General features: G+C 72.4%; 50 protein-coding genes, 2 pseudogenes and 1 riboswitch (1 of these 53 running past the window's edge). Of the genes and pseudogenes, 21 read left to right on the plus strand and 31 right to left on the minus strand.

What is annotated here, in order from left to right; all coding sequences use genetic code 11:
• Positions 1-109 precede the first annotated feature (109 nt).
• The 3 genes from ACZ47G_RS36385 to ACZ47G_RS36395 are packed head-to-tail and all read right to left on the minus strand — an operon-like array spanning position 110 to position 3338.
• Positions 110-1186, minus strand: coding sequence for a threonine aldolase family protein (locus ACZ47G_RS36385; protein ID WP_465750364.1), 1077 nt, complete (start codon positions 1184-1186; stop codon positions 110-112).
• Complete coding sequence (locus ACZ47G_RS36390) at positions 1183-1941, minus strand: SDR family NAD(P)-dependent oxidoreductase (RefSeq protein WP_465750253.1); 759 nt, start codon at positions 1939-1941, stop codon at positions 1183-1185. Before ACZ47G_RS36390 ends, ACZ47G_RS36385 begins: the two co-directional genes overlap by 4 nt.
• Positions 1938-3338: a DUF6421 family protein gene (locus tag ACZ47G_RS36395; RefSeq protein WP_465750255.1), complete on the minus strand. Its 1401-nt coding sequence runs from the start codon at positions 3336-3338 to the stop codon at positions 1938-1940. Before ACZ47G_RS36395 ends, ACZ47G_RS36390 begins: the two co-directional genes overlap by 4 nt.
• A gap of 589 nt (positions 3339-3927) precedes the next feature.
• On the opposite strand from ACZ47G_RS36395, the gene ACZ47G_RS36400 reads away from it, so the two are divergent.
• The 5 genes from ACZ47G_RS36400 to ACZ47G_RS36420 all read left to right on the plus strand — a co-directional run bounded on the left by ACZ47G_RS36400 (position 3928) and on the right by ACZ47G_RS36420 (position 8333).
• Positions 3928-4815 (plus strand): ABC transporter substrate-binding protein, encoded by an 888-nt coding sequence (locus ACZ47G_RS36400; RefSeq protein ID WP_465750257.1) that lies wholly within the window; start codon positions 3928-3930, stop codon positions 4813-4815.
• Positions 4816-4928: 113 nt separating this feature from the next.
• Entirely contained in the window at positions 4929-5750 is an 822-nt protein-coding gene (locus tag ACZ47G_RS36405) for an amino acid ABC transporter permease (RefSeq protein WP_465750366.1), read from the plus strand.
• A complete protein-coding gene (locus tag ACZ47G_RS36410; protein WP_465750259.1) occupies positions 5747-6505 on the plus strand; it encodes an amino acid ABC transporter ATP-binding protein in 759 nt (252 codons plus the stop codon). The genes ACZ47G_RS36405 and ACZ47G_RS36410 overlap by 4 nt, the downstream gene beginning before the upstream one ends.
• A gap of 154 nt (positions 6506-6659) precedes the next feature.
• Positions 6660-7226, plus strand: coding sequence for a DUF5134 domain-containing protein (locus ACZ47G_RS36415; protein WP_465750261.1), 567 nt, complete (start codon positions 6660-6662; stop codon positions 7224-7226).
• Between the two features lie 159 nt (positions 7227-7385).
• The gene (locus ACZ47G_RS36420) at positions 7386-8333 is read left to right on the plus strand and encodes a M56 family metallopeptidase (protein WP_465750263.1); all 948 of its coding nucleotides are present in this window, start codon (positions 7386-7388) and stop codon (positions 8331-8333) included.
• Positions 8334-8374: 41 nt separating this feature from the next.
• On the opposite strand, the gene ACZ47G_RS36425 is transcribed toward ACZ47G_RS36420, so the two are convergent.
• Complete coding sequence (locus ACZ47G_RS36425) at positions 8375-8821, minus strand: MarR family winged helix-turn-helix transcriptional regulator (RefSeq protein ID WP_465750265.1); 447 nt, start codon at positions 8819-8821, stop codon at positions 8375-8377.
• Between the two features lie 87 nt (positions 8822-8908).
• On the opposite strand from ACZ47G_RS36425, the gene ACZ47G_RS36430 reads away from it, so the two are divergent.
• Both ACZ47G_RS36430 and ACZ47G_RS36435 read left to right on the plus strand, forming a co-directional pair.
• Entirely contained in the window at positions 8909-10423 is a 1515-nt protein-coding gene (locus ACZ47G_RS36430; protein WP_465750267.1) for an MFS transporter, read from the plus strand.
• Between the two features lie 225 nt (positions 10424-10648).
• Complete coding sequence (locus tag ACZ47G_RS36435; protein WP_465750269.1) at positions 10649-11254, plus strand: TetR/AcrR family transcriptional regulator; 606 nt, start codon at positions 10649-10651, stop codon at positions 11252-11254.
• A gap of 173 nt (positions 11255-11427) precedes the next feature.
• Here ACZ47G_RS36435 and ACZ47G_RS36440 read toward each other — a convergent pair whose 3' ends face one another.
• Complete coding sequence (locus ACZ47G_RS36440; RefSeq protein WP_380453173.1) at positions 11428-12294, minus strand: helix-turn-helix domain-containing protein; 867 nt, start codon at positions 12292-12294, stop codon at positions 11428-11430.
• Positions 12295-12711: 417 nt separating this feature from the next.
• On the opposite strand from ACZ47G_RS36440, the pseudogene ACZ47G_RS36445 reads away from it, so the two are divergent.
• A pseudogene (locus tag ACZ47G_RS36445) lies at positions 12712-13182 on the plus strand (ATP-binding protein); the annotation flags it as partial.
• 380 nt (positions 13183-13562) lie between these two features.
• Here the strand turns inward: ACZ47G_RS36445 and ACZ47G_RS36450 are convergent.
• Positions 13563-13826 (minus strand): DUF397 domain-containing protein, encoded by a 264-nt coding sequence (locus ACZ47G_RS36450; protein ID WP_380453175.1) that lies wholly within the window; start codon positions 13824-13826, stop codon positions 13563-13565.
• Positions 13827-14381: 555 nt separating this feature from the next.
• On the opposite strand from ACZ47G_RS36450, the gene ACZ47G_RS36455 reads away from it, so the two are divergent.
• Both ACZ47G_RS36455 and ACZ47G_RS36460 read left to right on the plus strand, forming a co-directional pair.
• Positions 14382-15326: a sirohydrochlorin chelatase family protein gene (locus tag ACZ47G_RS36455; RefSeq protein ID WP_465750272.1), complete on the plus strand. Its 945-nt coding sequence runs from the start codon at positions 14382-14384 to the stop codon at positions 15324-15326.
• A gap of 498 nt (positions 15327-15824) precedes the next feature.
• Positions 15825-15987: riboswitch (cyclic di-AMP (ydaO/yuaA leader) on the plus strand.
• Positions 15988-15994: 7 nt separating this feature from the next.
• Entirely contained in the window at positions 15995-17326 is a 1332-nt protein-coding gene (locus ACZ47G_RS36460) for a transglycosylase family protein (protein WP_465750274.1), read from the plus strand.
• Between the two features lie 287 nt (positions 17327-17613).
• On the opposite strand, the gene ACZ47G_RS36465 is transcribed toward ACZ47G_RS36460, so the two are convergent.
• The 5 genes from ACZ47G_RS36465 to ACZ47G_RS36485 all read right to left on the minus strand — a co-directional run bounded on the left by ACZ47G_RS36465 (position 17614) and on the right by ACZ47G_RS36485 (position 23783).
• Entirely contained in the window at positions 17614-18633 is a 1020-nt protein-coding gene (locus ACZ47G_RS36465; protein WP_465750276.1) for a LacI family DNA-binding transcriptional regulator, read from the minus strand.
• A gap of 25 nt (positions 18634-18658) precedes the next feature.
• Complete coding sequence (locus tag ACZ47G_RS36470; RefSeq protein ID WP_465750278.1) at positions 18659-20356, minus strand: glycoside hydrolase family 13 protein; 1698 nt, start codon at positions 20354-20356, stop codon at positions 18659-18661.
• An 89-nt stretch (positions 20357-20445) separates the two neighbouring features.
• Positions 20446-21351: a sugar ABC transporter permease gene (locus tag ACZ47G_RS36475; protein WP_465750280.1), complete on the minus strand. Its 906-nt coding sequence runs from the start codon at positions 21349-21351 to the stop codon at positions 20446-20448.
• Between the two features lie 70 nt (positions 21352-21421).
• Positions 21422-22423, minus strand: coding sequence for a carbohydrate ABC transporter permease (locus tag ACZ47G_RS36480; RefSeq protein ID WP_465750282.1), 1002 nt, complete (start codon positions 22421-22423; stop codon positions 21422-21424).
• A 79-nt stretch (positions 22424-22502) separates the two neighbouring features.
• Positions 22503-23783, minus strand: coding sequence for an extracellular solute-binding protein (locus tag ACZ47G_RS36485; RefSeq protein WP_465750284.1), 1281 nt, complete (start codon positions 23781-23783; stop codon positions 22503-22505).
• A gap of 311 nt (positions 23784-24094) precedes the next feature.
• Between ACZ47G_RS36485 and ACZ47G_RS36490 the strand changes: the two genes are divergently transcribed.
• Positions 24095-24595: a GNAT family N-acetyltransferase gene (locus tag ACZ47G_RS36490; RefSeq protein WP_465750286.1), complete on the plus strand. Its 501-nt coding sequence runs from the start codon at positions 24095-24097 to the stop codon at positions 24593-24595.
• On the opposite strand, the gene ACZ47G_RS36495 is transcribed toward ACZ47G_RS36490, so the two are convergent.
• Positions 24596-25672 carry an aldose epimerase family protein gene (locus ACZ47G_RS36495; RefSeq protein WP_465750288.1) on the minus strand — a complete coding sequence of 359 codons (1077 nt, stop codon included), beginning with the start codon at positions 25670-25672 and terminating at the stop codon, positions 24596-24598.
• 207 nt (positions 25673-25879) lie between these two features.
• Positions 25880-28882 (minus strand): ATP-binding protein, encoded by a 3003-nt coding sequence (locus ACZ47G_RS36500; protein WP_465750290.1) that lies wholly within the window; start codon positions 28880-28882, stop codon positions 25880-25882.
• A 336-nt stretch (positions 28883-29218) separates the two neighbouring features.
• Between ACZ47G_RS36500 and ACZ47G_RS36505 the strand changes: the two genes are divergently transcribed.
• From ACZ47G_RS36505 to ACZ47G_RS36515, 3 genes are all read left to right on the plus strand, one after another.
• A complete protein-coding gene (locus tag ACZ47G_RS36505) occupies positions 29219-30166 on the plus strand; it encodes a terpene synthase family protein (RefSeq protein WP_465750292.1) in 948 nt (315 codons plus the stop codon).
• Positions 30167-30618: 452 nt separating this feature from the next.
• Positions 30619-32142, plus strand: a complete 1524-nt coding sequence (exaC, locus tag ACZ47G_RS36510; RefSeq protein ID WP_465750294.1) for an acetaldehyde dehydrogenase ExaC — start codon at positions 30619-30621, stop codon at positions 32140-32142.
• Positions 32143-32398: 256 nt separating this feature from the next.
• A complete protein-coding gene (locus ACZ47G_RS36515; protein WP_380453200.1) occupies positions 32399-32722 on the plus strand; it encodes a nuclear transport factor 2 family protein in 324 nt (107 codons plus the stop codon).
• Between the two features lie 76 nt (positions 32723-32798).
• Here the strand turns inward: ACZ47G_RS36515 and ACZ47G_RS36520 are convergent, their stop codons facing one another.
• Positions 32799-34022: a serine hydrolase domain-containing protein gene (locus ACZ47G_RS36520; protein ID WP_380453202.1), complete on the minus strand. Its 1224-nt coding sequence runs from the start codon at positions 34020-34022 to the stop codon at positions 32799-32801.
• 85 nt (positions 34023-34107) lie between these two features.
• Between ACZ47G_RS36520 and ACZ47G_RS36525 the strand changes: the two genes are divergently transcribed.
• The 3 genes from ACZ47G_RS36525 (at position 34108) to ACZ47G_RS36535 (ending at position 37628) form a co-directional block, all read left to right on the plus strand.
• Positions 34108-34626 (plus strand): NUDIX hydrolase, encoded by a 519-nt coding sequence (locus ACZ47G_RS36525; RefSeq protein ID WP_465750297.1) that lies wholly within the window; start codon positions 34108-34110, stop codon positions 34624-34626.
• 94 nt (positions 34627-34720) lie between these two features.
• The gene (locus tag ACZ47G_RS36530; protein WP_465750299.1) at positions 34721-35644 is read left to right on the plus strand and encodes a TetR/AcrR family transcriptional regulator; all 924 of its coding nucleotides are present in this window, start codon (positions 34721-34723) and stop codon (positions 35642-35644) included.
• A 139-nt stretch (positions 35645-35783) separates the two neighbouring features.
• Complete coding sequence (locus ACZ47G_RS36535; protein WP_465750301.1) at positions 35784-37628, plus strand: hypothetical protein; 1845 nt, start codon at positions 35784-35786, stop codon at positions 37626-37628.
• 100 nt (positions 37629-37728) lie between these two features.
• Here ACZ47G_RS36535 and ACZ47G_RS36540 read toward each other — a convergent pair whose 3' ends face one another.
• The 13 genes and pseudogenes from ACZ47G_RS36540 to ACZ47G_RS36600 all read right to left on the minus strand — a co-directional run bounded on the left by ACZ47G_RS36540 (position 37729) and on the right by ACZ47G_RS36600 (position 49951).
• Positions 37729-38439: a TetR/AcrR family transcriptional regulator gene (locus ACZ47G_RS36540; protein ID WP_465750368.1), complete on the minus strand. Its 711-nt coding sequence runs from the start codon at positions 38437-38439 to the stop codon at positions 37729-37731.
• A gap of 210 nt (positions 38440-38649) precedes the next feature.
• Positions 38650-38895, minus strand: a pseudogene (locus ACZ47G_RS36545) (GntR family transcriptional regulator); the annotation flags it as partial.
• Between the two features lie 47 nt (positions 38896-38942).
• Positions 38943-39653: a spermidine synthase family protein gene (locus ACZ47G_RS36550; RefSeq protein ID WP_465750303.1), complete on the minus strand. Its 711-nt coding sequence runs from the start codon at positions 39651-39653 to the stop codon at positions 38943-38945.
• 156 nt (positions 39654-39809) lie between these two features.
• Positions 39810-40895, minus strand: coding sequence for a YeiH family protein (locus ACZ47G_RS36555; protein WP_465750370.1), 1086 nt, complete (start codon positions 40893-40895; stop codon positions 39810-39812).
• Between the two features lie 14 nt (positions 40896-40909).
• Positions 40910-41491 (minus strand): cysteine dioxygenase family protein, encoded by a 582-nt coding sequence (locus ACZ47G_RS36560; protein ID WP_465750305.1) that lies wholly within the window; start codon positions 41489-41491, stop codon positions 40910-40912.
• 89 nt (positions 41492-41580) lie between these two features.
• Entirely contained in the window at positions 41581-42486 is a 906-nt protein-coding gene (locus tag ACZ47G_RS36565; RefSeq protein WP_380453304.1) for a LysR family transcriptional regulator, read from the minus strand.
• A gap of 196 nt (positions 42487-42682) precedes the next feature.
• The gene (locus ACZ47G_RS36570; protein WP_465750307.1) at positions 42683-43552 is read right to left on the minus strand and encodes an amino acid ABC transporter permease; all 870 of its coding nucleotides are present in this window, start codon (positions 43550-43552) and stop codon (positions 42683-42685) included.
• Positions 43549-44193, minus strand: a complete 645-nt coding sequence (locus ACZ47G_RS36575) for an amino acid ABC transporter permease (protein ID WP_465750309.1) — start codon at positions 44191-44193, stop codon at positions 43549-43551. The genes ACZ47G_RS36570 and ACZ47G_RS36575 overlap by 4 nt, the downstream gene beginning before the upstream one ends.
• Positions 44194-44205: 12 nt before the next feature.
• On the minus strand, positions 44206-45117 hold the full coding sequence (locus ACZ47G_RS36580) for a glutamate ABC transporter substrate-binding protein (RefSeq protein ID WP_465750311.1): 912 nt from the start codon (positions 45115-45117) through the stop codon (positions 44206-44208).
• 19 nt (positions 45118-45136) lie between these two features.
• Entirely contained in the window at positions 45137-45916 is a 780-nt protein-coding gene (locus ACZ47G_RS36585) for an amino acid ABC transporter ATP-binding protein (RefSeq protein ID WP_465750313.1), read from the minus strand.
• Positions 45913-46158 carry a lipopolysaccharide assembly protein LapA domain-containing protein gene (locus ACZ47G_RS36590; protein WP_465750315.1) on the minus strand — a complete coding sequence of 82 codons (246 nt, stop codon included), beginning with the start codon at positions 46156-46158 and terminating at the stop codon, positions 45913-45915. Before ACZ47G_RS36590 ends, ACZ47G_RS36585 begins: the two co-directional genes overlap by 4 nt.
• A 162-nt stretch (positions 46159-46320) precedes the next feature.
• Positions 46321-48093 carry an ABC transporter ATP-binding protein gene (locus ACZ47G_RS36595; RefSeq protein WP_465750317.1) on the minus strand — a complete coding sequence of 591 codons (1773 nt, stop codon included), beginning with the start codon at positions 48091-48093 and terminating at the stop codon, positions 46321-46323.
• 79 nt (positions 48094-48172) lie between these two features.
• Positions 48173-49951: an ABC transporter transmembrane domain-containing protein gene (locus tag ACZ47G_RS36600; RefSeq protein ID WP_465750319.1), complete on the minus strand. Its 1779-nt coding sequence runs from the start codon at positions 49949-49951 to the stop codon at positions 48173-48175.
• A 492-nt stretch (positions 49952-50443) separates the two neighbouring features.
• Between ACZ47G_RS36600 and ACZ47G_RS36605 the strand changes: the two genes are divergently transcribed.
• Positions 50444-51307, plus strand: a complete 864-nt coding sequence (locus ACZ47G_RS36605) for an aldo/keto reductase (RefSeq protein ID WP_465750321.1) — start codon at positions 50444-50446, stop codon at positions 51305-51307.
• Between the two features lie 214 nt (positions 51308-51521).
• Here ACZ47G_RS36605 and ACZ47G_RS36610 read toward each other — a convergent pair whose 3' ends face one another.
• A complete protein-coding gene (locus ACZ47G_RS36610; RefSeq protein WP_380453226.1) occupies positions 51522-52388 on the minus strand; it encodes a MarR family winged helix-turn-helix transcriptional regulator in 867 nt (288 codons plus the stop codon).
• A gap of 403 nt (positions 52389-52791) precedes the next feature.
• On the opposite strand from ACZ47G_RS36610, the gene fabG reads away from it, so the two are divergent.
• Positions 52792-53559 carry a 3-oxoacyl-ACP reductase FabG gene (gene fabG, locus ACZ47G_RS36615; protein WP_380453228.1) on the plus strand — a complete coding sequence of 256 codons (768 nt, stop codon included), beginning with the start codon at positions 52792-52794 and terminating at the stop codon, positions 53557-53559.
• 231 nt (positions 53560-53790) lie between these two features.
• A complete protein-coding gene (locus ACZ47G_RS36620) occupies positions 53791-54624 on the plus strand; it encodes a phosphatase PAP2 family protein (protein ID WP_465750324.1) in 834 nt (277 codons plus the stop codon).
• Between the two features lie 81 nt (positions 54625-54705).
• Here ACZ47G_RS36620 and ACZ47G_RS36625 read toward each other — a convergent pair whose 3' ends face one another.
• Positions 54706-54924 carry an I78 family peptidase inhibitor gene (locus ACZ47G_RS36625; protein WP_465750326.1) on the minus strand — a complete coding sequence of 73 codons (219 nt, stop codon included), beginning with the start codon at positions 54922-54924 and terminating at the stop codon, positions 54706-54708.
• 77 nt (positions 54925-55001) lie between these two features.
• On the opposite strand from ACZ47G_RS36625, the gene ACZ47G_RS36630 reads away from it, so the two are divergent.
• The gene (locus ACZ47G_RS36630; RefSeq protein WP_465750328.1) at positions 55002-55277 is read left to right on the plus strand and encodes a DUF6343 family protein; all 276 of its coding nucleotides are present in this window, start codon (positions 55002-55004) and stop codon (positions 55275-55277) included.
• A gap of 58 nt (positions 55278-55335) precedes the next feature.
• On the opposite strand, the gene ACZ47G_RS36635 is transcribed toward ACZ47G_RS36630, so the two are convergent.
• A complete protein-coding gene (locus ACZ47G_RS36635; protein ID WP_465750331.1) occupies positions 55336-56736 on the minus strand; it encodes an aspartate aminotransferase family protein in 1401 nt (466 codons plus the stop codon).
• Positions 56726-56780: the end of a 1-deoxy-D-xylulose-5-phosphate synthase gene (gene dxs, locus ACZ47G_RS36640; protein ID WP_465750333.1), read on the minus strand. 1856 nt of this gene lie beyond the right edge of the window; only the last 55 of its 1911 coding nucleotides appear in the window; the start codon falls outside the window, past its right edge; the stop codon is at positions 56726-56728. Before dxs ends, ACZ47G_RS36635 begins: the two co-directional genes overlap by 11 nt.

Genomic DNA, 56780 nt, shown 5'->3' on the forward strand with positions numbered 1-56780 from the left:
GCCCCGGTCTCCCGCGGCGACTCCGGAACTGTACGGGCACCGACCCGCCACATGCAAATCGCCTCCGCCCGGGGCTCCGGGCGGAGGCGATCAGCTGTCAGGGGCGCGGTCAGACGCGGCCCATCTCCTCGGCGATGGCCGCCGCGAAGGCGTCGATGTCGGCCTCCGTGGTGTCGAAGGCGCACATCCAGCGCACCTCGCCGGTGTGCTCGTTCCAGAAGTAGAAGCGGTAACGCTTCTGCAGTCGCTCGCTCACCTCGCGCGGGAGGATCGCGAACACCGCGTTCGCCTGGACCGGGCGGACGACCTCGATGCCGTCAATCTTCCGGACCGCCGCCTCCAGCCGGCTGGCCATCGCATTGGCGTGGCCGGCGTTGCGCAGGTAGAGGTCGCCCGAGAGCAGTGCCTCGAACTGGACGGAGACGAAGCGCATCTTCGAGGCGAGCTGCATCGACGTCTTGCGCAGGTACTTGATGTTGCGCACCCGCTCCGGGTTGAGCACCACCACGACCTCACCGAGCAGCAGGCCGTTCTTCGTACCGCCGTAGGACAGCACGTCGACGCCGGCGTCGGTGGTGAACTCCCGCATCGGCCGGCCGAGCGCCGCGGCGGCGTTGGCCAGCCGGGAGCCGTCCATGTGGACGAGCATGCCGAGCTGGTGGGCGTGCTCGGTGATCGCGCGGATCTCGTCGATCGTGTAGAGGGTGCCGAGCTCGGTGCTCTGGGTGATGGAGACCGCGAGCGGCTGGGCGCGGTGCTCGTCGCCGAAGCCCCAGGCCTGCCGGTCGAGCAGCTCAGGGGTGAGCTTGCCGTCCGGGGTCGGGACGGTGTGCAGCTTGATGCCGCCCATCTTCTCCGGGGCGCCGCCCTCGTCCACGTGGATGTGGGCGGTGTCGGCGCAGACCACGGCGCCCCAGCGCGGCAGCAGCGCCTGGAGGGCGACCACGTTGGCGCCGGTGCCGTTGAAGACGGGGTAGGCCTCGGCCTTGTCTCCGAAGTGGCGGCGGAAGACGTCCTGGAGGTGGGCCGTGTAGTCGTCCTCGCCATAGGCGACCTGGTGGCCACCGTTGGCGAGGGCGATCGCGGCGAGGACCTCGGGGTGCACGCCGGCGTAGTTGTCGCTGGCGAAGCCGCGGACGGCGGGGTCGTGCCGCCGTACGGCGTCCGTACGGGTGAGGTCGGTCATCGGGCTGTCAGCCACAGGTGCTGTCCGTTCAGTTCTGCTGCGGGGCGGTCCCAGAGGTCCGCCAGGTGTTCGGCGAGGTCGGCGGTGTCGGTGAAGCCGGCGAACTTCGCCTCCGGCTTCTCGGCCCGCATCTCGGGGCTGACCAGCGCCTTGATGACCAGGATCGCAGCCGCCGCGGTGGGTTCGCCGTCCGGGGAGGTGGTCTCCTTCTTGAAGGAGTCGGCCATGGCGAGGGTCCAGGCCTCGGTGGCGGCCTTGGCGGCCGCGTAGGCGGCGCCGCCGGCGGTCGGCTTGTGCGCCGCCGCGGCGGAGACCATCGCGTAGCGGCCGGCCGGGCTGCGGACCAGCGCGGGCTGGAAGGCCAGCGAGGTGTGCTGGAGGGTGCGCACGACGGTGTCGTGCAGGAAGTCCCAGTCGTCCAGGCGGCTGTCGAAGAAGGTCTTGCTGCCGCGCCAGCCGCCGACCAGGTGGAACAGGCCGTCGACGTGGCCGTGCTCGGCCTCCAGGTGGTCGGCCCAGTCGTGGACCTCCTGCGGGTCGAGCAGGTCGATCACCTGGCCGCTCACCTTCGCCCCGCGCACCGCGACGCGGGTGGCGTCCAGGGCGGACTCCAGGCGCTGGGGGTCGATGTCGGCCCCGATCACGGTGGCGCCGTCGGCCGCGAGGCGGCGCAGCACGGCCTGACCGGCCGGGCCGCTGGCCCCGGCGACGGCGATGACCTTGCCGGCCAGCTTGGTGGAGGGGGTGGTGGTCACGCGGCGACTCCCTGGATACCGGCGCCGGTGATGCCGGCGGTGGCGGCGATGACGCCGCGGAGCTTCTTGGACAGGGCCTCGTAGAACATGCTCAGCGGGAACTCGTCCGGGAGCACGGCGTCGCACAGCGCCTTGTTCAGGGCCTTGCCGTCGGTGATGTCGAGCGGGAGGGCCTCGGGGCCCTTCGCCCAGGTGGAGGCCGGGTGCGGGGTGAGGTAGCGGGAGACCAGCTCGTACGCGGCGATCCAGTGGGCCGGCTTGGGCCGGTCGATGCCGTCGCGGTAGAGGGTCTCGATGTCGCCGCACAGCGCGTTGGTGACCTGCGGGGCGAGGTCCCAGTCGATGGTGAGGCGGTTGTCGCGCCAGCGCAGCGCGTCGTGCTTGTGCAGGTACGCGAAGAGCAGCTGGCCGCCGAGGCCGTCGTAGTTGCGGACGCGGTCGCCGCTGACCGGGAAGCGGAACATGCGGTCGAAGAGGATCGCGTACTGGACGTCGCGGGCGTGCGGGTTGCCCTCGGCCTCGAGCTTCACCGCCTCCTTGAAGGTGGTGAGGTCGCAGCGGAGCTCCTCCAGGCCGTACATCCAGAACGGGCTGCGCTGCTTGATCATGAAGGGGTCGAACGGCAGGTCGCCGTGGCTGTGGGTGCGGTCGTGGACGAGGTCCCACAGGACGAAGGTCTCCTGCGCGCGCTGCTGGTCCTGGAGCAGGCCCTCGGCGTCGGCCGGGATCTCCAGGCCGAGCTGCTGGACGGCGCTGGTCGAGACGGCCCGGAAGCGGGCGGCCTCGCGGTCGCAGAAGATGCCGCCCCAGGTGAAACGTTCCGGCGCCTTGCGCACGGAGACCGTCTCGGGGAAGAGGACGGCGGAGTTGGTGTCGTACCCGGCCGTGAAGTCCGTGAAGGTGATCGGGACGAACATCGGGTTGTCGAAGCGGGTGCGCTCCAGCTCGTCCAGCCACTCGGGCCACACCACGCGCAGCAGGACGGCTTCCAGGTTGCGGTCCGGGTTGCCGTTCTGGGTGTACATGGGGAACAGGACCAGGTGCTCGAGGCCGTCCTCGCGCTGGTCGGCGGGCTGGAAGGCGAGCAGCGAGTCCAGGAAGTCGGGCTCGCGGTACCCGGTGTCGGCCCACTTGGCCAGGTCGACGTCGACGGCGGCCAGGTAGGCGGCGTCGTGCGGGAAGTTCGGGGCGAGCTCCGCGACGGCGGCCCGGACGGTGGCGACCAGCGGGTCGACGGTGTGCCGCTGGACCACGGACAGGTCGATCGAGCCGTCCTTGGACTGCAGCGGGCGCAGCGTCTCGACGGCCTCCTTCAGGCGCAGCCACGCCGGGTGGGTGGCGAGGGTCGAGACCGGGGCGTCGGCCGCCGCAGCGAGCCTTGGCGAAAGATTCTGCATCGTGGACTCACTTCGGCAGGAGTTATTTCAACGAGGACACCATAAGTACGAAAGGTTCTCCCGTTCAAGGGGGCCTGGACCGACAAAACTCTCGTGCACTGCCGCTCCGGCCCCAAAACCTGCGCCGGGCGCACACCTTCGGGCAGGTGTCCGGCATGTGGACGGTGTCCTGGATGTCCTGGACAGACGAGCCGTCCTGATGCGAACCTCCCCGCATGTTCCCGGAGGTGATCACGGTGACCGAGCGCCACGACGGCCCGTGCCGGTTGCCCGCCCGTCAGCAGGCCTGTTGTCGCCGCCGCTGCCGCGCGCACGGCTGTCGCCGCCGCTGTCGTCGTTGACCCGGCCGCGGCGGTCGGGCCGGCCACGACCGGCCGGCTGCCGCTGATCCGGCCCGGGGCGCCGCGGACGCGGGCCCGTACGCCGACCATGCCGTGTGTGTTCCGGCGCCGCCACTGGGGGAAGTGACCCGCCGGGAAGCGGCCCGCCCGGCCGGGCCCCCGCAGCGCCCGCGCCCGCCCCGCCTCGTCCCTCCCCACCCTGCCCGTACCGCGCTCTCCCGCCCGGTCCCTCCCCCTGGAGCCCCGCCATGAGCCTCCGCAAGCCGTCCGCCGTCCTGCCCCTCGCCGCTCTGGTGGTCGCCACCGCCGTGCTCACCGGGTGCGCGCCGCAGGACGCCAAGTCCGACGGGGCCGCCGGTGCCCCCGGTACGGCCGGGGCCACGGCGGGTTGCGCGCCCGGGGCGCTGGCGACGCGGACCGCCGGAAAGCTGACCATCGGCACCGACAAGCCGGCGTACGACCCGTGGTTCTCCGAGGACAAGCCGGAGAACGGCAAGGGCTTCGAGTCGGCGGTGGCGTACGCGGTGGCGGAGAAGCTGGGCTACCCCAAGGACAAGGTCGGCTGGGTGGTCGCGCCGTTCGGCAAGGCGACCGCGCCGGGCGCCAAGGACTTCGACTTCGACGTCAACCAGGTGTCCATCAGCGACGAGCGCAAGCAGGCGGTGGACTTCTCCTCCGGCTACTACGACGTGCGCCAGGCCGTCATCGCGCTCAAGGGCTCCAAGGCGGCGGGCGCCAGGAGCATCGCCGACCTCAAGGGCGCCAAGCTGGGCGCGCAGGTCGGCACCACCAGCCTGGACACCATCACCAACACCATCAAGCCCAGCGGCCAGCCGGCCGTGTTCGACTCCAACGACCTGGCGAAGGCCGCGTTGAAGAACGGTCAGGTCGAGGCACTGGTGGTCGACCTGCCGACAGCCTTCTACATCACCGGGGCCGAGGTGCCGGAGGCCCAGGTGGTCGGGCAGTTCGAATCGGCCTCGAAGGGTGAGCAGTTCGGCCTGGTCCTGGACAAGGGCTCCGGGCTGACGCCGTGCGTCTCGCAGGCGGTGGACGCCCTGCGCGCGGACGGAACGCTGGCCGAGCTGGAGAAGCAGTGGCTGTCGGACGCCGTCTCCGCACCGGTGCTGAAGTGACCGGGGGCACCGGCACGGCCGGGCCGGTCGGCACCGCGGAGGGCCCGGCGGCGCCGGGGGAACCGAAGGACCGGACGGCGGCGGACGACGGGTACCGCCCCTCCGAACGGCGGCTGGCGCACGAGGCGTACCGACGGGCCCGCGCCCGCCGCTCGGCGCTGATCGCCACCGCCTCCACCGCGGCGACGGCCGTCGTGCTCTACCTGCTGATCGTCAACTCCCCCGGCTGGGAGGTCACTCGGCGGACCTTCTTCAACCTGGACTACGCCCGCCAGGCCCTGCCCGAGGTACTGCGGGGGCTGCGGCTGAACCTGGAGCTGATGCTCGGCTGCGGGGTGCTGATCCTGGTGTTCGGGCTGCTGCTCGCGGTGCTGCGGACGCTGCGCGGGCCGGTCTTCCTGCCGGTGCGGCTGCTGGCCACCGCGTACGTGGACTTCTTCCTCGGGCTGCCGATGATCATCTGCCTGCTGGTGATGATCACCGGGGTGCCGGCGCTGCGGCTCACCGGGGTGACCACCGATCCGCTGCTGCTCGGCGGGGCCGCGCTGGTGCTGACGTACTCGGCGTACGTGTCGGAGGTGTTCCGCTCGGGCATCGAGTCGGTGCACCCGAGCCAGCGGGCGGCGGCGCGGTCGCTGGGGCTGACCAACGCGCAGGCGATGCGGTACGTGGTGCTGCCGCAGGCGGTGCGGCGGGTGGTGCCGCCGCTGCTCAACAATCTCGTCAGCCTGCAGAAGGACACCGGGCTGGTCTCGATCGGCGGTGCGATCGACGCGGTGTACGCGGCGAAGATCATCGCGGCGCGCTCCTTCAACTTCACGCCGTACCTGGTGGCGGGGCTGGTGTTCATCGTGCTGACCATTCCGCTGACCAGGTTCGCCGACTGGCTGACCACGCGGACGAACCGTCGGCAGTTGCAGGGAGGTGCGGTGTGAGCGGGACGGACGTGCTCCGGCTGGAGTCCGTGCGCAAGACCTTCGGCGGTCAGGTGGTGCTGCGCGGCGTGGACCTCGCCGTGCCCGAGCACTCGGTGACGGCGCTGATCGGGGCCTCCGGCTCCGGGAAGTCCACGCTGATGCGGTGCGTCAACCTGCTGGAGGGGATCGACGACGGGGCGATCTTCCTGGACGGCGAGGAGATCACCGACCCGCGTGCGGACGAGGACGCCGTGCGGCGCCGGATCGGGGTGGTGTTCCAGTCGTACAACCTGTTCCCGCACATGACGGTGCTGGAGAACGTCACGCTCGCGCCGCGCCGGGTGCACCGGGTGGGACGGGCGGAGGCCGAGGAGAAGGCGCTGGCGCTGCTGGACCGGCTCGGGCTGGCGGCCAAGGCCGGGGAGTACCCGGACCGGCTGTCCGGCGGGCAGCAGCAGCGGGTCGCCATCGTGCGGGCGCTGGCGGCCGGGCCCCGGCTGCTGCTGCTCGACGAGATCACCGCGGCGCTCGACCCGGTGCTGGTCGGGGAGGTGCTGTCGGTGGTGCGGGACCTCAAGGAGCAGGGGATGACGATGGTCCTCTCCACCCATGAGATGGGCTTCGCCCGTGAGGTCGCCGACCAGGTCTGCTTCCTGGACGGCGGGGTGGTGCTCGAACAGGGGCCACCGGAGCAGGTGTTCGGCGATCCCCGGGAGGAGCGGACCCGGGAGTTCCTCAGCCGGGTCGTCGCCTCGGGGCGGCTCCAGGGCTGAGCCGGCGGTCGGAGGGGTGGGCCTGCCGGGGTGGACCGCACCACGGCGGTCACCACTGTGCGCCCCTGTGCGCGCCCTGGTGGCGCCGGGGGCGGAGCGGTGATCGTGGACGGGACGATCGTCGCCCGTCGTCCGCCACCCTGGGAGGCCGCCGTTGCACGGACCCACCCTGGTCAACTGGCTCCTCGCCCTTCTCACCGCCACCGCCGGCGCCTCCTGCCTGACCCGCCTGCGGCACTCCCCCTGCGCCACCACGACGCCGGGCGCACGCCGCGCCCACCCCTCGCTGGCCCGGGAGTCCGACGCCGCCGAAGCCCTGATGGGGCTCGGCATGGCGGCGATGGCCGTCACCGGCGCGACCGTCCCGGCCGCCGTCTGGGCCGGCCTGTTCGGCCTGCCCGCCGCCGCCTTCCTGCTCGCCGCCCTGTACGCCCCGGCCGGCCGGGCGCACCGGCTGCACCATGCCGTCGGCGCGCTCGCCATGACGTACATGGCCCTCGCGATGACCGCCTCCCCCGGCGGCCACCACCACGCCGCCGCGCTCGGCACCCCGCTGCTGACCGGCGCCCTGCTGCTCTACTTCGGCGGCTACTCCCTCTGGGCCGGCGCCCGGCTGCTGCACACCCCCGCCGGCACCCTCGCCCTCGGCACCACCGGACTGCCCCGGGCCTGCCGGCTGACCATGGGGATCGGCATGTTCGCCATGCTCCTGGCCATGTGACGCGCCCCGCGGACGGCAGTTCGAGGACGGCCCAAGGCCCGCGCCAGCGGGTGGCGTTGGTCACTGGCCGGTCGAAAGCCGTTCCACCGGGCGTCGACAGCGCATAGGTTGGCGGGGAGCGCGTTGTCGCGTTCCGTGCGTACTCGGGGAGCCCATGCGATGACTGCCCTGATCGGCCTGCTGCTGCTCGGCCTGCTGCTCTCCACCGTGGTGCCCCGGCTGCTGGCCCGGGCGCGCTGGGTGGAGCGCGAACCGGTGCTGGCGCTGCTGGTGTGGCAGTGCATCGTGGTGGCCGTCCTGCTGTGCTGCGCCCTGGGCCTGGTGCTCGCCGCGTCCGCCGCCGAGCCCGCGCTGCGCGACTGGGTGTTCGCCGGCGCCCCGCACGGCGTGGAGGCCGCGTACGGTCTGCAGGACGCCGAGGGCTGGGGCCGGCTGTGCGCCGCCGTACTGGCCGCGGGCGCGCTGCAGACGGTGCTGGCGCTCACCCGCGAGGTCCGTACGGCCAAGGCCCTCCGCAACCGCCGTCACGCCCAACTGGCGACCCGCGCACCGGAGTTGCCTGATGCCATCGAGGCCGCCCGGAGCCGCCGGGAGCGGCTGGTGGTGCTGGAGAACATCCGCCCCGAGGCCTGGTCGCTGCCCGGCCCGAACTCCCGCCTGGTGGTCACCACCGGCGCCCTCCAGCAGCTCACCGACCGGGAGTTGGCGGCCGTGCTGAGCCATGAGCGCGGGCACGTCCGGGCCCGGCACCACTGGCTCCAGCAGTTCGCCCAGGCGCTCGCCTCCGGCTTCCCCGGCATCGGCGTGTTCCGGGCCTTCCGGGACCAGGTGGCGGAGTTGGTCGAGCTGGCCGCCGATGACCGGGCCGCGCGACGGCACGGTCGCCACACCACTGCCCTGGCGTTGGCCGAACTCAACCTGGACCGCGGGGTGTTCGGCTCCTGCCCACCCGGCCTGGCGCAGTCCCCGAAGCGGGTGGACCGGCTGCTCGCGGGGCGCCCCCGGCTGTCCGTCCCGCACCGGCTGCGGCTGACCGCCGTCGCCCTGGCGGCGCCCGCCGGGGCCGTTCTGCTGGCCGTCGCACCGGGGCTCCACTCGCTGCTCTGAGATCCCGAAAAAGCAGTCCGTGTCAGGGCATTGACGCAGCGTCAGTCGAGGTCGGACTCTCCACAGAGCGGCGTGAACCGGCCACCCAGGGTCTGTCCGAGCACCTCGCGGTGCAGCGCCCGGGCCTGGTCGTAGCGCTCCCGCCCGGCCGGGGTGAGGGCGATCATGATGCCGCGCCGGTCACTCGGACACATCGCCCTGGTCACCAGTCCGCCCTTCTCCAGGCGGGCGATCAGCCGGGACAGCGCGCTCTGGCTCAGATGGACGGTGGGCCCCAGTTCGCTCGCCCGCAGGGCGGCCCGGCCGTCGGCCTCGCACCCCTCCACCAGGCGTTCCAGCACCTCGAACTCGCTCATGCCCAGCCCGTGCTTCTCGCCGAGCTCGCGGTCGAGCGTGCAGACGGCAACGGCGTGGCGGGCCAGCAGCTCACGCCATTCCGCGATGAGACCGGCCTCCGCCGAGGCTTCGAGGGGGTCGAGTTCAGCCACCCCGCCACCCTAGCAGGTGCACCGTAAATTTATGCGTTCACATCTTATTCATTTGCATTGAATGCACGTGCATGTACTGTCCTCCCCATGACCACCGCGACCGTCACGCCAACCGACGCTCCGTCAACCAGCGGGCTGAACTGGACACCCCGCCTCTGGGGCACCCTGATCGTGCTCTGCGCCGCCATGTTCCTGGACGCCCTGGACGTCTCGATGGTGGGCGTCGCCCTCCCGTCCATCGGCTCCGAACTGCACCTCTCGACCTCCACCCTGCAGTGGGTGGTCTCCGGCTACGTACTCGGCTACGGCGGCCTGCTGCTGCTCGGCGGGCGGGCCGCCGACCTGCTCGGCCGCCGCCGGGTCTTCCTGATCGCGCTGGGCGTCTTCGCCGCCGCCTCGCTGGTCGGCGGCCTGGTCGACGACGGCGGCCTGCTGATCGCCGCCCGCTTCCTCAAGGGCGTCAGCGCCGCCTTCACCGCCCCGGCCGGCCTGTCGATCATCACCACGACCTTCGCGGAGGGCCCCGCCCGCAACCGGGCGCTGTCGATCTACACCACCTGCGGCGCCAGCGGCTTCTCGCTCGGCCTGGTACTGAGCGGGCTGCTCACCTCGGTCGGCTGGCGCTGGACCTTCCTGATGCCCGTCCCGGTCGCACTGCTCGCCCTGCTCTTCGCCGTCCGCCTGCTCCCCCGCCCGGTCGAGGAGCCCGCCAAGGGCGGCTACGACGTGCTCGGCGCGATCACCGGCACCTCGACCGTGCTGCTGCTGGTGTTCACGGTGACCGAGGCCCAGGGCGCCGGCTGGCTGAGCCTGCGCACCCTCGGCTCGCTGGTGGTGGTCGCCGCACTGGCGGCGGCCTTCCTGCTGATCGAGAGCCGTGCCGCCCACCCGCTGGTCCGGCTCGGCATCTTCCGCAACGGGTCGGTGGCCCGCGCCAACGTGGTCGCCTTCGCGATGACCGGCGCGTACGGCGGCTTCCAGTTCGTCGTCACCCTCTACCTCCAGCACCTGCTCGGCTGGTCGGCCCTCCAGATGGCCCTGGGGCTGCTGCCGGCCGGCGCCTTCATCGCCCTCTCGGCGCCGTTCATGGGCCCGATCGTGGACCGCTTCGGCACCGGCCGGCTGCTGCCGATCGGCCTGCTGGCCCTGGCCGGCGCCTTCGCCCTGTTCCTGCGCCTGGACGAGCACAGCTCGTACCTGGTGCTGGTGCTGCCCTCGATGCTGCTGCTCGGCGTGGGCTTCGCGCTGGCCTTCCCCTCGGTGAACATCGCGGCCACCGACGGCGTGGCCGACGAGGAGCAGGGACTGGCCTCGGGTCTGGTGAACACCGCGATCCAGGTCGGCACCGCCGTGGTGCTGGCCGGCGCGACCGCGATGATCACGGCCGGGAGCGCGGGCGGCGACAGCGCCCAGGCCCAGCTGGACGGCTACCGGCCGGCGCTGTTCCTGGTCACGGCGGTCGCAGTGGTCGGACTGGTGGTGGCGACGGTGGGAGCCGTGGTGGACCGCCGCCGAAACGTCACTCTCGCGTCGGTGCCGGATTATGATTATCCGTCTGCCGGACCGTCCGTGGCCCGGGCCGAAGTCCTGACCGAGCGCTGACCCACTGGCCCCCACCCACGGCCGACCCCCGACCGCCGGGCCCTGGTGCCGGCTCCACCAAACCCCCGTGTTGGTGGAGCCGGCCGTCGTTTGTACCGGCCGCCGGGGGCCCGTCGGACACGGTTCCACGGTGCGGCTACCGGCTTCGCAAGTATATTGGCCCGGAGTCAACGAACGTTCGGAGCAGACACGATGGCACCTCGCGGGGATTCGGTCAATGAGGAGATGCGGCAGCGCTCCCGCCGACGCATCATGCGGGCCACGGTCGAGCTGGTTGACCAGCACGGTTACGCGGGCACCACGCTGACCGACATCGCCGAACGGGCCGGACTCGCCCGCGGTTTGCTCTCCTACTACTTCGACGGCAAACGACTGCTGATGCAGGCCGCGACGCACCGGATGATGCACCAGGCGCTGTCCGGCGCACTCGCCGAACTGCCGCCGGACGCCTCCCCCCGGGCCCGCCTGGCCCGCGCGATCGACGCCGTCCTCAACCTGGCCATGGACCACCCCCGGGTGATGCGCTCGCACCTCGCGCTGATCCTCGACCCCGACACCGGCGCCTTCGTCCAGGACCCGGAGCAGCAGCAGCTCGGCGCGATCCTGCAGAACCTGCTGGAGGACTGGGGCGCACCGGACCCGGTCGCCGAACACGCGCTGCTGCGCAGCGCGTTGATGGGTGGCTGCATCGGAGTGCTGCTGCCGGGCGCCGAGATCCCGCTGGCGCCGATCCGGGCCGACCTGTTCCGCCGCTACGACCTGCCCTGGGAGTTGGGCCGCCCGCCGCAGCCGCTGCCGCCGGAACGCGAACGGCCGCCGACCCGCGGCTGACGGCGGGGGCGGCGGCCGAGCGGTTCGACGACCGGCGTAGCGGTTTCACGACCGGCGTAGCGGTTTCACGACCGGCGTAGCGGTTTCACGACCGGCGGGGCGGTTCGACGACCGGCGGAGCGGTTCCCGGAGCGGCCCGAGGGACGATCTCCCCCGCCCCGCCCGGGAGTTGCTCAGCGCTCCTTCAGGATCGAGGACAGCAGGTCTATCGTGCGCTCCGGCGTGAGGCTGTCCACGCAGAGCCGCTCCATGACCTGGATGTACGCGTCGACGTCGTCCCGCTTGTCCAGGTACAGCGCACTGGTGAGCTGCTCCAGGTAGACCACGTCCGCGAGGTCCTGCTCCGGGAAGCGCAGGATCGAGAACGCCCCGGACTCGCCCGCGTGCGCGCCGAAGCGGAACGGCATGACCTGGATGACCACGTTGGCCTGCTCGGCGACGTCGATCAGGTACTGCACCTGACCGCGCATCACCTTGGGCCCGCCGACCGGCCGGCGCAGCGCCGCCTCGTCGATGACCGCCCACAGACGCGGGCTGGCCCCCTCGGTCAGCAGCTTCTGCCGGCGCAGGCGGAGGCTGACCCGCCGCTCGACCTCCTCCTCGCTGATGACCGGCCGACTCTGGCCGAAAACCGCCCGTGCGTACTCCTCGGACTGCAGCAGTCCGGGGATGAACTGCACCTCGTAGGTGCGGATCAGCTGGGCGGCCTCCTCCAGTCCGACGTAGGTCTGGAACCACCCCGGCAGCACGTCGTTGAAGCTGTGCCACCAGCCGGACTTGTTGGCCTCGCGGACCAACCCGAGCAGGGCCTCCCGCTCCAGGCCGTCGTCGACGCCGTAGAGACTGAGCAGGTCGGCGACGTCGCGCTCCTTGAAGCTGACCCGGCCGAGCTCCATACGACTGATCTTGGACTCGGACGCGCGGATCGCGTAGCCCGCGTCCTCACGGGTGATGCCGCGCGCCTCACGCAGGCGACGCAGCTGCGAGCCGAGGAGGATCCGGCGGACCATCGAGCCGCCGCCCGGCTGAACTGTGGTCATGCGGTCGAAACCTCCACCTAGGGCAAACAGCGCACAGTCTGCCATCAGTTGAGCGCTCACGGTGCCGATACTGACGGATGTTCCTATCAGTTCCACACTCCGCACACCAGGATGCACGTGCATCCGGCGCTTGCATATGCCAATAGTGCGACTGCACGTGAATCGACTCTTGCATCTGCAGTGAGCGCACACCACCATGGTGCACGTGCACCTGCACATCCCTGGCAATCCCGCGGGCTCCGCGTCGACCCCACGCGCGACTCCGTGCACCGACCCGGCGGCGTCCCCGCGCCATCGGGCGTTCGAGTGCGCGCGCGCCTGGTCGAAGGGGCGGCCGAGCGGCCGAGCGAGTCGGAGGTGACCGGCATGACCCCGGCGGGTCCAGCCGTGTCCGCCCCCTTATGGGAGGAGCTCTTCATGAGCACCGGTACGGCTTTGGCAGTTGACCCACATGTGGTCACCTGTACGCTCGCTCCTCGCTTCGAAGCCGTGAGATCCGCTCGCGACTTCGCCCGGACCGCTCTCCAGCGCTGGGGCCTGATGGAGCTGTTCGACGATGTCGCACTGGTGGCCTCGGAACTCGTCACCAACGCGCTCCGGCATGCGATCGGCGCACGGCCCGACCCGTCGGGCGGCGCCCTGGGCGAGTACGACTTTCCCACACAGCCGACCCCGGAGGGGCGACTGCCGATCCGAATAAGCCTGGTGCACCGCGCACCCCAGGTGGTCTGCGCGGTGAGCGATCCGAGCAGCACCGGCCCGGTGGCCCGGGAGGCGGACTTCGTCGCCGAATCCGGCCGCGGGCTGCACCTGGTGGAGTCGTTCAGCCACTCCTGGGGCTGGCACCCGCTGGGCAGCGGCAAGGTGGTCTGGGCCATGTTCGAGGCGGAGCCGGCCGGCGGCAGCGGACTCGACTGCGGCGGCCTGGGCGGCAGTCGGCTCGACGGCACCGGACTCGACGGTCACGCGCTCGACGGACGAGTCGACGTCGGTGGACGGCACCGGCGCTCGGCCTAGCGCCGCACGGCGCACGGCCGACCGAGGGGCGACCCGGGAGGACCACACCCCGGGCCCTTCAGCCAGGCCCCGGTCCCGCACGGCCGGCACGTTCCCTGCGGCCCTCACGTCCCGTACGGCCGGCACATCCCGCACGGCCGGCGCATCCCGCCGCGGGACCGTCCGGACGCGAGCAGGGCCGCCGGACAAAGACAAAGGCCGTCGTGGTGTCAGCACCCACGACGGCCCCCCGATGGTGGCCCGGCGGCCGGTCAGACCGCCAGGTGGTCGAACTCCCCGTCCTTGGCGCCCAGCAGCAGCGCGGCGATCTCGGCCCGGGTGTAGATGAGCGCCGGACCGTCCGGGAAGCGCGAGTTGCGCATCGCCACGTCGCCGCCCGGCAGGGCCGCGAACTCGACGCAGTTGCCCTGGGAGTTGCTGTGCAGGCTCTTCTGCCAGACCACCCCCTTGAGGTCTGCGGCGGCCATCCCGTTGTAGGTGTGGTTCGAGCCGTGCGTTACCTGCGAGTCGTGCATAGAAGTCTCCCGAAGAGCTCCGGAGTTGTCGTCCAGCGCGGCGCCCCCGGCACCCGCCGAACGGACCGGCCCCGTACCGGTCCGGCACAACGCCTCACTTGACGCGATGATAGCCGCAGTGCACGTGCATCAGCACGGGACATTGCAGGTGCACGAGGCCTTTTACCGGTCGCCGCGAACTCTTCACGGACCCTTCTCCTGACGGTACGTAAACGGACATAGCCGATGGAATCGTCGGGTTGTCCATAACCGGCCGTGAGCGGCCCCCCGCTGAATGTTGATCTTCGAATGCCGGGAGTCGCACTTTCGTGACCCTCCGTCAGTCCATCCTCCGACTGTGAGACATCTCACGCACCTCTCGTGCAACGCGATGCCCCGCGGCGCACGTCTGGGCAACCGTGCGAGTCCGAACGGGGGTTGGGTGAGGAATGTCCGGATTGTAGGCAAACACTCCGGACCGGCGCGGCAGGGACACGGCCTCCGCACCACGACCACCCGAAACCCGTACGGCAGCCGACTGCAGGCCTGACGGGCAGATGTCCTACGATCTCCGGCATGAGCACCGCAGCCATCCCGGGCGCGCCACTGCCCGTCCGCACTCCAGGCTCCCGTGCGCGGGGGCGCCACCGCCGCCCCGAGCGCCCCGAGATCCGCACCGGCTCGCCGGCCCTGGTGCTCGCCGTACCCGCGACCCCGGGGCCCGAGTCCCGCTCGGTCGTCGAGGAACTGCTCTCGATCGTCCGCAGTGAGCACACCGGCGTCCAGGCCGCGGTCGGCTACCTCCCGACCGACGGCGCCACCACCGGGGGCGCCGAGGAGCGCACCGTCGCGGAGCTGCTGGCGGCGGCCGCCGAGGCCGGACTGCCGACGCCCGTCGTGGTGCCGCTGGTGCCCGGCCCGCACGGCTTCCTGACCGGGCTTCACGCCCTCGCCGCCGAGTACGGCGCGACCGTCACCGACGCCCTGGGCCCGCACCCGCTGCTGGCCGAGGCCGTCCACGTGCGACTGTCCGAGGCCGGGCTGGCCCGGGCCGACCGGGCCCGGCTGTTCGCCATCGCGACCGCCGCGGACGGCGTGGTCCTGACCACCGTCGGCGGCGAGGAAGCGGCCGCCGCGGCCGGGATCACCGGCGTCCTGCTGGCCGCCCGACTGGCCGTCCCGGTCGTCCCCGCGGCGCTCGACGTGCCCGGCTCGGTCGCCGCCGCCGTCAACCACCTCAAGGAGACCGGCTCCCAGCGCCCCGCGCTGGCCCCGCTCGTGATCGGCCCGGAGGCGGACTCCGAGCTGCTCGCCACGGCCGCCGAGGAGACCGGCTGCCCGTCGGCGGCGCCGCTGGGCGCGTACCCGACGGTCGGCCAGCTGATCGCCTCCACCTACCTGGCCGCGCTGCCCACGCCGACGGCGGAGGAGCTGGCCGAGGCGGAGGCCGCCGCCACCGCCGGGGCCGGGGAGGGCTCCCGCCGCGCCCACGCGGCCGCCGAAGGGCCCCTGGAGGGCTGACGGCCACCTCCCGTACGACCTGGCGGAACGCCCGCCGGAGAGCCCGCGACCGCCCGTCGCGGCACCCGCACCACCGAAGGGCCCGGAACGGCTGCGTTCCGGGCCCTTTCGACGTGTTCGGATCGCCCCACAGGAGAGTTAAGCGGTCAATGCGACGCAATGTCCGTTCTGGTGCCATTTGTCGATGAATTGTCGGCGCGTTGTCCGGCGCTCGATTCACTGCCGCTCCACCGGCGCGCGGGCATGCCCCCGTCGCGCTCCAACGCTCCGTCACTTCACTCCTGAGGCGAAGCCAGTTATCGGAATCCATCGCGAATTTGCAAGAAAACGATCATTTGCGATCATGAATTACGAGCCATTTGACGTTTCCCACTAAACCGTGATGCGCGTCACAGGTATTTGCAGTTTTAACTTAAGTCTGCATAACGTGCTCCCCGTTCGTGACCACACGGACCCAGTTCATCCGCGACGCCGAGTCCTGCCGTCGGATGTCCTGGCAGCGCGAAAACGCATCACGGCAGGAGCGGGGGAACCACAGGTAAGTCGCCCTAGGTCGTTTTCCGGAACGGTCCAGGGCTAGGGGTGAAGCCGCGCCCACAGCGCGGCCGGGCAACTCCAGCCCGAATCCGACAGCTCACCTCGCAGGCGTGGGAGAGGACCGCGTCTTCATGCTGCCTTCCAACGGCAACCGCCTGTCCAGCCGCACCCGTCGCGTGATCGCCGCCCTCGGCGTCGCCGGCGTCGGCCTCACCGTCCCCTGCCTCACCACCGGCACCGCCAACGCCGCCTCCGTCGCCACCTGGGACAAGGTCGCCCAGTGCGAGAGCAGCGGCAACTGGAGCATCAACACCGGCAACGGCTTCTTCGGCGGCCTGCAGTTCACCTCCAGCACCTGGGCCGCCTTCGGCGGTACCGCGTACGCCCCGCAGGCCAACCAGGCCACCAAGGACCAGCAGATCGCCGTCGCCGAGAAGGTCCTCGCCTCGCAGGGCCCCGGCGCCTGGCCGGTCTGCTCGGTGCAGGCCGGGCTGACCCAGGGCGGCGCCGCCGCCGCGGTCGACACCTCGGCCGGCTCCACCGCCGCCAAGCCCGCCGCCAAGCCGGCCACCAAGCCCGCCCAGGCTCCGGCCCAGGCGGCGACGCCCGCCAAGCCGGCCGCGCCCGTCCAGGACCAGGCGCAGACCTCCGGTGACTCCGCCTCCTCCGCCGACTCCGCCGCCAACGGCGGCTGGGCGCAGAAGCGTCAGGCGCAGGCCCAGGGCGGCAGCTACACCGTCGTCGACGGCGACTGGCTGTCCTCGATCGCCACCAAGCACAACGTCCAGGGCGGCTGGCAGCGGCTGTACGACCTCAACCGCAGCACCCTGACCGACGGCCCGGACACCATCTACCCGGGCCAGCAGCTGACCTTCGGTGACGGCGGCTCGGCCCAGGCCGACCAGTCCTCCACCGCCACCAAGTCCGGCTCGGACTTCACCTGGTTCGACCGCTCGAAGAAGTCCGGCCAGGCCTCGAACGGCGGTGCCGTGAACGCCAAGCCGATCGACCAGGGCACGTCCACCGCCTCGAAGCCGGCTTCCAAGCCCGCCTCGAAGCCGGCCGCCCAGGCGCAGACCCCGGCCCCGGCCCAGACCGCCACCGGCAGCATGGCCGCGGCCGTCTCCTTCGCCCAGTCGAAGGTCGGTCAGGCGTACGTCTACGGCGGCACCGGCAACGGCGGCTGGGACTGCTCCGGCCTGACCCAGGCCGCGCTGCGCGCCGCGGGCGTCAACATCCCGCGCGTCGCCGCCGACCAGGCCGCCGCCAGCACCCACGTCTCGCTGGACAGCCTACAGCCGGGCGACCTGCTGTTCTGGTCGAACAACGGCCAGGACTCCGGCGTCTACCACGTCGCCATCTACATCGGCAACGGCCAGTACGTCGAGGCCGCCAACCCGAGTTCGGGCGTCCGCCTCCAGACCATCGCCAACTGGGCTCCGGACTTCGCCGGCCGGGTCTGAGGACACCGCGCGCACCGCGCGCACCGCGCACCGCACGGCTGACGAATGACAGCTGACGGATAACAGATTTCATCATCTGTCATCCGTCAGCCGCCGGCCGCCGGCCGCCGTCACCCGACAGCCCCGGGGAGAGTCTGGTCGCTCCCCCGGGGCTTCGCCGTACCCACGCGCCCGACCGCCCGGCCGCCCAGGAGGGCTGAGCAGCCGGACCACCCCGCCCGCGCGCCGACGGGCCCCGGAGAGCAACCGCCCTCCGGGGCCCGTCAGTTGGACGGCACCCGCCGGCCTCAGCGCGCACAGGCTCCCGTGGAACCCCGCATCACCAGCTCCGGCTGGAACATGAACTCCCCACGCTGGGCGGCGTTCCCGCCCACCTCCTCCAGCAGGGCGTCCACCGCGGCCGTCGCCATCGCCTCGACCGGCTGCCGGATCGTCGTCAACGGCGGTTCGGTGAAGGCGATCAGCGGCGAGTCGTCGAAGCCGACCACCGACACGTCCTGCGGCACCGACAGCCCCCGCTGCCGCACCGCCCGGATCGCCCCGAGCGCCATCATGTCGCTCCCGCAGACGATCGCCGTGCAGCCCTTGTCCAGCAGCGCGCCGGCCGCCGCGTGCCCGCCCTCCACGCTGAACAGCGTGTGGTGGACGAGGCCCTCGGCCTGCTCCTCGCTGTGCCCGAGCACCTCGCGCATCGCCGCCGTGAAGCCCTCGATCTTGCGCAGCACCGGCACGTACCGCCGCTGCCCGACCGCCAGGCCGATCCGCTCGTGCCCGAGTTCGGCCAGGTGCTGGACGGCCATCCACATCGCGGAGCGGTCGTCCGGCGAGATGAAGGGCGCGTCGATCTTCTCGCTGTAGCCGTTGATCAGCACGAACGGCACCCCGCGCCCGGACAGCCGGGCGTAGCGGTCGTGGTCGGCCGTGGAGTCGGCGTGCAGTCCGGAGACGAAGACGATGCCCGCCACGCCCCGGTCCACCAGCATCTCGACCAGTTCGTCCTCGGTGGAGCCGCCGGGGGTCTGGGTGCACAGCACCGGCGTGTACCCGTGCCGGCTGAGCACCTGCTCGATCACCTGCGCCAGCGCGGGGAAGATCGGGTTGCTCAACTCCGGTGTGATCAGCCCGATCAGCCCGGCGCTGCGCTGGCGCAGGCGGGTCGGCCGCTCGTAGCCGAGCACGTCGAGCGCCGCCAGGACGGTCTGCCTGGTGGCGGCGGAGACGTTCGCCTTGCCGTTGAGTACGCGGGAGACGGTGGCTTCGCTGACCCCCGCCTGCGCCGCGATGTCTGAGAGTCGCGCCGTAGTCACGGTCCCAGAGCCTATTGCAACCACGTCAGACCGCCCACCAGCCGGTGGCGTCCGGAGCGAGCACCGTCTCGCCGCCGTCCACCACGAGTTCGGCCGAGGCGAGCAGCAGCCGGCCCGGCGCGGGGACGCGCACCGGTTCGCCGGTGGTGTTCACGGTGCAGACGAAGGAGCCGCGCCGGAAGGCGAGGGTGCCCTCGGGGCCGTCCAGCCACTCGACCTCGGTGCCGGCGCCGAGGTCGGGCTGGGCCCGTCGGACGGCCAGCGCGCTGCGGTAGAGCTCCAGGGTGGAGGTCGGGTCGCCGGTCTGCGCCTCGACGCTCAGTTCGGCCCACTCGGCCGGCTGCGGCAGCCAGGACGGTCCGCCCGCGACCGGCCCGAAGCCGTACGGGGCCTCGGTGCCGGACCACGGGATCGGGACGCGGCAGCCGTCGCGGTAGCCGTCCTGGCCGGCCTGGCGGAAGAAGGACGGGTCCTGGCGGACCTCGTCGGGCAGGTCGGTGACGTCCGGCAGGCCGAGTTCCTCGCCCTGGTAGACGTAGGCGGAGCCGGGCAGCGCGAGCATCAGCAGGGTGGCGGCGCGGGCCCGTCGCAGACCGAGCGCGCGGTCGCCGGGGGTGCGGATCTGGGTGCCGAGGCCGGGCTCGTTGGCGAAGCGGGTGGCGTGCCGGGTGACGTCGTGGTTGGAGAGCACCCAGGTGGTGGGGGCGTCGACCGGGCGCATCGAGTCGAGCGAGAGGTCGATCACCTCGCGCAGCGCGGCGGCGTCCCAATCGGTGCCCAGGTACTGGAAGTTGAAGGCCTGGTGCAGCTCGTCGGGGCGGACGTAGTTGGCGGTGCGCTGGACGGTCGGGGTCCAGGCCTCGGCGACGCCGATCCGCTGCCCCGGGTACTCGTCGAGGATCTTGCGCCAGCTGCGGTAGATCTCGTGCACGCCGTCCTGGTCGAAGAACGGCATGACGTCGTTGCCGAGCAGCTTGAGCTGGTCGGCGCCGCCGAGGTCGGGCAGGCCGGGGGCCTTGACCAGGCCGTGGGCGACGTCGATGCGGAAGCCGTCCACGCCCATGTCCAGCCAGAAGCGCAGGATCGAGCGGAACTCGTCGGCGACGGCCGGGTTCTCCCAGTTGAAGTCGGGCTGCTCCGGGGCGAACAGGTGCAGGTACCAGTCGCCGGGGGTGCCGTCCGGGTTCTCGGCGCGGGTCCAGGCCGGGCCGCCGAAGATGGACTCCCAGTCGTTGGGCGGCAGTTCACCGTTCTCGCCCTTGCCGGGGCGGAAGTGGTAGCGCTCGCGCAGCGGGGAGCCCGGGCCCTCGCGCAGGGCGCGCTGGAACCACTCGTGCTGGTCCGAGGAGTGGTTGGGGACGAGGTCGACGATGATCCGCAGCCCCAGCTGGTGGGCGTCGCGGATCAGCGCGTCGGCGTCCAGCAGGGTGCCGAACATCGGGTCCACCGCGCGGTAGTCGGCGACGTCGTAGCCGGCGTCGGCCTGCGGCGAGGCGTAGAACGGGGAGAGCCAGACGGCGTCCACGCCGAGGTCCCGCAGGTACGGCAGGCGGCTGCGGATGCCGGGCAGGTCGCCCATGCCGTCCCCGTTGGAGTCGGCGAAACTGCGCGGGTACACCTGGTAGATGACCGCGTCCCGCCACCAGCCTCTGGACACGCCCGCGTTCGCCTCGTGAGCGGTCTCGGCGGCAGGCCGGGAGGTGTCGGCCAGGTTCTGGGTCATGGACGGTATCCCTTGGGGACTAGAGGAGCGGGAGCGCTTGGTCATCGGGAAGCGCTGGGACGTGCGGAGCGCCGGGCCGGCGCGCGGCGTCAGGACTTGGAGGCACCGGCGGTCAGGCCGGTGACCAGGTGGCGCTGCACCAGGTAGAAGAAGGCCGCGGACGGGATGGCGATCAGCACGGCGGTGGCGGCCATCAGGTTCCACTGGGCGTCGTGCTCGCTGACGAAGCTCTGCAGGCCCACGGCCAGCGTGTACTTGTCGGAGCTGAGCATGAACGTGGAGGCGAACGGCACCTCGGCCCAGTAGGTCAGGAAGGAGTAGAACGCGGCCACCGCCAGGCCCGGCCGGGCGAGCGGCAGCACCAGCCGCCAGAAGGTGCCGAACGGGCTGAGCCCGTCGACCCGGCCGGCCTCGTCGATCTCCACCGGGATGGTGTCGAAGTAGCCCTTCATCAGCCAGGCGCAGTACGGCACGGTGGTGGTGGAGTAGACCAGGATCAGGCCGGCGTAGCTGTCCAGCAGGTCCAGCTCGGAGAGCATCGTGTACATCGGCACGATCAGCACCGCGATCGGGAACATCTGGGTGACCAGCAGGGACCACATCAGCGGCCGGTGCCCGGGGAACCTCATCCGGGAGACGGCGTAGCCGGCGGTGGCGGCGAGCAGCACGCCGAACACGGTGGTCACCCCGGCGACCAGCAGCGAGTTGCCGAACCAGGTGAAGAAGTCGGTGTCGCCCAGCACGTGCTGGTAGTTCGACAGCGTGAGCTTGCCGAAGATCTGGCCGGGGTGGAGGTAGTCGTTCTTGTCCGGCCCGAGCGAGACGAAGAGGATCCAGGCGACCGGGAACAGCGCGATCAGGCTGGCCAGGATCAGGACGCCGTGCGACAGCGCCTTGGACAGCGGGCTGCTCTCGCCGCGCGGGCGGAACTTGACGGGCCGCGCGGCCGGGGCCGCGGTCGTCGTGGGAGCGGGGCGTTCGGTGGTGGTGCTCATCGGGGTTACCTGCCTTCGTGGGTCGACCGGTGGGGGTCGGCTGGGTCCGGGGCGAACTCGGTCCGGGGCCTCAGCCGTTGGCCTGCTCGTTGCGGGCGAGCCAGCGCCGGTAGAAGGCGGTGAAGACGATCAGGATGGACAGCAGGATCACGCCGTACGCGGCGGACCCGGCGTAGTCCCGGGGAAGCTGGCCGAAGCCCAGGCGGTAGGCCCAGGTGACCAGCAGCTGGGCGTCCGGGGCGCCCTTGCCGAACAGCAGGAAGATCACGTTGAACTGGTTGAACGTCCAGATGACGCCGAGCAGCACGACGGTGGAGGAGACGCTGCGCAGCCCGGGCAGGGTGATGTGCCGGAACTGCTGCCAGCGGGTGGCGCCGTCCATCTCGGCGGCCTCGTACAGTTCGGCCGGGATCGACTGCAACCCGCCGAGCAGCGAGATCATCATGAACGGCACGCCGGCCCAGGTGTTGACCAGGATCGCAGCCGCCTTCTGGGCCCACGGGTCGGTGAGCCAGCCGGGCTCGGGCAGGTGCAGGGTGGAGAGCAGGGTGTTGACCACGCCGCCGTCGGAGAGCATCAGCCGCCAGGAGAAGACCGTGACGAAGGTCGGGACGGCCCACGGGAGGATGAGCATCATCCGGTAGGCGGCGCGCCCGCGCAGCTTCTTGTTGAGCAGTACGGCGAGGCCGAGACCGAGGGTGTAGTGCAGGCAGACACAGATGACGGTCCAGGCGATGGTCCACACGAAGTGGGACCAGAAGCGGTCGTACGAGCCCGGGCCCCAGAGGATGTCGGCGTAGTTGTGGAAGCCGATGTACTGGTAGCCGGCCGGGATCTCGTTGACGCCGATCTTGCGGGCGACGTTGAGGCTGTTGGCGTCGGTGAGGGTCAGCCAGATGCCCTGGACCAGCGGGTAGAACACCAGTGCGCCGAGCACCAGCACGACCGGGGCGATCATCGCGTAGGCGTACCAGTGCCTCGCGTAGGAGCGCTTGAGGCGTTCCAGCGGACCCGGACGCTGATCGCGTTCCCGGCTGCCCTTGCCGGTGGCGCCCTGCACGGCGACTGACATCGTTTGCACCTTCTCGGGGGGATTTCTCGGGGGAGCCGACGGCCCGGCCCGCCGGGGTCGGCGGGCCGGGCGGTGGTGACTACTTGGCGAAGCCCGGCAGGAGCTTGGCGTAGTCCGTGGCCACGGTGTTCAGCGCGTCCTGGGTGCCGGTGCCCTGGACGGTCTTGCCCAGGTTGGTGCCGAGCGAGTCGAACAGCGAGCTGTACTCGGGCAGTTCGGGGCGCGGCTTGGCGCTGCCGAGGATGGCCTGGAAGCCGGCGATGCCCGGGTCGGCCTTGACGTCCGCGGTGTAGGCGTCCGAGCGGGTCGGCAGGGTGGAGTTCTTCTGCGCGATGAAGGCCTGGCTCTCGGCCGAGGTCATGAAGGCGGCGAACTTCTCGGCGGCGGCCTTGTGGGCCTTGTCGGCACCGGCGTAGACGGCGATGTTGTGGCCGCCGGTGGGGGCGCCGGCCTTGCCGCTGGAGCCGGCCGGGACGGGGGCGATGCCGAGGTTCTTCTTGTCGGCGAACGCAGAGCCCTTGTAGATGTTGGTGATCTCCCACGGGCCCTGGATGATCGCCGCGACCTTGCCGCTGTTGAAGGCGTCCATCATGTGGGCGTAGGCGTCGGTGGTGACGTCGGCCTTGGCCGTGCCGGGCGAGGTGAACATCGACTTGTAGGTCTCGATGCCCTTGACGGCCTCGGGCGAGGTGATGGTGATCTTCTTGTTGGCGGCGTCGACCGCGTCGGTGCCCTCGCCGAACAGGAACGGCATCGCGTAGTAGCCGTCGGCGGCCTTCATCCAGAAGCCGTCCACGCCCGCCTTGTCCTTGACGGCGGCGGCGTCGGTCTTCAGCTCGTCCCAGGTCTTGGGGGCGTCGGTGATGCCGGCCTTGGCGAACAGGTCCTTGTTGTAGAGGAGGCCCAGGGTGTCGGTGACCAGCGGGACGCCGTACAGCTTGCCCTCGTACTTGGCCTGCTGGATCAGGCTGGGCTGGAAGGCGGAGGTGTCCGCGGCGGCCGGGGTGCCGTCCAGCGGCTCCAGGAAGCCGGCCTTGGCGAAGGCGGCGGTCCAGCCGACCTCGGAGCGGAAGACGTCGGGCGCGCCCTTGGCCCCCATGGCGGTCTGCAGCTTGTTCTGCGCCTGGTCGAACGGCACGTTGACGAAGTCGACCTTGATGTTCGGGTTGGCCGCCTCGAACTTCTTGACCAGTTCCTGGTAGTTAGGAGCCTCGTTGGTGGCGTTCGACGTGTCCCAGTAGGTGAGGGTGACCGGGCCGTCGGCCTTGCCGTCCGAGCCGGAGCCGCCACTGCTGCCACAGGCAGCCATCGAGACCGCGAGGGCCACAACGAGGGCAGAGGCCGCGATGCCACGCCGCATGAGAACTCCTAGGGAGGGTGGGGGTGCCCGAGATGTTCGGAGACAGGCGCATAATGGCTGCCTCGTGCCGACCGCACCGTTGCTGCCGTCGGGCTCGGGAAGGAAGTTAACAGCGGCGCAAGATCGACGGAAAGGCCTTGCAGCAAGTTTCTGCAAGAAACCGCGATCGTTACGCCCGCGTGTCCTGGGCGTGGCCGCACGGTAGTTGACAGCGCGGCGCAATGTCCGCCTTCGCCCGGTTCACCCCGATCCGCCCCGGCTGACGGAACCACCCTGCGTGGCCGGAAGGCGCCTGCAGCAGACTGGTACGCATGCGCATCAGAGCCGTCACCGAGGACGAACTGCCCCTGCTCGGCGAACTGGAGCGGGCCGCCGGAGCCCCCTTCGCGGAGATCGGGATGCCCGAGATCGCCGAGGACGAACCCCCCGCCCCGGAGGAACTGGCCCGCTACCTGGAGCACGGCACCGCCCTGGTCGCCGAGGCGCCCGACGGCAGCATCGCCGGCTACCTGCTGGCCGAACCGGTGGACGGCGCGCTGCACGTCGAGCAGGTCTCGGTCCACCCCGACCACGCCCGGCAGGGCATCGGCCGGGCGCTGATCGAGCACCTCGCCGCGGGCACCGACGCCCCCGCGCTCACCCTGACCACCTTCGCCGACGTCCCCTGGAACGCCCCCTACTACGCCCGCTGCGGCTTCCGCCCGCTGACCGACGCCGAACTCACCCCCGGCCTGCGCGGGATCCGCCGCCAGGAGGCCGAGCACGGCCTCGACCGCTGGCCCCGGCTCTGCATGCGCCGGGACCTGCGCTGATCAGCTGACGCCCAGCCGCAGCACCGTGGTCGAGCGGAACTCCTCCCCCGGCCGCAGCACGGTGCTCGGGAAGGCCGGGTGGTGCGGGGAGTCCGGGAAGTGCTGGGTCTCCAGCGCGATCCCGGCGAACGGCCCGTACGGCACCCCGCTCGCACCGGTGACCGCGCCCTGGAACTTGTTCGCCGTGTAGACCTGGACACCCGGCTCGGTGGTCAGCACCTCCAGGGTGCGGCCGCTGACCGGGTCCTCCAGCAGCGCCGCCCGCGCCGGGCCGCCGTCCGCCGGGCGGGGTCGCAGCACCCAGTTGTGGTCGTAGCCGCCCGGACCGGCCAGCTGCGGGTGCTCGTCGTGCACCGACTTGCCGATCGGGGTGGCCACCGTGAAGTCGAAGGGTGTGCCGGCCACCGGCTCGGTCCGCCCGTACGGGATCTGCCGCTCGTCGGCCGGGGTGTACCCGTCGGCGTCCAGGGTGAGCAGGTGGCCCAGGACGTCGCCGCTGCCCTCACCCGAGAGGTTGAAGTACGCGTGGTTGGTCAGGTTGACGACGGTCGGCTTGGTGGTGACGGCGCGGTAGTCGATCACCAGCTCGCCGCCCCTGTCCGGGGTGTGGGCGAGCGTGTAGGCGACGGTGACGTCCAGCGCCCCCGGGAAGCCCTGGTCGCCGTCCGGGCTGTGCAGCCGCAGCAGCACCCCGCCCTCGACCGGCTCGGCCGCCCACATCCGCTGGGCGAAGCCGTCCGGCCCGCCGTGCAGGGTGAGGCCGCCGCCGGTCGGGGCGAGCGGGTGCTCCTCGCCGTCGATGGTGACGCTGGAGCCGTCGATCCGGTTGGCGTACCGGCCCACCACCGTGCCGTAGTGCCGGGCCGGGCCCAGGATCTGCGCCAACTCGTCGGTGGACAGCAGCAGTTGGGCGGTGCGCCCGGCACGGTCCGGGGCACTGAGGGTGTGCAGGGTGGCGCCGAGGGTGAGCACGCTCGCCTCGTACGGGCCGGCGGTCAGCGTCCAGCGCTGGATCGCCGCGCCCGCGCCCGAGGGGTCGAGGGGTTCGCGGCGCACACTGGTGGCCTCGCTCGCCATGGCCTGCTCCTCACTGGCGGCAGCGGTGCCGCCGCTTACGCCCGGTGTCCCGTTCCGTCCGGGGGGCGTCTCGGCGGCCCCCCGTGGTGTCCGTCAGCCTAGCGAGGGCGGCCCCGGCGGGGGCGCTCTCACGCCTCCGCGCGCCGCCCCAACGCCACCGCGAGCTACCGCCCACGGGGCGCCGGTCGGAAGCCACCCCCCGGGCCGCTACGCCCCCGGCTCCTCGCCGCCCCGCTCCGGCCGCAGCCCCAGCGCCGAGGCCAGCCCGTCCGGCCCGGTGCCCGCCTTGCGGTAGACCGCCGCCAACCGCCGGTTGACCAGGCTCAGGTGCACCCCGAGCTCCTCCGCGATCCGCTGCGGCGGCACGCCCTTGACCGCCAGGTCGGCGACCTCCCGCTCCGGCCCGCTGAGCGCCTCCAGCGTCTCCCCGAAGCCGTGCAGCCCCAGCCGGTTGGGCCGCAGGCCGTAGTTGGCCAGCTCCCGCCGGGCACGGTCGACGAGCTTCTCCGCCGAGCAGTGCTGGGCCAGCTCGATGCCCTGGTACAGGTACTCCTGGGCGTCCTCCAGCCGCCCGACCCGGCGCAGCGCGGCACCGAGGTCGACCAGCGCGACGGCGTGCTCGTACCCGGCCGGGGACTGCCCGAGGTGCTCGACCGCCTGCTCCAGCACCTCCACCGCCTGCTGGCCGTCCTCGATCCGCGCCTGCAGCCGCAGCGCGCTGCCGATCGCCGAGGCGGTGCCGAAGTTGCGGGCGTCCCGGACGGCCTTGTGGGCGTAGTCGCGGGCGCGCTCCGGCTCGTCGGCGGAGATCGCGACGGCCAGGTGCCCGGCCCACGGCGCCCAGACGGTGTTGTGCCAGCCGCGGACCTCCAGCTGGGCCCCGGCCTCGGTGAGCGCGGCGGCCGCGCCGGCGTAGCGCTTCTTGGCGACCAGCAGCTTGCCGTACAGCGAGGCGGCGTCCGGCAGCACCATGGCCGTCGCGTGGTACGGCGGGTGGAAGCCGAACTCGTTGGCCAGCTCCCAGGCCTGCTCGACCCGGCCGCGGGCGATCAGGGTGTCCACCAGCACGCCCACGGCGTCCCAGGCCAGCGGCAGCTTGGCGCCGATCCGCTCGGAGATGCGGTAGGCCCGGCCCAGGAAGTCCTCGGCCTCGGCGAGCAGCCCGCGGCGGAACCGGGCCAGCCCCATCAGGAAGTACGCGAAGCCCCGGTGGGCGCCGCTCCAACCGGCCAGCTCGAACTGGATGATGGCGTCCGCGGCCAGCCGCTCGGCCTGGGCGATGCGGTCGTTGTAGATGTACGTGAGGCAGAGCATCGCGGGCAGTTCGAAGCCCCACGTGGTGTCGGTCCAGCCGAGGCCCTTGGGCAGCCGGCCGCCCTCCAGGACTTCGTCGGCGAGCGCGAGCGCCTCGGTGGAGGGCTCGCCGCGCAGGGTGAGGTCCCAGGCACGCATGACGAGCACGGCCCGGTCGGCGGCCTCCCGGCCGGTCAGGTTCTCGTACAGCTCGGCGAGCCGGGCGGAGCGGCCGGGGCCGTCCTCCTCGGACTTGCGGAAGGCGTGCCACATGAACGACGCGGCCTGCAGCCGTTGCCGCCGGACCGGGTCGAGGGTCTGCTCGGCCTCCTTCTGGCAGACCAGCGCGGCCTGGCCCAGTTCGCCGCTGTGGGCGAGCACTTCGGAGAGCCGGAAGGTGGCGTCCACCCGCAGTTCGGGGCGCAGCGGGCCCTCGTCGGGGTCCAGGGCGAGCTTGAGCTGGTTGACGGTGGCGACGGGGTCGGTCAGCAGTGCGGAGCAGCCGAGTTCGTACATCACCTCGGCCTTGATGTCGTCGGCGGGCGGCTCGTTGAGCGCGCGGTGGAGGCAGCGCTGGGCGGCCTCGGGGGCGCCGATCAGCTGGTGTTCGACGGCGGCGCGGCGCAGCTTCTTGACGATCCGGTCGTCGCCCTCGCCGGAGTGGGTCTCGACCAGGTGGCGGGAGGCGGCGAGCAGGCCGAGTCCGGCGTTCTCGATCTCGACGGCGGAGATGCCGTGCATGCCGAGCCGGGTGGCCTCCGGCATGGTGTTGTAGATGGAGCTGGCGATCAGCGGGTGGACGAACTCCAGGTTCCCGTTGGGGGACTGGGTGAGCACGCGCTGCTTGCGCAGCTGCTTGATGGACTCCCGGGCGGCCTCGGCGCTCTGGGTGGAGATCCGGGTGACGAGGTCGATCCGGATGTCGGTGCCCAGCATGGCGCAGGCCCAGGCGAAGCGCAGGGTGGCGGGACCGAGCCGGTCCAGCCAGCTCTTGAGGGTCATCCCGGTGGCGTCGACGGCGAGTTCGCGCAGTTGCCGGGAGTTCTCCTCGACCGGTTCGAGTTCCTGGTCACGGACCTGGTCGAGCAGGGCGACGGCCTCGAAGGGGTTGCCGTTGACGACGTTCCAGAACTCGTAGCAGAAGGCGTCCTCGGCCCGGTCGCCGAGTTCGGCGCGGATCATGTCGGTGACGGAGTTCAGGGTGAGCCGGCTGAGCTCGTGCTTGCGGCTGGCGAGGTTGAGGACGCCCCGGCGCAGGTCCTGGGTCTCGGTGGGCCAGTCGTTCTCGTCCTCGCGGAAGGCGAAGACCAGCAGGACGGGCAGTTCGCCGGACCGGACGGCGAACTTGGCGAGCCAGGAGAGCGATTCGGCGTCCGCCCAGTGCAGGTCGTCGACGATCATCACCATCGGCGCGCGGCGCGGGGCGAGCTGGGTGAGCACGTAGTCCAGGCCGTCGCGCACGCCCTGGGGATCGAGGCGGCGGGCGCCGGCCTTGGGCTGCTTGAGGCCCATGGCCGGTCCGACGACCTCCTCCCAGGTGCCCATGACCTGGCCGAACTCGTCGGGCTCCAGCCGGGTCAGGACGGGCTGGAGGAGCTGGCGCAGCACGTGGTACGGCTCTTTGAACTGCCGTTCGCCGCCGCGGGCGAACAGCACGGTGGCGCCCTCGCGCAGGCTGGCGATCCGCCGGACCTCGTGCAGCAGGCTGGTCTTGCCGATGCCGGGGCGGCCGGAGAAGGCGAGCAGTTCGCCGATCTCGGTGCCGCCGGCGGCGAACTCGCGGCAGAGCCGGTCGACGGCGGCCTCCACGGAGCGCAGTTCGGTGTCGCGGTCGCGCAGCCGGATCCGGGGGGCGGGATCGTCCTCGTTCCGCTCGGAACCGGTTCCCGTCCGAAGTTCGTTGCCCTGATCGGTCACCGACGTGCCTCCGCCTCACCCGCTCGCGGCACGGCTCCACCCGTCGCGCGCGCGGAGCCGGTCCATCACTGTTCGTGGAGCCGAGGTTAGCGCCGCGTTCGGCCGACTGTGCGGCATTCGCGCAGGCTGGGGCGGACGGCGAGGGTTCGGACGGCTTGCCAAGGGCAATTGCCCTATATCCCTAACGTCCGATCATTGCATCAGATACCCTACGGCCCGCGAGGTGCGGATGATCTTGCGCACCCACCCTCACCCTGTGCGCCTCGCCGCGTCAACTCCCCCACGCCCAGTGATCGAACCACAAGCGCCCCCACCCACCGCTGCACCGGGAGTCCGATGTCTGACGACACCTCACTTCAGATTCCGTTCCCGCACCGACGCAGTCCGCACGGTCGGTACGCCACCGCCCTGCACCGCGACTGGCTGATCCGCCACCCGCTGCTCCCCGACGCCGATCACCCCGGCTACGCCCACTGGGAGGTGGTGGACCTCGCCGCGCTCGGCTACCCGGACGCCGGACCGGACGAACTCGCCCTGGCGGCCGACCTGATGGGCTTCTACTTCCTCTTCGACGACCAGTTCGACGGCCCGCTCGGCCGCCGCCCCACCGAGGTCGCCCCGATCTGCGAACGGCTGATCGCCGTCCTGCACGGCGCCCGCCCCGACCAGCGCTCCCCGGTGGAGACCGCCTTCGCCGACCTCTGGAGCCGCAGCGTGCGCGGCATGCCCGCCCGCTGGCAGGCCCGCGCCGCCTACAACTGGGAGTACTACTTCGCCAGCCACCCGGCCGAGGCGGCGGGCCGGATCTCCACCCGGCCACCGGACCGGGACGGCTACCTGGAGCTCAGACGGGGCACCGCGGCCATGGAGACGATCTTCGACATGGTCGAACGGCTCGGCCAGTTCGAGGTCCCCGCCTCCGTCCTGCACCACCCGGTGCTGCGTCAACTCCGGCAGCTGGCGGCCGACATACCGTCACTCAGCAACGACGTGCGCTCCTTCCCGCTGGAAGCCCCGCGCGGTGACGTCAACAACCTGGTCATGATCGTCCAGCGCGAGCGCCGCTGCTCGGCCGAGGAGGCCTGCTCCGCGGTCATGGCGGAGGCCCAGCTGATGGTCGAGCGCTGCGCCGAGCTGCACGAGCGACTCCCGGACGTCTACCGGGAGTTGGGGCTGTCCAGGATCGAACGCGCGATCGCCCAGCGGTACGCCGACGGACTGCTGACCTGGCTGGCCGGCTACCTGAGCTGGGAGGCCCGCACCGGCCGGTACCACGCGGTCTGACCCGGCCCCCGACCGTCCGCGCGCCGGCGTCCGAGGCCGTCAGACGCCGCCCGCCGGCCTCCGGTGCCGTCCGGGACGGCGCGGCGCGACCTGCCGCGCGCCGCCCCGGTCCGACGCGATCCGGCGCGACCCGATGCGCGCGCCCCCGCGCCCTGATGCACGCCCGGGGTCCGCGCACCGGCGCACGCGCCCCCCGCGCACGCCCGGGCCCGCAGCGTCCGGCTCAGCGACATCCGGAACGCACACCGTCCGTACGAGCCGGTGATACGGACCGTAGCCGCACCGCGCGCCCGGCGGTTATCGTGCTCGTCGGCGGGCGCCCCGGCGGGGCGCCGGCCCGACTGCGTGTCCGCACCCTCCCGCCGGACCGCCCCCGACCGGGCGGCGGTCCGGCGTGCCGCCCCCGCCCGATCGGCGCCGGGGGCGCCCGACGTCGCGAGGAGACACAGAGCATGACGGTCTACCAGCCCCCCGGCGCACCCGGCAGCATCGTCGCCTACCGCTCCCGGTACGACCACTGGATAGCCGGCGGCTGGAAGCCCCCGGTGCGCGGCGAGTACTTCGGCGACCCGACCCCGGTCACCGGCGAGGTCTTCACCGAGGTCGCCCGCGGCACCGCCGAGGACATCGAGGCCGCCCTCGACGCGGCCCACGCCGCCGCCCCGGCCTGGGGCCGCACCTCCGCCGCCGAGCGGGCGCAGGTGCTGCTGCGGATCGCCGACCGGATGGAGGCCAACCTGGAGCAACTGGCCGTCGCCGAGAGCTGGGAGAACGGCAAGCCGGTCCGCGAGACGCTGGCCGCCGACCTCCCGCTCGCCGTCGACCACCTGCGCTACTTCGCCGGCGCGCTGCGGGCCCAGGAGGGCAGCCTCTCCCAGCTCGACGAGGACACCGTGGCGTACCACTTCCACGAGCCGCTGGGCGTGGTCGGCCAGATCATCCCGTGGAACTTCCCGATCCTGATGGCGATCTGGAAGATCGCCCCGGCGCTCGCGGCCGGCAACGCGGTGGTCCTCAAGCCCGCCGAGCAGACCCCGGCCTCGGTGCTGCTGCTGGCCGAGCTGACCGCCGACCTGGTCCCGCCGGGCGTGCTCAACATCGTCACCGGCTTCGGCGAGGAGGCCGGCGCCCCGCTGGCCGCCAGCACCCGGGTCCGCAAGCTCGCCTTCACCGGCGAGACCGGCACCGGCCGACTGATCGCCCGCGCCGCCGCCGACAACCTGATCCCGGCGACCCTGGAGCTCGGCGGCAAGAGCCCCAACCTGTTCTTCGCCGACGTCGCCACCGCCGACGACGCCTTCTACGACAAGGCCGTCGAGGGCTTCGCGATGTTCGCCCTCAACCAGGGCGAGGTCTGCACCTGCCCCAGCCGCGCGCTGATCGAGACCCCGGTCTACGAGCGGCTGCTCGGCGACGGCCTGGCCCGGGTACGCGCGATGCGCCAGGGCAACCCGCTGGACACCGAGACCCAGGTCGGCGCGCAGGCCAGTGCCGAGCAGCTGAAGAAGATCCTCTCCTACTTCGAGATCGGCCAGGCCGAGGGCGCCAAGGTGCTGGTCGGCGGCGAGCGGGCGGACCTCGGCGGCTCGCTGGCCGGCGGGTACTACGTGACGCCGACGGTCTTCGAGGGCGTCAACAGCATGCGGGTCTTCCAGGAGGAGATCTTCGGGCCGGTCGTCTCGGTCACCCGCTTCGACGGCTTCGACGAGGCGGTCGCGCTCGCCAACGACACCCAGTACGGGCTCGGCGCCGGCGTGTGGACCCGCAACATCAACACCGCCCACCGGGCCGGGCGCGCCATCCAGGCGGGCCGGGTCTGGACGAACTGCTACCACGCCTACCCGGCGCACGCGGCCTTCGGCGGCTACAAGAACTCCGGCATCGGGCGGGAGAACCACAAGGCGCTGCTGGAGCACTACCAGCAGACCAAGAACCTGCTGGTCAGCTACTCCCCCGACGCGGTCGGCTTCTTCTAGGCCGGCCCCCGGACGGAAGCCCGGTTCCCCGGACGGAAAACCGGTTCCCCGGACAGAAAGTGGAGCGGGAGACCTCGTCCGGCCTCCCGCTCCACCGCCACTCCCCGTGGCGGGTCTACCGGGCAAATCACCCGTTGCGGGATCTAAGCACATGAATCCCCCGATTTCCCCGACGCGCCGCCGACATGCCCGGACGGCCCGCGCGAACGCCGTAGACAGGACTCCCCGTTCCGCAACCCCTCCCAGGGAGTCCGGTATGACCATCGCCCCCGCCAAGCTCACCGACCCCGCCGTACGCGCCTTCGTGATCGCCATCAACGCCGGCGACCGCGACGCCTTCACCGCCGCCCTCACCCCCGGCGCGACCATGTCCGACGACGGCTCCGACCGCGACCTCGCCGACTGGACCGAGCGGGAGATCTTCTCCTCGCGCGGCCGCATGGCCGTCCAGACCGAGTCGGACGGCGGCCACGCGCTGGTCGCCGAGTTCACCAACGACACCTGGGGCGCGATGCGCACCGCCTGGCGCTTCACGGTCGACGGCGGGAAGATCAGCCGCTTCGAGACCGGCCAGGCCTGACCCTGAGCCCTGAACCCTGAGCCCTGGGGCCTGAGCCCTGAGCCCTGGGCCCGGAGCCGAAGGCCTGACGCCCGGGCTAGACGCTCAGCCCCAGGCACCCCCGCACCGCGCGGATCAGGTTGCGCGACCGCACGTCCCCGGTGACGCCCGGCTGCATGCCGTTGGTGACGTAACCGAAGCCGAGCCCGAGCTCCGGGTCGGCGAAGCCCAGCGAACCGCCCCGGCCCGGGTGGCCGAAGCTCGCCGGGGAGGCCATCGGCGCGGTCGGCCCGTGCCGCCAGAAGCCCAGGCCGAAGGTGGAGTTGACGATCAGCACCCGGTCCGGGCCGTTCACCGCCGGCCCGACCGCGCGGGCCAGCACCTCCGGGCCGAACAGCGGCGGCAGCAGCGCGCCGGAGCCGTCCGGGCGGTCGGCCTCGCCGATCAGCGCCGCGTAGAACCGGGCCACCGAGCGGGCGGTGCCGATGCCGTTCGCACCGGGGATCTCGGCGGCCTGCACCGCCGGGTCGTTCATGTTCACCCCGGGCAGCACCGAGGCGAAGGCCCGGGCGGTCAGCGAGGTCGGGTCCTGGTAGGCGTCCTGGACGGACTGCTTGGGCCGCAGCCGCAACCCGCTCGGGCCGGTCCGGGCCGCCTCCGGGGCGGGCAGGTCGACCAGCTTGCCGACCCTGGGCGCGGCGGCGGCCGGCAGTCCGATCCACAGGTCCAGCCCGAACGGCCGGGCGATCTCCTCTGCGAAGTACTGTCCGATCGTCCGACCGCTCACCCGGCGCACCACCTCACCGACCAGCCAGCCGAAGGTGTACGGGTGGTAACCGTGCGCCGTCCCCGGCTCCCAGGCGGGCTCCTGCGCGGCCACCGCGGCGACGGCGCGCTCCCACGTCAGCACGTCCTCCAGGCGCAGCGGCACGTCCAGCGCCGGCACTCCGGCCTGGTGCGACAGCAGCCAGCGCACCGGCACCGCCTCCTTGCCGGCCGCCTTGAACTCCGGCCAGTACGAGGACACCGGCGCGTCCAGGTCGAGCAGTCCGCGCTCGGCCAGCAGCAGCGCGGTCGCCGCGCTCAGACCCTTGGTGACCGAGCGCAGCACCTGGGCGGTGTCCGCCGTCCAGGGCACCGCGGGCGCGGGCCGCCCGCCGACCTCGGGCCGGGCGTCACCGCCCCACAGGTCGACCACCTTGCGGCCGCGCAGGTACAGCGCGAAGGCCGCGCCCAGTTCGCCGTACTCCGCGAAGTTCCGCGCGAAGGCCTCCCGTACGGGCTCGAATCCCTCGGCCGTCTCGCCCCAGATCTCCACCACCGCGTGCCGCCCTCAGGTCGCTCGTCGCCGCCGAATCGATCGGTCCCGCGTTCGAAGCGGGCCCCGAAACCCTAACCTGTCGTCCATGACCAACCCTTCCGAAGAGCTGCTGGACGTCGTCGACGACAACGACCGGGTGATCGGGACGGCGCAGCGCGGGGAGGTGTACCGGCAGGGCCTGACCCACCGCTGCGTCTTCGTCATGGTCCGCGACCGGGCCGGCCGGATCTTCGTCCACCGCCGCACCGGCACCAAGCTGTTCTCCCCCGGGGCGTACGACATGTTCGTCGGCGGCGTGGTCGGCTCCGGCGAGACCTATGCCGAGGCCGCCGTCCGCGAGGCCGAGGAGGAGCTCGGCGTGCGGGGCATCGCCCCGCGCCCGCTCTTCAAGTTCCTGTTCCGGGAGCCCGACGGCGGCAGGCTCTCCTGGTGGTGCGACATGTACGAGGCGGAGTGGGACGGCCCGGTCTCCCCCCAGGAGTCCGAGGTCGCCTGGCACGCCTGGCTCACCCCGGCCGAACTGTCCGAGCGCCTCGCCCGCGACACCTTCGTCGCCGACGGCCTGGAGGCGTACCGCCGGTACCTGGAGCTCCGCGCCGAATAGCCGGGGCCCGGCCGTCCCCTTCCGGCCGCCCGGCCGGGAACCGGCAGGACAGGCCGCATGGGCCCGCGGACGGCCGCCGGATAGGCTGACGCGCATGGCCTCCCGCACGCCGTCGCCGACGGCCGACCGCGCAGCACGGACCGCCGCCGCACCCGACCGGGGAACCGCACCCGGCCCGGGAGCCGCCGCCGACCGGCCGCGGCGCCGGCTCAGCGTGGACGAACGGCGCGAGCAGCTGATCGCCGTGGCGCTGGAGCTGTTCAGCCGGCGCCCACCGGAGGAGGTGTCGATCGACGACATCGCCGCCGCCGCGGGCGCCTCCCGGCCGCTGGTGTACCACTACTTCCCGGGCAAGCAGGCGCTGTACGAGGCGTCCCTGCGGCGCGCCGGGCGGGAGCTCTCGGCACGGTTCGAGGAGCCGATGGAGGGCCCGCTCTCGGAGCGGCTGTACCGGGTGATGGGCCGCTACCTGGACTTCGTGCAGAGCCACGGGCCGGGCTTCGCCGCGCTGCTGCGGGGCGGCTCGGTGGCGGCCAGCGCGGGCACCTCGGCGGTGATCGACGACGTGCGCCGGGCCGCGCACGACCAGATCCTCGCCCACCTGGCGATCCCCTCCCCGAGCCCCGGGCTGCGGCTCGCCGTCCGGGCCTGGATCGCCAACGCCGAGATCACCTCGCTGGAGTGGCTGGCCGAGCGGTCGGTCCCGCTGGAGGAGCTGCAGCTGCACCTGGTGCAGGAGTTCGTCGCCTCGCTCACCCTCACCGCCGCCCGGGAGCCCGCGCTGGCCGCCGAGCTGGCCTCGTTCTTCGCCGACGAGCGGCCCGACGGGCCGTCCGGGCGGCTGGTCCGGGACCTCGCCGGACTGTTCGCCGTCCCCGGCATCCTGGACGCGCTCACCGCACTGGCCACGGCAGCGCCGTCCACCGAGCCACCGGCCACCGAGCCGCCAGCCACCTGGCCCGTGGACGAACCGTCCGCCCAGGCCACCGAGGGTCCCGCCGAGGTCTCCTCGGAGTGATCATCGGGTGATCCTGCGGTTCGGTGACGACGGTGGGCTCTGATAGGAATGGGCAGGGACCTGACGGACCGCCGCCCGGGCGGGCCCGGTCCCACCCGAACCACCGACAGCAGACGGAGCAGAGCGGGGGGCTCACCAGTTGACCCAGGACGTCCAGTTCAGTGCGGAGGCCAACCCCTTCGCGGCAGCCGAGCAGGTCTGCGCCACCCTCGGCACGCTCACCGACGCCCTCTTCGACGAGCACACCTCGCGCCACCCGGCGGTCGCGCTGAGCAGCCCGAAACCGGCTGAACACCCCGCCGCCGAGGCGCTGTTCGGCCTGCCGATGGCGCCCAACGGGCCGGTGCACCAGGCCCTCGACGGGCTCGGCACGGTGATCACCGCCGGAACGGCCCGGCCCGGCAGCGGCACACGCGTCGCCGACCGGGTCACCGCCGCCCTGGACAATCGCTACGGCGGCGGCGCGGTGCGCGGCGCCATCGCCGACCGGGGCACCACCTCGGCCGCGCTGTTCCAGCTGCCCGTCACCGGCGAGTTCGCCGACGCCAAGCTGCGCCCGTCGTTCGCCCCGGCGCTGGCCGCCCTCGCGGCCGGGCAGCAGACCCGGCGGGCGGTCGAACTGGCCACCGGCGCGGGCGCCGAAGTCCGGCTGGTCGTCCCCCCGGGCTTCCACGCGCTCACCTCCCCCGGCGGACCGGCCGGGGCCTCGGCCCGTACGGTGCCCGCGCTCCCGCACGACGGCGACCACGCCCCGGACGGCGACGGCGCCGGCGCCGACCGGGCCACCGTGGCGGCGGCCGCCGAGCTGACCGGCCACCTGGCCGAGGTCGCCGACGAGCTGTTCAGCGCCACCGGCCGGGAGCCGCGCCGCGACTTCGCGGTGATCGCCGCGACCCTGACCGACCTGATCCAGGACGCGGGCGTCCGCTACGCGGGCGTGTGCGCCCTGGACCTCGACGGGCGCGCCTCCGAGGCCACCCTGGTCATCTCGCTCGCCCGGCACCCGCTGCCGATCACCGCGCTCGCCACCGAACTGGCCACCGTCCGGCGGCACGCCGAGGTCTGGACGGTCCTGCTGCCGGCCGGGCCGGCCGCCGTCCTGGTCGAGGGACGGACCGTCCCGGTGCCCGGGGCGCTGGCGGCCGACGGACAGCGCCGCTGGGTGGTCACCTCCGCCGTCGAGGCCTTCGTGCCGCTGCCGGACAGCGGGACGGTGCTGTGCGCCCAGCTGTCCACGGCCCGGCCGGAGGACTGGGAGTTCTACACGGAGGCGTTCGCGGAGCTGCTGAAGAGCATCCAGTTCGGCTGGGACGGCGAGCCGGTCGCGACATCGGGCGCGCCCGCCGCTCCGGCGGTGGAGGAGACCGTCGCGGAGCCCGTCGCGGAGCCGGCCACCGAGCCGGCCACCGAGCCGGCCACCGAGCCGGCCACCGAGCCGGAGGAGCTGCCGGTGCACCTGCGCGGCACTCCGGTGCGGATCCCGCCCGCCGACTTCAACCCCTTCGCGCCCGTCGCCGAGGAGGCGGCACCGGCCGCCCCGGTGGGCGGGGCGGAGCCGGCTCCCCGCAAGGGCACTCCGGTGATGATCCCCCCGCCGGACTTCGACCCCTTCGGCATCGCGGGCACCCCCGCAGCCACGAACGACCCCGCCGCCCAGCCCGCCGCAGGCACGGCGGCTCCGGACCCGTTCGGGACGACGGTCGCCTCCGAGCAGAAGCCCGACCCCTTCGGCACCACCGTCGCCGCCCAGGGCCCGGCCGTCCCGCCACCGCCCACCACCCCGCCGCTGGTCCCTGCCCAGGCCGCGCCGGTGGCGTCCGCCGCGACGGGCGGGGCGGAACCGGCTCCCCGCAAGGGCACTCCGGTGATGATCCCCCCGCCGGACTTCGACCCCTTCGGGATCTCCGGCGCCCCCATGACGACGGACGCACCGGAGGCAGCGGCCGAGGCCGCCGCGGAACCGGAGCACCGGCCGTTCGGCTGACGGCCGGCGAGCAGCCCGCAACGAGTAACAGCTGACAACTAACAGATTTCAGATTTCGTTCGCTGAAATCCGTTAGTTGTCAGCTGTTACCTGTCGGCTGTCACCCGTCCCCTCCCGCCCTCCCCCACGCCTCGATCAACGCCCCCACCCCGTCCAGCATCCGCGCCAGCCCGAACTCGAACAGCGCTCCCAGGCTCAGGTCGATCTCCGGCCCCCGGTTCAGCGCGTCGAACATCGGGAACCGCTCCGGGTCCGACATCAACCGGTCATGGTCCTCGTCGCCCAGCCGGTCCATCCACTCGTCCGCGGACAACCCGCTGTCCTGCTCGGCCTGTGCCTCCCGCTCGAAGTGGACCGCCAGCCCACAGGTGAAGGCCGCCAGACTGACCGAGGCCTGGGCCATCTCCTCCCCGCTCAGTCCCGTCCCCACCAGCGCCGCCATCGCCCGCTCGGTGTGCAACGCAGCGTCCGGCGCCAGCACCGGCCGGGTGAACGACATCGTGGACGCCAGCCACGGGTGGGCCCGGTAGATCCGCCACTGCAGCCGGGAGACCTCCTCCAGCCCCGTCCGCCAGTCCGGCACCGGCCCCTCGGGGATCGGCTGATCACCGAAGACCTTGTCCATCATCAGCCGCAACAGCTCGTCCTTGCCGGGCACATGACGGTAGAGCGACATCGTCGCGACGCCCAGCTCGGTGGCGACCCGGCGCATCGACAGCGCCGCCAGCCCCTCCGCGTCGGCCACCCGCACCGCCGCCGCGACGATCCGCTCCCGGCCGAGGTCCCGCTCCCCGCCCTTGGCCCGCCGCACCCCCGCCCCGGCCGTCGCACCGGTCGGCCCGACCCCGCCCGTCGAACCAGTCGGACCCGCCGCAGCCGCCGCCCGCCCCGCCTCCCGAACCGGAGCAGAAGCCGCGCCCGCACCCGGACCCGCCGCAGCTGCCGCCGCCGGAACAGAACCCGCAGCCCCGCCAGAAGCCACAGCCGCAGTCGGCGCCGACGTCGCCTCCACCACCGTCCCCACCCCCGGCACGGCCCGCACCAACCCCTCCTCCCGGAGCCGGTTGAGCACCTTGGTCGCGGTGGCCATCGCCACGCCCCACTCCCGCATGATCCGCCGGGTCGACGGCACCCGGGCGCCAGGCTTCAGCTCCCCTGCCGCGATCCGGCGTCGAAGCTCGTCCGTGATCCGCTCCGAAGGCGTCCCGCCGTCCACCACACCCACCACCGCCCGCTCGACCGACCGCACTAGTGCACCGCAGCGCACACGCTAGCAGTCGGCCCGCCCCCAACGAGCGTGAGCGGCAAGCCCGTTCAGCCGCCGCGCCGCGCCAGGTGCACCACGTCCGGCACCCCCCGGCTGACCGGGATCTCCCGGGTGACGACGTCCGAGAACCCGGCGGCCCGCAGCGCCTCCTCGAAGTCCGGCGACGGCTGGGCGCTCCACACCGCCAGCACCCCGCCCGGCTGCAGCCGGTGCCACAGCACGGCGAGCCCGTCGGCCCCGTAGAGACCGGAGTTGGAGTCGGTGACGGTCCAGTCCGGCCCGTTGTCGATGTCCAGGCACAGCGCGTGGTAGCGCTCACCGTCGGCCGCCGCCAGGTACTCCAGCAGGTCGGTGTGGAGCACCGCGACCCGCTCGTCGTCCAGCGCACCGGCCGAGTAGGCGCCCAGCGGGCCGGAGCGGTGCCACTCGATGATCGCGCTCTCCCGCTCGACGACCGCGATCCGCCCCCAGCGCGGCTCGGCCACCGCGTACGCGAGCGAGAAGCCGACCCCGAGCCCGCCGATCAGCACCGACGGCGCGGCCACGCCCTCCCCGGTGCGGTCCAGCTCGTCCAGCGCCGCCTGGACCAGCAGCCGCTCGGAGCGCCCGTCCGCGGTGTCCATCAGGAAGCAGCCGTTGGCGATGATCTCGTGGTGCCGTCCGCGCTGCCGCAGTACCACCTCGCCGTACGGGCCCTCCCGCCGGTCGAGCGTGACGACGGCCTCGTGGCCGTCCCGTTCGGGCAGTGCGGTGGTCATGCATCCTCCTCGACTGACTCGGCAACTGGCTCGTCCCCGTAGGGACGATCACCCGCCCGACAATAACCGAGTCCGCGGCGGCCGGGCCCGCGAACGAGCCGGGCCGGAACGAGCCGGGCCCACGAAGGGGCCCGGCCCGCCCGCACGCCGCCCCCGTCAGGTCGTGATCAGCACCCCCGCGTACGACACGCCCGCGACGACCACCCACGAGCCGAGGCCGAGCAGCGCGATCCGCCCGCCGGTCCGCGCCATGGTCGGCAGGTGCACCGCACTGCCGAGCCCGAACAGCGCGGCGGCCAGCAGCAGTTCCTGCGCGTCCCCGGCCAGGGTGAGCGCCCGGTCGGGCAGCACCCCGGTGGTCCGCAGCACGATCATCGCCAGGAACCCGGCGACGAACAGCGGCACGATCGGCGGCCGGCTGCCGGCCTTCGCCCCACCGCCCGCACCGGCCTCACCCGCGACACCGTCCACGGCACCCGCGCGCGCAGGGCGCAGGTTGCGCCGCGCCACCACCGCCACGCCCGCGACCAGCGGTGCCAGCAGCACCACCCGCATCAGCTTGACCAGCACGGCCTCACGCAGCGCGCCGGGCCCGCCGGTCTGCGCGGTGGCGACCACCTGCCCCACGTCGTGCACGCTCGCCCCGACCCAGCGCCCGAACTCGATCTCACCGAGCCCCAGCGGGTGTTGCAGCAGCGGCAGTACGGCGATCGCCAGCGTCCCGCACAGGGTGACCAGCGCGACCGAGGAGGCGACGTCCTCCTCCTCGCTGCCGGCCGCCTGGCTGACCGCGCCGATCGCCGAGGCCCCGCAGATCGAGTAGCCGGTGGCGACCAGCAGCGGCTGGTCCCCGGGCAGTCCGAGCTTCCGGCCGAGCCACATCGTGCCGGCGAAGGTGGCGGAGACCACGGTGAGCACCATGGCGACGGTGGCCCAGCCGAGGCCGAGCACGTCGTTCAGGCTGAGCTTGAGCCCGAGCAGCACGATCCCGAGCCGCATCAGCCGCTTCCCGGCGGTGGACAGCCCGGGCCTGGCGACCCCGCGGACCACCGGGCGCAGCCCGGGCAGATGGGCCGCCGCCATGCCGAGCACGACGGCGGCGGTGAGCTTGGGCACGGCCGGGACGGCCGCGTGGACGGCGATCGCGGCGGCCACCCCGACCGCCGCGAGCAGCAGGCCGGGGGCGTCCCCGCCGAGCGGGGGAAGTGGGCGGGTGCGGGTGGCCCGCTCCCGGAGGGTCAGTGACACGCCGCCGCTCACCGCTCCTGGTCCGCGGGCAGCTGGTAGACCCGCCGGATGCTGGTGCCGAGCCGCGAGACGTCCGCGCCGTACACATGGATGGAGATGGCGGTGCTGCCGCACGCGTTGCGCACCAGGTGGATGTCGCCGGGCGGGGCGAAGGCGGCGACCGTCCCGGCCGGGCCGGCCACGTGCTCGGTCTCGACCAGTCGAGAGCTGCGCCCGTCGGAGACCAGCCGGTAGCGGGTCTCGCTCTCCTGGCCCTGGTGGACGCCGGCCACGCACCAGGAGACATGGTCGTGGATCGGGGTGTGCTGGCCGGGCAGCCAGACCAGGGCGACGACGGAGAAGCTGCCGTCGGCCTCGGCGTGCAGGACGTGCTGGCGGTAGCGCTGCGGGTCGCCCTCGCGCTGGGCGGGGGTGAGCAGCGCGTCGGGCCCGTCGGCGGTGGCGTGCAGGTGCGGGGCGAGGCGTTCGCCGACCAGGTACGCGGTGAGTTCGGGGGGCAGTCCGCGGTCCACGACAGCGCGGATCTCACTGACCAGCGCGGTCATCCGCTCGGTGAGCCGGTCGCTGCCGACCGTGGCTGGGGGTGTCATACCAGCAGGTTGGGACCTAGTGACCTATCACGTCCAAGGAGGGTTCTTAAGCATTACCCCCATACCTGCTTATGGGTGCGAGCCCCGGTTCAGCACCCGACCCGGCTCGCCGCCGCCTGCCGCAGGTGGTCGAGCACCAGCCCGGTGGCCGGGATCCGCCGGTGCTCGCGCAGGACGTACGCGCTCACCTGCCGCCGCAGGTGCGGCTCGACGGCCCGCCCGGTGACCTTGCGGTGGCACATGAAGGAGAGCACCAGCGCGGGCATCAGCGCGATCCCGACCCCGGCGGCGACCAGGCTCTGTACCGCGAGGTTGTCGTCGGTGGAGAACACGATGTCCGGCGCGAAGCCCTCCTCCGCGCAGACGTGCAGCAGGTTGGCCCGGCAGCGCGGGCAGCCGGCGATCCAGCGCTCGCCGTCGAGGTCGACCAGCCGGACGGCGTGCCGGCGGCCGAGCGGGTGCCCGACCGGCAGCAGCACGGTGAGCAGGTCCTCCATCAACGGGATCTCGTCCAGGCCGTCCGGCACCTCGGTCGCCTGGCCGGGATAGCGGAAGGCCAGCGCGATGTCGCACTCCCCGCGCAGCAGCCGCTGGACGGAGTCCGGCGGCTCGGCCTCCAGCAGCTCGACCCGGACGCCCGGGTGCTCGGCGAGCAGCCGGGCCATCGCCTCGGGTATCAGGGTGGCGTTGGCGCTGGGGAAGGCGCAGACCCGCACCCGCCCGGCCCGCAGCCGGGCGAGCGCGGCGAGCTGCTGCTGGGCGGCGGAGAGGCTGCCGAGGATCAGCTCGGCGTGCCGGGAGAGCGCCTCGCCCGCCTCGGTGAGCCGCAGTCCGCGCCCGGCGCGGGTGAACAGCGGGACGCCGACGGTGCGTTCGAGGGCCTTCATCTGCTGGGTGATGGCGGGCTGGGTGTAGCCGAGCTCCCGGGCCGCCGCCGAATAGGAACCGGCGCGGACGACTTCGTGGAACGTCCTGATGTGCCGCGAGTCGAACACCGGCTCCATGGCCCCTCCGCCCGGTCGTCTGCCGCCTGCCCTCGCAATCATAAGAGGAATTTGGAGGTCTCGGCTTCGACCTCATCCGCACCTATGGTTCAGTCCCGCACCAGCGTCCCCACCCACAGGCCCGCCCCGGACTGCCCGCCCCGCAGGTTCCGCCCCGGCCTCCCCCTCCCGCCGGGAGGCCCACCGCTCACGACTGCGCCGACGGCGGCAACCCCATCGCCACCCCCGCCTTGGCCACCGGCGCCCCGCCCCGCACGCTCGGGCTGCGCCGGCTGCGCCGCTCGACCCAGCGGGCGAGCCAGGACAGCAGCAGACACATCCCGATGTAGATCGGCGCGATCACCATCACCACCGGGATGAACGGCAGGTCGTAGTCCAGGTTGGTGGCGATCAGCTTGCCCGCGTGCAGGAACTCCTCGAAGGTGATCAGGAACCCGAGCGAGGTGTCCTTGAGCGCGACCACCAGCTGGCTGATGATGGCCGGCAGCATCGCCCGGTTGGCCTGCGGCACCAGCACGTACGCCATCACCTGGGTCTTGCGCATGCCCAGCGCGTACGCCGCCTCCCGCTGCCCCTTGGGAACCGCGAGCACGCCGGCCCGGAACACCTCGGCCAGCACCGAGCCGTTGTAGAGCACCAGCCCGGCCACCAGCGCCCACAGCGGCTGCACCTTGAGGGCGACGAAGATAAAGAAGATCATCACCAGCAGCGGCATGGCCCGGAAGAACTCCACCACCAGCGTGGCGACCCAGCGCACCGGCCGGTGGTCGGACAGCCGCCCCGCCGCGAACAGCGCGCCGAACGGCAGCGCGAACAGCACCGTCCAGCCGAAGGCCTGCAGGGTGTTGCCCAGCCCGCGCAGCAGCAGGTCCTGCACGCCCCGGTACTCGAAGGGCTCCCACTTGGCGTAGGTGAACTGGTGGGTGTGGAACAGCATGTAGACGACCCAGCCGATCAGCGCCGCGATCAGCAGCAGCGCGATCCCGCCGTACAGCCGGTGCCGGGCCAGCGCCTTCGGGCCGGGGATGTCGTACAGCGCCGAGGATTCGACCGTCATCGGGACACCGCCACTCGTCGTTCCAGCAGGTTGAAGACGGCGCTGATGGCCAGGGTGATGATCAGGTAGCCGACGGCGATCCAGAGGAAGGTCCAGATGATGCTGTAGCCCAGCTCGTTGATGGTCCGGTAGGTGCCCAGGAGTTCGGTGACGCTGAACGAACCGGCGATCGCCGTGTTCTTCGCCAGCGCGATCATCACACTGCCGAGCGGCGCCACCACCGAGCGGTACGCCTGCGGCAGCACCACCAGGCCCATCGTCTGCCCGAAGCTCATGCCCAGGCTGCGGGCCGCCTCGCCCTGGCCGGTCGGCACGGTGTTGATGCCCGAGCGCATCGACTCGCAGACGAAGGCCGAGGTGTAGCAGCCGAGCGCGAGCACGGCGAAGGTGTAGAAGGGCAGGGTGATGTTGAACCGGGGCAGCCCCAGCACCACGATGAAGAACAGCAGGGTCAGCGGCGTGTTGCGCAGCAGCGTCACCCACACCGTCCCGAACACCCGCAGCGGCCGGACGGGCGAGACCCGGAACCCCGCGATCAGCACGCCCAGCACCAGTGACAGCACGGCGCTCACCGCGAACAGCGAGAGCGTGCCGAGGAAGCCGTCCCAGTAGGTCGACCAGTTGTCGGTCAGCGTTTTCACGGCGCGGCCCTCTCAGTACCGGTTGATCGTCGGCGGGGTGGGCGCGGGCTCCCCGGACAGGCCGAGGGTCGCGTCGAAGGCCTTCTTCCAGTCCCCGTTCTGCTCGTGGTGCGCCAGCGCGTCGTTCAGCGCCCCGCGCAGCACGGTGTCGTTCTTGGGGGTGCCGATCCCGTACGGCTCGGTCGAGAACAGCGGACCCACCACCTTGAGTTCGTCCGGCACCTTGGCCGCGTAGCCCAGCAGGATCGCGTTGTCGGTGGTGACGGCGTCCACCTGGCCGGTGATCAGGTTGTCCACGCAGGCCGAGTAGGTGTCGTAGCCGATCAGGTGTGCCTTCGGGTACTGCGACTGGATCCGCTGGTACGGCGTCGAGCCGGCCGCCGAGCAGACCTTCTTGCCGTTCAGGTCCTGCGGGCCGTGGATGCTGTTGTCGTTCTTGCGCACCAGCAGCGACTGCCCGGCGACGAAGTACGGCCCGGCGAAGCCGACCAGCTTCTTGCGGTTGTCGTTGATGGTGTACGTGCCGACGTAGTAGTCCACCTGGCCGTTCTGCAGCGCCGTCTCGCGGTTGGCCGAGGCGATGGTCTTGAACTGGATCTTCTCCGGCGGGAAGCCGAGCGAGGCGCCGACCATCTTGGCGATCTCGATGTCGAAGCCGGAGTACACGCCGGTGGCCGGGTTCTTCTGGCCCAGGTACGGCTGGTCCTCCTTGGCGCCGACCACCAGGTGGCCCCGGTTGCGGGCGGCGTCCAGGGTCGGCGAGCCGGTGATCGCGGAGGCGTCCTGCACCTGGTAGCTGGGCAGCGCGCTGGGCTGGGGCCCCTTGGGCGGCGGGGTACCGGCCTTGCCGCAGCCGGTCGCCAGCACGGCGAGCAGCAGGGCGACGGCCAGGCGTCCGCGCGCCCGCGCGGCGAGCGTCGTCATGGGTTTCACTGCGCCGTCCTCAGTGCTTCAGGATCTTGGACAGGAAGTCCCGGGCGCGCTCGCTCTCGGGGGCGCTGAAGAACGCCTCCGGGGCGCGGTCCTCGACGATCCGGCCGTCGGCCATGAACACCACCCGGTTCGCCGAGGCCCGGGCGAAGCCCATCTCGTGGGTGACCACGACCATCGTCATGCCCTCGCTCGCGAGCTGGCGCATCACGTCCAGCACCTCGTTGATCATCTCGGGGTCGAGCGCCGAGGTCGGCTCGTCGAACAGCAGTGCCTTGGGGTCCATCGCCAGCGCGCGGGCGATCGCGACCCGCTGCTGCTGGCCGCCGGAGAGCTGGGCCGGGTACTTCTCGGCCTGCGCGGCCAGTCCGACCCGCTCCAGCAGCGCGCGGGACTTGGCGTCGGCCTCAGGCTTCGCGCGGCCCCGGACCTTGGTCTGGGCGAGCGAGACGTTCTGCAGCACGGTCTTGTGCGCGAACAGGTTGAAGGACTGGAACACCATGCCGACCTCGGCGCGCAGCCTGGCCAGCCCCTTGCCCTCCCCGGGCAGCGGCTGGCCGTCGATCAGGATGGTGCCGCGCTCGATCGGCTCCAGCCGGTTGATCGCCCGGCAGAGGGTGGACTTGCCGGAGCCGGACGGTCCGATCACCACGACGACCTCGCCGCGACCGACCGTCAGCTCGATGTCCTGCAGCACGTGCAGCTCACCGAAGTGCTTGTTGACCCCGCGCAGCTCGATCAGCGGCGTGAAGGCGGAGGACCCGCTCCGGGCCGGTTCAGGGGTGGTGGTCACCGGGCGCGCCGTCCCTTCAGCAGCCAGCCCAGTACGCCGCCGGCGACCAGCGTCGCCAGCAGCGCGATCCAGAGCGGCGCGGTCACGGTGAACACCCAGAACTGGATCTTGACCTTGTCGAGGTTGGCGAACAGGAACCACACCGCGAGGACGACGATGACGCCGATCCCGATGTACCGCGTGGGGATCCCGCCGATCTCGCCGCGCTGGGGCCGGGATGAGCCGTCTGAAATCTTGGTCACCGGAGCAGTCTGCTGGCCGGGGTGACGATTTGCCCGGCTACGCGCCCTTCCGGGCAAAGGAGTAACCCGCACGGGGCAATCCGACCCCGTACGGGTTTCGAACCCCCGTTACACTGCCGCACCCACCGGAGCGCCGGCCCGGCAGGATCCGCCGGAAAGGCCCTAGCGTTCGTCCCTCCAGGAGCGCCAGAGCGCCGCGTACGGGCCGCCGGCCGCGACCAGCTCCGGGTGGCTGCCGTACTCGCTGATCCGCCCGCCCTCGACCACGGCGATCACGTCCGCGTCGTGCGCGGTGTGCAGCCGGTGGGCGATGGCGATGACCGTCCGTCCCTCCAGCACCCGGGACAGCGAGCGCTCCAGGTGCCGGGCGGCCCTCGGGTCCAGCAGCGAGGTGGCCTCGTCGAGCACCAGGGTGTGCGGGTCGGCCAGCACCAGTCGGGCCAGGGCGAGTTGCTGGGCCTGCGGCGGGGTCAGCGAGGTGCCGCCGGAGCCGACCTCGGTGTCCAGCCCCTCCGGGAGGGCGTCCACCCAGGCCCCGGCGTCCACCGCGTCCAGCGCGGCCCGCAGTTCGGTGTCGTCCGCCTCGGGCGCGGCCAGGCGCAGGTTGTCCCGCAGGGTGCCGACGAACACGTGGTGCTCCTGGTTGACCAGGGCGACCTCGGACCGCACCCGCTCGGCCGGCATCCGGGACAGCGCCGCCCCGCCGAGGGTGACGCTGCCGCGCCCGGGCGCGTAGATCCCGGCCAGCAGCCGCCCGAGGGTGGACTTGCCCGCCCCGGACGGCCCGACCAGCGCCACCCGGCTGCCCGGGGCGACGTCCAGGCTGATCCCGTGCAGCACGTCCGCGCCCTCCCGGTAGCCGAAGCGGACGTCCCGGGCCTCGACCCGGCGACCGTCCGGACGGGCCGACTCGTCGCCCTCGTGCTCCGGCACCTCGTGCACGCCGACCAGCCGGGCCAGCGAGGCCTGTCCGATCTGCAGCTCGTCGTACCAGCGCAGGATCAGGTCCACCGGGCCGGTCAGCATCTGGGCGTACAGCACGCCGGTGGTCAACTGACCGACGGTGAGCCAGCCCTTGAGGGTGAACAGCCCGCCGACCACTAGGGTGGCCAGCACCGCCGAGGTGTAGACCGCGTCGATGGTCGGGAACCAGACCGAACGCAGCCACAGGGTGTAGCGCTCCCAGGCCAGCCACTCGCCCAGCTTGCGGTCCGTCAGCCGGACCCTCTGCTCCCCCAGCCGCAGCGCCTCGACCGTCCGCCCGGCGTCCACCGTCTCGGCCAGCACGTTGCTGACCGCCGCGTACCCGGCCGACTCGTTGCGGTAGGACTGCGGCGCGCGCCGGAAGTACCAGCGGGAGCTGACCAGCAGCAGCGGCAGCCCGACCAGCGAGGTCAGCGCGAGCAGCGGCGAGGTGACCAGCAGGGCGCCCAGCACCAGCAGCAACGACACCACCGCGACGGCGAGTTCGGGAACGGCCTCGCGCACCGACTTGTCCAGCCGGTCGATGTCGGTGGTCCCCCGGGAGACCAGGTCCCCGGTGCCGGCCCGCTCCAGCACCCCGGTCGGCAGCGCCACCGAGCGGACCAGGAAGTCCTCCCGCAGGTCGGCCAGCACCCGCTCGCCGAGCACCGCGCCGCGCATCCGGGACCAGCCGGTGAAGGCGGACTGCACCGCCAGCGCCAGCAGGTACCAGCCGACCGCCACCGCGATGGTGGCCCCGGCGGTGCCGGTGGCCAGCGATTCGACCAGGCTGCCGAGCACCCAGGGCCCGACCAGCCCGGCCAGGGTGGCCATCGAGTGCAGCGAGACCACTGCGGCGAACCCGCCCCGGTGGCGGCGCGCCAACACCCCCAGGTACCGCCGCACGGCGGCCGGGGAGCCGACCGGCAGGGTGGTGGCCGGCCCCTGCTCCTGATGGACGGGGGGCTTCATGACGTGCTCCTCACGTACGGGGTCGGACGGTTGACGGCGGGCTCGACGCCGGAGTCGACGGCAGGCTCGACGGCGGCGCTCATACCTGCGCGGCCTCCTCCACCTGCGCGGCCTCCTCGTCCCGGGTGACCACGGCCCGGTAGGCCGGCTCGGTGCGCATCAGGTCGCGGTGCCGACCGGCCGCCACCGCCCGGCCCCCGCGCAGCAGCACCACCCGGTCCGCCTGGTCCAGCAGCAGCGGGCTGGTCGCGAACACCACGGTGGTGCGCCCCGCCCGGGTGTCCCGCAAGCCGGTGGCGATCCGGGACTCGGTGTGGGCGTCCACCGCGCTGGTGGGCTCGTCCAGCACCAGCACCGGCGGGTCGGCCAGCAGCGCGCGGGCCAGGGCGAGCCGCTGGCGCTGCCCGCCGGAGAGCGAGCGCCCGCGTTCGGTGATCCGGGCGAGCATCGGGTCGCCCGCGCACTCCGGCGAGCCGTCCACCAGTGCCTCCAGCACATCCTCGGAGCGGGCCGCGGCAAGCGCCTCGGCCACCGGGACCCGCCCGGAGGACGGGATGTCCAGCAGTTCGGCCAGCGTGCCGGAGAGCAGCACCGGCTCCTTGTCGTGGACCAGCACCGCCGCTCTGGCCTCGGCCAGCGGCACGGTGTCCAGTTCGGTGCCGCCGAGCCGGACGGAGGGCAGTTCCGGCTCGCCCTCGGCCGACGGGACGTGGCCGCCGAGCCGCTCGGCGAGCGCCCCGGCGACGTCCGGGTCCCCGCAGACCACCGCGGTCAGTTCACCGGCCCGGGCGGTCAGTCCGGTGGCCGGGTCGTGCAGGTCGGACCGGCCCGGCCGGGTCAGCGTGCCCTCGGCCGAGCCGCTGGTCCGGGTGAGCGAGAGCACCCGCACGGCCCGTCCGGCGGAGACCCGGGCGACGCTCCAGGCGTGCGCGGCCTCGCCCAGGATCCGCAGCGGCGCGGCCAGGAAGGCCGTCGCGCCGTACACCGCGATCAGGGTGCCCACGCCGAGCTCCCCGGAGGCCGCCAGCCGGGCGCCGTACCACGTCACCCCGACCACGAACAGGCCCGGCAGCAGCACCTGTTGGGCCTGCATCAGGGACCACAGCCGGGCCGAGCGCACCGCCGCCGAGCGGACCTTCTGGGAGGCCGCCCGGTACCGCTCCAGGAACAGTTCCTCGCCGCCGATCCCGCGCAGCACCCGCAGTCCGGCGACGGTGTCGGCGGCCAGCTCGGTGGCCTTGCCGCCGAGTTCGCGCTGTTTCTCGTAGCGCCGCTCGAACGGACCGATCAGCGGCCAGACCGAGGCGGCCAGCACCGGGACGCCGAGCAGCACCCCGATCCCGAGCACCGGCTCGACCACCAGCACCACCGCGCTGACGGCCAGCCAGACGATCACCGCGGCCCGCACCCGGGCCACCAGTTCGACGTACCAGCCGATCCGTTCGACGTCCCCGCTGCCGACCGCGACCACCTCGCCGGTGGCGATCCGCCGGGACAGCCCGGCGCCGAGGTGCGAGGCCTGCCCGGCCACCAACTGCCGTACGTGGCAGGCCGCGTGGATCCAGTTCCAGACCGCCTGCCGGTGCAGCAGCACGGTGCCGACCGACGCGGTGGCGGACAGCAGCAGCGCGAGCGCGCCGGCCCGCCAGATCCCGCCGGCGTCGCCGTCGACGACGGCCTGCACGCCGTGCCCGAGCGGTATCGGCAGCGCGGCCTGGGCGCCCATCTCGACCAGCGCCCAGCAGGTGGCACGGATCTGACCGCGCCGCTGGGCGCGCTGCAGCCAGCGCAGGAAGGCCAGGGGTGAGGAGAGGTCGGGACTGCCGGGGTCGCCCAGCGGCAGGGGGGTGAGCGGCATGACACTCCGATGCGAAGGGTGCGGGAGGAGCGGGAGGAGCGGGAGGAGCGGGATGTGCAAGGTGTGCAGGACGTGCGGAAGGCGCGGAGTCACCGGAGCCGGCCACGCATCAACTCGCGCGGGCCGTACGGAGGGGCCGCCCCGCTCACGCACTGGAACGGGCACAGGACGTGCGGCGCACCGGCACGGCGACGTCGACGCGTCCGGTGGGGGCGCCGGACGGGCGGGGGACGGGCACGAAGGACCCGGGTCTCAGGAGGTCATGTCTGCGAGCCTGCCAAGCCCGGTGTGACCCGCGCAACAGGTTTTCCGCCGCCCCGCTCCCGCCACCCCGCGGTCACCCCCGCGCACGGCCCCGCGGTACGGCTCCGGCGCACGCCACGCCGTCGTAAAGCTTCGCCAAAGATTCGCCCGAACGGCGGGAACAATCGTGCCGGGGCACCAGTTGCCCCCTCTGGAACCAACGGACGACCAGGAAGGCACCCCTTCCCCGTGAGCAACATCCCCAGCGTCACCCTGAACGACGGCGCGAAGATCCCCCAGCTCGGCTTCGGCGTGTGGCAGGTCGAGGACGCCCAGGCCACCCCCGCCGTGCGCACGGCGATCGAAGCGGGCTACCGCTCGATCGACACCGCGGCGATCTACGAGAACGAGGCCGGCACCGGCGCGGCCATCACCGAGGCACTGGAGGGCGGCCTCGCCCGCGAGGACCTCTACGTCACCACCAAGCTGTGGAACTCCGGCACCCGCGACTGGTCCGGCGAGCAGGGCCGCGACGCGGTGCTGCGCGAGTTCGACGCCTCGTTGGAGAAGCTCGGCCTCGACTACCTCGACCTGTACCTGATCCACTGGCCGCGCCCGATGCACGGCACCTTCCTGAACGTCTGGAAGGCCCTGGAGCAGCTGAAGGAGGGCGGCCGGGTCAAGTCGATCGGCGTCTCCAACTTCGGCACCGAGCAGCTGACCCGCCTGCTGGACGAGGCCTCGGTCGTCCCGGTGCTGAACCAGGTCGAGCTGCACCCGTACTTCCCGCAGGAGGAGCTGCGCGCCTTCCACGCCGAGCACGGCATCGCCACCGAGGCCTGGAGCCCGCTGGGCCAGGGCGGGGAGCTGCTCGCCGAGCCGGCGCTGGCGAAGGTCGCCGAGAAGCACGGCCGCACGGTCGCCCAGGTGGTGCTCCGCTGGCACCTGCAGAGCGGCGTGATCGCCATCCCGAAGTCGGTCACCCCGTCGCGCATCCGGGAGAACCTCGACGTCACCGGCTTCGAGCTGGACGCCGAGGACATCGCGGCGATCGCCGGCGTCGCCACCGGCAAGCGGATCGGGCCGGACCCGCAGGGGTTCGACTGGAACTGACGGACGCCGTGGGGGCGCCGACCGATCAGGCCCGGCGCCCCCGACAACGACATTCCTGAGTGTCGGTCATATCGAAGTACCGCTCGTTCCCCGCAGGGACGAGCGGCACTTCGGTGTGTCCGGATTCACCGACGTCAACGATCGGCCGATGCCGACGGCCGTGAGCGCCAGGAACTTTGGTGAATCGTTTTGGCTGTTGTTACCAAAGCTTGGGCTAGAGCCTGCCCGCCTTGGCGATGAGCGCGAGTGCCATCTCGTGCTCCTCCTCCGCCAGCGGCGCGAGCAGCAGCCGCTGGACTTCGGCCACCCCGGCGGCCGAGCGGTGCAGCAGGTCCTGACCCGCCGGCGACAGCGAGAGCAGGTTGCGCCGCCCGTCCGAGGGGTCGCGCCGGCGCTGCACCAGACCGCGGCGCACCAGTCGGCTGACCATCTCGGCCATCGTGGCCTTGTCCAGCGAGGCCAGCTCGCCGACCGTGCGCTGGTCCGCGCCCGGCTCCAGCTCCAGCGCGTCCAGCACGGCGTACTGCGGAGCCGTCAGCTCCGCACCGACGTGCTCGGACCAGAGCTTGGTGTGCACCTGCTGGCCGACCCTGATCAGGTAGCCGATCGCCCGCTGGGCGTCCAGTATCGGCCGGGCGTCGGTGAACACGGCGACCGCCGCGGGTTCCAGCCTGGCTATCTTGGCCATCACCCGGACGATCTCGACCTGCTCGTCCGGCGTGAGCGGCTCGAACAGCACCCGCTGGACGCGGACCACACCACCGGTGGCCTCGCGAACCGCCTGGGCGCCGCTCTGCGAGAGGGCGAGCAGCTTGCGCCGGCCGTCGGCCGGGTCACGCCTTCGCAGCACGAGGCCGCGGCGGACCAGCCGCGCGACCATCTCCGCCATCGTGGCCTTGTCGAGCGAGGCACGCTCGCCGACGGTCCGCTGGTCCGCGCCCGGTTCGAGGGCGAGCACCAGCAGGACCGCGAACTGCGGAGCCGTGAGATCGGCTCCGACGTGCTCCGACCACAGCCGGGTGTGAACCTGCTGTGCAACGCGAATGAGGTGTCCGGGCGACTGCTGCAGTCGCGCGGACACGCGGGTTGTCGGGATCTCCCCCAGCACCATGTATCCGTCCCGATGTCACACCCGGTGTGTGTGGGACACCCGGGTGGGGCAGTAACGGCGAGTGGGCGTCCAGCTATGAGGGAGGGCGCTCCAGCCGTGCAGCCGGTGGCTGCTGGCGGACACTATACAAACGGCTGGCCCTTGCTGGCAGGCAGGGGCGGATAGTAGACGCAGGTTCGGCAACATTGGCATATTTACGCGCTGCCACACTCGTGCAGTAACCCGTTCTCAGCAGAAAGCCGACCGGTCGGTCCTTACCGACCGTCACCTGCGTCTCTCCACCCTGGTCGCCTCCCCTACTCGCCGGTAGGGTATGGGCACCCTCTCCGGGGGCACTCCCCCGGAGGCACCCCCGAGAGAGACGAGAGCGAGCATGACCGAGCAGAGCACCGCCCCCCGGGTCGCCGTCGTCACCGGCGCCGCCCGCGGCCTCGGCGCCGCCACCGCCGTCCGACTGGCCGCCGACGGCTACGCGGTGGCCGTCCTGGACCTGGACGAGGCCGCCGGCAAGGACACCGTCGACCGGATCACCGCCGCCGGCGGGCGGGCGCTGGCCGTCGGCGCCGACGTCTCGGACGCCGAGCAGGTCCAGGCCGCCGTCGACCGCGTGGTCGCCGAGTTGGGCGCCCCGGTCGTGCTGGTCAACAACGCGGGCGTACTCCGCGACAACCTGCTCTTCAAGATGTCCGAGTCCGACTGGGACACGGTCATGAACGTGCACCTGCGCGGAGCCTTCCTGATGACCCGCGCGGTGCAGAAGCACATGGTCGACGCCGGTTTCGGCCGCATCGTCAACCTGTCCTCCTCATCCGCCCAGGGCAACCGCGGCCAGGCCAACTACTCGGCCGCCAAGGCCGGTCTGCAGGGCTTCACCAAGACTTTGGCCATCGAGCTGGGCAAGTTCGGCATCACCGCCAACGCGGTCGCCCCCGGCTTCATCGCCACGGACATGACAGCGGCCACCGCGGCCCGGGTCGGCATGGACTTCGAGGACTTCAAGCGGGCTGCGGCCTCCCAGATCCCGGTCCAGCGGGTCGGCGAGCCCGAGGACGTCGCCAACACCATCGCCTTCCTGGCCGGCGAGGGAGCCGGCTTCGTGTCCGGCCAGGTGATCTACGTCGCGGGCGGCCCCCTCGACTGAGCACGGAACCTACACAGGGTTACCACGGAGTGGGAAGCCGGGCGAACCGGCCTCCCACTCCGTTTTCTTTACCGGGGCTTTTGAAGAATCATTCGAAGACCACACTGGCATTCGATCCTGGAATACTGGAAATCACTCCCCGGGCCACCCGGCGCCGACCCAATTGTCGATTTCCCGGGAAAATGACAATTCCCTTCGGAATAGCCTCGGCCGGATGGGTATGGTCACCCCGTGCAATCCAGAAGTACCGCCGCTCGCATTCCGCGCCAGGGGCCGGAACGCCGCAGCGCCGACCGTCGGGAACTGCCGGACCCCGACCGTGCTCCCGACCTCGCCCCCGGCCTGACCAAACGTGTGCCCGGCCCGGCCAAACATGCGCCCGGCGCGACCGACCCCGGCGGACCGGGCTGGCCCCCGATGAGCCGCCGCCGGGCCGCCCTGTTCGCCGCCACCCTCGCCGCCTACCTCCTGGTGCTGGCCGGCGTCCTGCTCAACACCGACCTGGTCGACCTCGACTGGTCGGTCCGGCTGCTGCGCCCCTACGACCGGTGGCCCAGCCTGGAGCCGCTGCTCAACACCTGGGTGGTCGCCGGGCAGCGCGGCCCCAGCGCCATCGCCGCCTTCGCCTGGCTCCTCTGGCGCGCCCACCGCCTCGGCCGGCTGCGCCCGCTGCTGGTGATGGGCGTCGCCCTGCTGCTGCTCAACGTCACGGTCGGCGCGGTCAAGATCATCACCGGCCGGCTCGGCCCGCACTACGCCCAGTACGTCGGCTCGCCCGAGCTGTTCTCCGGCGGGACCATCTTCCCCTCCGGCCACACCGCCAACGCCGTGGTCACCTGGGGTGTGCTCGCCTACCTCGCGGTCCGCTGGCGGCGCACCGGCACCGTGGTCGCCGCCGCCACCGCCTGCTCGATCGGCCTGACCACGGTCTACCTGGGCACCCACTGGGTCTCCGACGTACTGGCCGGCTGGGCGGCCGGACTGCTGGTCCTGCTCTCGCTGCCCCTGCTGGAACCGCTGATCGCCGTCGCCGAGCAGCGACTCCACCGACGATTCGCCCGCTGAGCCCGCTGAGCGCACCCAGGGCACCAGCACACCCAGAGCGCCCACACACCGCGAGCACCGAGGACACCACACAGCCGGGGCCTACCCCTCCCAGCTCCGCTCGACCACCCCGTTCCGCACCGTGAGGTTCAGCCGCCCCTCCCGGTACTCCATGGTCATCAGCTGCCCCGGCTCCAGCACCCGGACCGAGGCCCAGCCGTGCCGCCGGGCGAGCTCCCGGGCCCGCTCGATCCGCAGGCCCGCGTAGCCCTCGGCGTCCTCCCCCGCGGTGCCCGCGCCCCCGGCGTCCGACCCCGTCATCGTGCCTCCCCGGCTCTCCCCCTCGGACGTACGCTGGAATCGTAGCCCCCACTCGCGCGGCCCGGAGGTGAACGAGCATGCGCACCACGACCCCGCGGCGACGGTGGCGCAGCGGCACCGAGCCGGCCACCGCCCGCAGCGACCTCAAGCTCCGCTACCTGCTCTCGCTGACCTTCACCCCGCTGTTCGCACTGGGGACGGCGGGCTTCGCACTGTGGGCGGCCTCCTCCCCGGTGGACGGCGCGCCCAGCCGGGGCACCCTCACCGGCTTCGCGATCGCCCTCGGGTTGCTCACCCTGTTCGCCGTCGTCGATCTCGTGGTGGTCGTCCGGCGCCGCCGGACCGAGCTCTGACGCGGTGTCTCCCACGGAGTGGGAAGTCGGCCCGTCCGACTTCCCACTCCGCGCAGCGTCAGCGGTTGCCCACCGCCTGCTTCACCAGCGTCCGCCCGAAGTCCCACATCAGGCCGTTCCCCCGGTGCGCCTCGTCCATGATCTCGGTGAACGCGTCGACGAACCGGTCCACGTCCCGATCGGTGATGATCAGCGGCGGGATCAGCTTGATCACCTCCAGGTGATCCCCGGACACCTGGGTCAGGATCCGGTGCCGCTGCAGCAGCGGAACGACCACCATCTGCGCGAACAGCCCCTTGCGCGCCGCCTGCAGGGCCGTCCAACCGGTGCGCAGCTTCAGCGACTTGGGCCGGCCGAACTCGATGCCGATCATCAGCCCGCGGCCGCGCACCTCGGCGAGCAGCTCGTACCGGTCGATCAGCGCCGCCAGCCGCTCCCGGAACCGGTCGCCGACCTGCCGGGCGTTCTCGACCACCTTCTCCTCGCGCATCACCTCCAGGGTCGCCAGCCCGGCCGCCATCGCCTGGGCGTTGGACCCGAAGCTGGCCGAGTGCACCAGCACCCGGTCCATCGAGGAGTACACCTTCTCGAAGATCCAGCTCTTGCCGAGCGTCGCCCCGATCGGCACGTACCCGCCGGAGAGCGCCTTGGCCGCGCACACCAGGTCGGGCAGCACGCCCTCCTCGTGCTGGTAGGCGAAGAACTCGCCGGTGCGGCCGATCCCGGTCTGCACCTCGTCGCAGATCAGCAGCGCCTTGTGCTCGTGCAGCAGCGCCTGGGCGGCCCGCAGCCAGCCGGGCGGCGGCGCCTGGACGCCCTTGCCCTGGATCGGCTCGACGATCAGCGCCGCGACGTCCCCGCGCTTCAGCTCCTTGGCCAGCGCCCCGATGTCGCCCAGCGGGATGGCGGTGTCCGGCAGCAGCGGGTCGAAGCCCTTGCGGAAGCCGCCCTCCCCGTTGACCGACAGCGAGCCGGTGGTCAGCCCGTGGAAGGCGTGGTCGGCGTAGAGGACGCGCTTGCGGCCGGTGGCGTACCGGGCGAACTTCAGCGCGGTCTCCACCGCCTCGGTGCCGCTGTTGCCGAAGAACACCCGGTCCAGCCCGGGCGCGTACGACAGCAGCCGCTCGGCCAGCAGTCCGGGCAGCGGCGAGCAGTCGAAACGGACCAGGTCCGGCAGGTCGAGGTCCATCACCTGCTGGACCGCCGAGCGCACCGCCGGGTGGTGCCGACCGAGCGCGAAGATGCCGAAGCCGGCCAGCATGTCGAGGTACTCGTTGCCCTCGGCGTCGTAGAAGTACTGGCCCTCCGCGCGCTCGTAGTACTTGTCGAAGCCGATGGTGTGGAGCATCCGCGGCAGCTGCGGGTTGAGGTAGCGGCTGTGCAACTCGTAACGCTCACCGCCGCGTTCGGCGAGGAGGGCGGCGAGGTCGAAGGCTGGGCGGTCTGGGTCAGCCGGCATGGCGCGGGTTCGCTCCTCGGGTCGGTAGCAGGTTCTTGGCGAAG

This window comes from Kitasatospora sp. NPDC030952 (genome assembly GCF_055571335.1).

What these genes read in the sequence shown, in the direction of transcription:
- ACZ47G_RS36475 (WP_465750280.1), bottom strand. Translation starts at nt 21,351, where the DNA reads ATGAGCACCACCACCGAACGCCCCGCTCCCACGACGACCGCGGCCCCG.
- ACZ47G_RS36420 (WP_465750263.1), top strand. Translation starts at nt 7,386, where the DNA reads ATGACTGCCCTGATCGGCCTGCTGCTGCTCGGCCTGCTGCTCTCCACC.
- ACZ47G_RS36480 (WP_465750282.1), bottom strand. Translation starts at nt 22,423, where the DNA reads ATGTCAGTCGCCGTGCAGGGCGCCACCGGCAAGGGCAGCCGGGAACGC.
- ACZ47G_RS36450 (WP_380453175.1), bottom strand. Translation starts at nt 13,826, where the DNA reads ATGCACGACTCGCAGGTAACGCACGGCTCGAACCACACCTACAACGGG.
- ACZ47G_RS36630 (WP_465750328.1), top strand. Translation starts at nt 55,002, where the DNA reads ATGCGCACCACGACCCCGCGGCGACGGTGGCGCAGCGGCACCGAGCCG.
- ACZ47G_RS36485 (WP_465750284.1), bottom strand. Translation starts at nt 23,783, where the DNA reads ATGCGGCGTGGCATCGCGGCCTCTGCCCTCGTTGTGGCCCTCGCGGTC.
- ACZ47G_RS36530 (WP_465750299.1), top strand. Translation starts at nt 34,721, where the DNA reads ATGGCCTCCCGCACGCCGTCGCCGACGGCCGACCGCGCAGCACGGACC.
- ACZ47G_RS36505 (WP_465750292.1), top strand. Translation starts at nt 29,219, where the DNA reads ATGTCTGACGACACCTCACTTCAGATTCCGTTCCCGCACCGACGCAGT.
- ACZ47G_RS36625 (WP_465750326.1), bottom strand. Translation starts at nt 54,924, where the DNA reads ATGACGGGGTCGGACGCCGGGGGCGCGGGCACCGCGGGGGAGGACGCC.
- ACZ47G_RS36385 (WP_465750364.1), bottom strand. Translation starts at nt 1,186, where the DNA reads ATGACCGACCTCACCCGTACGGACGCCGTACGGCGGCACGACCCCGCC.
- ACZ47G_RS36570 (WP_465750307.1), bottom strand. Translation starts at nt 43,552, where the DNA reads ATGACGGTCGAATCCTCGGCGCTGTACGACATCCCCGGCCCGAAGGCG.
- ACZ47G_RS36515 (WP_380453200.1), top strand. Translation starts at nt 32,399, where the DNA reads ATGACCATCGCCCCCGCCAAGCTCACCGACCCCGCCGTACGCGCCTTC.
- ACZ47G_RS36400 (WP_465750257.1), top strand. Translation starts at nt 3,928, where the DNA reads ATGAGCCTCCGCAAGCCGTCCGCCGTCCTGCCCCTCGCCGCTCTGGTG.
- ACZ47G_RS36430 (WP_465750267.1), top strand. Translation starts at nt 8,909, where the DNA reads ATGACCACCGCGACCGTCACGCCAACCGACGCTCCGTCAACCAGCGGG.
- ACZ47G_RS36495 (WP_465750288.1), bottom strand. Translation starts at nt 25,672, where the DNA reads ATGGCGAGCGAGGCCACCAGTGTGCGCCGCGAACCCCTCGACCCCTCG.
- ACZ47G_RS36595 (WP_465750317.1), bottom strand. Translation starts at nt 48,093, where the DNA reads ATGAAGCCCCCCGTCCATCAGGAGCAGGGGCCGGCCACCACCCTGCCG.
- ACZ47G_RS36440 (WP_380453173.1), bottom strand. Translation starts at nt 12,294, where the DNA reads ATGACCACAGTTCAGCCGGGCGGCGGCTCGATGGTCCGCCGGATCCTC.
- ACZ47G_RS36460 (WP_465750274.1), top strand. Translation starts at nt 15,995, where the DNA reads ATGCTGCCTTCCAACGGCAACCGCCTGTCCAGCCGCACCCGTCGCGTG.
- ACZ47G_RS36580 (WP_465750311.1), bottom strand. Translation starts at nt 45,117, where the DNA reads ATGACGACGCTCGCCGCGCGGGCGCGCGGACGCCTGGCCGTCGCCCTG.
- ACZ47G_RS36600 (WP_465750319.1), bottom strand. Translation starts at nt 49,951, where the DNA reads ATGCCGCTCACCCCCCTGCCGCTGGGCGACCCCGGCAGTCCCGACCTC.
- ACZ47G_RS36435 (WP_465750269.1), top strand. Translation starts at nt 10,649, where the DNA reads ATGCGGCAGCGCTCCCGCCGACGCATCATGCGGGCCACGGTCGAGCTG.
- ACZ47G_RS36395 (WP_465750255.1), bottom strand. Translation starts at nt 3,338, where the DNA reads ATGCAGAATCTTTCGCCAAGGCTCGCTGCGGCGGCCGACGCCCCGGTC.
- ACZ47G_RS36490 (WP_465750286.1), top strand. Translation starts at nt 24,095, where the DNA reads ATGCGCATCAGAGCCGTCACCGAGGACGAACTGCCCCTGCTCGGCGAA.
- ACZ47G_RS36560 (WP_465750305.1), bottom strand. Translation starts at nt 41,491, where the DNA reads ATGACACCCCCAGCCACGGTCGGCAGCGACCGGCTCACCGAGCGGATG.
- ACZ47G_RS36470 (WP_465750278.1), bottom strand. Translation starts at nt 20,356, where the DNA reads ATGACCCAGAACCTGGCCGACACCTCCCGGCCTGCCGCCGAGACCGCT.
- ACZ47G_RS36635 (WP_465750331.1), bottom strand. Translation starts at nt 56,736, where the DNA reads ATGCCGGCTGACCCAGACCGCCCAGCCTTCGACCTCGCCGCCCTCCTC.
- ACZ47G_RS36525 (WP_465750297.1), top strand. Translation starts at nt 34,108, where the DNA reads ATGACCAACCCTTCCGAAGAGCTGCTGGACGTCGTCGACGACAACGAC.
- ACZ47G_RS36455 (WP_465750272.1), top strand. Translation starts at nt 14,382, where the DNA reads ATGAGCACCGCAGCCATCCCGGGCGCGCCACTGCCCGTCCGCACTCCA.
- fabG (WP_380453228.1), top strand. Translation starts at nt 52,792, where the DNA reads ATGACCGAGCAGAGCACCGCCCCCCGGGTCGCCGTCGTCACCGGCGCC.
- exaC (WP_465750294.1), top strand. Translation starts at nt 30,619, where the DNA reads ATGACGGTCTACCAGCCCCCCGGCGCACCCGGCAGCATCGTCGCCTAC.
- ACZ47G_RS36550 (WP_465750303.1), bottom strand. Translation starts at nt 39,653, where the DNA reads ATGACCACCGCACTGCCCGAACGGGACGGCCACGAGGCCGTCGTCACG.